The following is a 57,671-nucleotide window of genomic DNA, read 5'->3' on the forward strand; positions in this document are numbered from 1 at the left end:
GTAATAAATAATACGGAAACGCCAACAGGAAATTCTTCGCAAGAATTTTGTTCAGATGAAAATGCTACAATTGCCAGTTTAATTACCAATGAAAATAATGTTATTTGGTATGATGCTGCAAATGCAGGAAATATAATTTCATCAGGAACAGCTTTGGTAAACGGAACAATTTATTACGGATCTTTAAAAGTGGGATCATGTGAGAGTACAACACGTTTGGCAGTAACAGCAGTAATAAATAATGCGGAAACCCCAACAGGAAATTCTTCGCAAGAATTTTGTTCAGATGAAAATGCTACAATTGCCAGTTTAACTACCAATGAAAATAATGTTATTTGGTATGATGCTGCAAATGCAGGAAGTATAATTCCATCAGGAACAGCTTTGGTAAACGGAGCAATTTATTACGGATCTTTAAAATTGGGAACTTGCGAAAGTACAACACGTTTGGCAGTAACAGCAGTAATAAATAATGCGGAAACGCCAACAGGAAATCCTTCGCAAGAATTTTGTTCAGATGAAAATGCTACAATTGCCAGTTTAACTACCAACGAAAATAACGTTATTTGGTATGATGCACCAAACGCAGGAAATATAATTCCATCAGGAACAGCTTTGGTAAACGGAACAATCTATTACGGATCTTTAAAAGTGGGATCATGTGAGAGTATAACACGTTTGGCAGTAACAGCAGTATTAAATAATGCGGAAACCCCAACAGGAAATCTTTCGCAAGAATTTTGTTCAGCTGAAAATGCTACAATTGCCAGTTTAATTACCAATGAAAACAATGTTATCTGGTATGATGCAGCAAACGCAGGAAATATAATTCCATCAGGAACAGCTTTGGTAAACGGAATAATTTATTACGGATCTTTAAAAGCTGGAACTTGCGAAAGTACAACACGTTTGGCAGTAACAGCATTTGTTAAAACTGATTTACCGGGAGAAACTATTGGTTGGAATACCACAGCATGTGCGGGAGATGAGGTAACGTATAGAACCACAGCGATTATGTCTCATTATAACTGGATTGTTATAGGAGGTCTAATTAAATCAGGAGGACAATTAAATGATGATTTTGTAACGGTTACATGGACAACAGCAGGAAATGGTTCAGTAGGAGTAGAGTTTATCAATGCTTCTAATTGCAATCCAATTGTAACGATTCATTTTCCAATAGCAATAACAGTTTGTTCAGATATCGCGATAGGGAAAGCAGTGAACAATCCGACACCAACGATTGGAGAGCCCGTAATTTTTACTATAACAGCTACTAATATCGGAACGAGTGATTTTCAAAATATAAGTATTAATGAAATGCTGCCATCAGGATATAGTTATGTAATAGCAACCACAACATCCGGTAATTATAATAATACGACTGGTGTCTGGAATCTTCCGGTTTTAAATGCAGGAAAAACTGAAACGTTGACACTAACAGCAAAAGTATTAGAAACAGGAGATTATCTTAATATAGCTTTTTTAAGTTCATCTACCCCTGTAGATCCTAATCCGGACAACAATCGTGCAGAAGCAACTGTTGTTCCTACGGAAATAGTGATTTATAACGCAGTTTCTGCCAATGGAGACGGATTAAATGATTACTTTAAAATAGAAGGATTACAGCATTATCCGGAAAATACAGTAGAGATATATAATCGCTGGGGAGTTAAAATCTATGAAGCCAATGGATACGGATTAAATAATAACGTTTTTCGAGGTATATCTGATGGAAGAACAACAATAAAAAAAGGAGAAGTAGTACCAGAAGGAACCTATTTTTATATCCTGCGATATAAAACAAATACAGGATCAGGAATAGAAAAAAGTGGTTATTTATATGTTAATTAAAAAGTGATATAATTAAATCATCAAATAAAAACTGTCCGGAGAATAATTTCCGGACAGTTTTTTTATCTAATATTCTTTTCCACAGAACCTATAATCAAGAATTATTTTAAATGTCTTAATTCAATACTTTTTAAACGTTTTTAAATAAAAAGAATGTGTTTATTTGTACAAAACAGTGATAATTAAATTTGATAAAATGAAATTGAGGAGAAAACCAAAGATGACATTAAAATATTTTTTCGAAAAAAACTTTAATGACGAACAGTTATGGAAATCTAAAATAGAAAATATAGAGTTGCTGGTAGAATTGGTAAATTTAATTCGTCCTAAAAAGCCAAAAAAAATAACAGAAGTCGATTTGTCCCAACTGATTTATCTGCTTCAGGAAAATCCAAATTATCGTGACGGATTAATGGATTGTATCCGTACTAATTTAGAAAATAAAAAGTTTAATAAAATCCTTTCTGACGCAGGTATTCTCCAGGATGCAAATTTCTTTTTTGAAGTGCGCAAGAGAATTTTTGCCAAATTAATTCCAGAGCAGCCGGAAAAAGATACATTGCAATTTATTCTAAATCAGGTATTTTTTTCTAATACAGATTTGTTATGGATCAGTAAAATACCTCAGGAGCAAGTCCTCCAATTATTTTCTCTCTTAAAATTTCATTCTATTTATGGAGTCAGAGACGAAAATTCAGCATTTAATGAACTGGTTTTTGCCATGGAAGTTATTACTTACCGCATTTGCGGATCTGCGATGGAAACAGATGTAATACGAATGGTACCAGAATATGAAAACCTCGAAAGTCCTTTTATTGCCTTTCAGCGTGAATTGTTGCTAATGAATGAGAAACTGATGGCGTCAGCGGATAATGCCATCAATGAAGAAGATTTAGGATATAAACAACTGATTATCCTGCACAAACAATGCACAGATTATATCGAAACAGCCTTTAAAAACAGTAATAAATTCGGGATTTCGCTGCATGTAAACCAAAGTTTGTTGCGAATTCGCCAACAGCTTAACCGCCTAAGATCCCTATTACCGCTTTTAATACAAGGTAATGAGGAAGACGCCAAAAGAAACACGATTTACCTCTCTTATAAACTGATTAAGTACAACTGCGATAAAAACAATATCCAGAAACTAATTAATGAGAGTACCCAGCTTTTATCTTACGAGATTACCCAACATACAGCCAATACAGGAGAACATTACATTACAAACAGCCGAAAAGAATATTATAAAATGTTTTTTTCAGCAGCCGGTGGTGGTTTTATTGTTGGGATACTTTGTATTATCAAACTCCTTTTAGGAAAAGTACACGCCAGTGGTTTTGGTCATATGTTTTTGTACAGTATGAATTATTCGATAGGCTTCATCATCATTTATATTCTTGGGTTTACACTGGCAACAAAACAGCCGGCAATGACAGCTTCTGCATTGGTAAGAGCTTTGCAGGAAGGTTTCAAGCAAAAAGTGCAGGACAAAAAAGAATACAAGTACAAAGAGTTTGCTATATTTTTTGCAAGGGTATTCCGCTCCCAGTTTATCGCCTTTGTAGGTAACGTAATCATTGCCTTTCCGGTTTCATTATTCGGAATCTGGGCTATTGATCAAATTTTTCACTATAATATTGCTCAGGAAAAATCCGCAACTTTAATCAATGATCTGAATCCTATTTATTCTCCTGCAATTTTGCATGCCGCTATAGCCGGGGTTTTTCTGTTTTTATCAGGAATCATTGCAGGTAGTATCGCCAATCGTGACAAACACAACCATATTTACTATCGTATTCAGGAACATCCATTACTTAAATTGAGTTTAGGAAAAAAGTGGACGAAAAAATTGGCTTCACTGTATGAAAAAAAATGGGCAGGGATTATTTCTAACTTTTGGTTTGGTGTTTTTATGGGAAGTACCGTTTTTATTGGGATTTTCTTTGGATTAAATATTGACATCAGGCACATTACTTTTGCCAGTGGTAACTTTGCTATGGGTTTATATGGCGCCGATCTTTATGTTACCAGAGATGTGTTTTTATGGTCAGTTTTAGGTATTGGACTTATTGGTTTAGTCAATTTCACGGTTAGTTTTAGTTTATCACTTGGGCTTGCATTTCGTTCCAGAAATATTCCGCTCTCAGAGTTAAGACAAGTGGCAAGAGCAATTTGTAGATATTTTAGAAGTAAACCGTTGCAGTTCTTTTTTCCGCCTAAGAATAATGCTGTATAAGTAATAACATTTATTGTTTTATTTATAATGTAATGCTTGGTAAAGATTTAATATGTGCCTTTAGGTACTAAATATCGGTAGGCATTAATTTCAAGTGCCGTAGGTACGTAAAAAAACGACAGCTATTGCATATGCACGGCACGCTAAATTAATTACAATGAGCAAGACAAAATAAATTGTCATTCCCATCAGATGAATCAGTTTTAAAAAACTGTATATTTGATTTTAAGATAGTAAAAAAAACACTTTTGTTCTATGAATTTGGATAATCAACTAATGTTCTTTTTTAGTGCTTTAGGAGCTTTTAATGGTCTTTTGCTCGCTGTATATTTTGCATTTTTTGCGCAAAAGAAACAATTTTCAAATTACTTTTTAGCGCTATTGTTATTTACATTAAGTATTAGAATCATTAAATCTGTATTTTTTTATTTCAATCCAAATCTGTCCGGCATTTTTATTCAAATTGGTCTTTCAGGCTGTATTCTAATAGGGCCGTTTCTCTATTTATACCTGAGAAATTGTATAACAAACAATGCAAGAAGATGGGGATTTCATATTTTTCCGTTTCTGTTGAGCATTACGATTTTGGGAATTATTTATCCTTATGTTGAGCACAGCGCGGTATGGAGCAAATATATAGTGTGCGGTATTTATGTACAATGGCTCCTTTATATCATTGGATCTTTTAGATTTGTAAAACCTGCATTTCAAAAACTTATTCAGAAGAAAGAAAAACTGACCAGTATCGATATCTGGTTATTGAGTATTTTCGTTGGCGTATTTTTAATTTGGCTTGCCTATAATATTGCTTCTTACACTTCTTATATTGTGGGAGCGATTTCTTTTTCTTTCGTACTTTATCTAATGATATTGCTTTTTGTTTTGAAAATTAAAAAAAACACTTCATTTTTTGAAGAAAAAGAAAAGTATAAAAATAAAGCAATAGATCACACGACTATTGAACAGATTACCCAAAAAATAAATATCATAAAAGACAAAGAACTCTATCTAAATCCAAACCTGAAACTTTCTGATACCGCAAAAGAATTAGAAGTTTCCCAACACAACTTATCCCAATTTTTAAATAATAATTTAAACATATCCTTTACGTTATTTATTAACGAATTAAGAATCGAGAAAGCCAAAGAATTATTGTCACATCCTAATTTATATACTATCGAAGCTATAGGATATGAAAGTGGCTTTAAGTCGAAATCTACTTTTTTTACAGCATTCAAAAAAATAACCAGCCAGACCCCTTTAGAATTTCAAAAAACAAAAAGATAAGTTCAGTATTATAAATCAGAACTTATCTGGTGTGTTTTAAGACATCCAGGCTTAATGAATTATGCATATTTGCTTGAAATTTAAAAGTAAAATATGCACAAATCAAAGATCAATCGTTTATTATTTATTGTATTTATCTTAAGTAATACAGTAGCTGCACAGATCAAATTTTCAGGAAAAGTTACTACATCTGAAAAGAGTCCTTTAGAATATGCAGAAGTTATCCTTTTTTCAGAAAATTCTATCGCCCTTATTAATCGTCTAACAAATGAAAAAGGGGAGTTTGTTATAGAATATCAAAAAGGAAAGTACAAATTAGAAATACGTCAGTTCAAGGAAATTTTTTATACAAAAGAGATAGAACTGACTTCAGATTTTGATGTGGGTGCAATAATCGTGAATGTTGCAAACGTGTTAGAAACCGTTGTAATTTCTAAAAAGAAAGAAGTCGTAGAAAGAAAAGTAGACCGACTGGTTTTTAATCTGGAAAATACGATTAGTGCTGCCGGAGGTGATGCACTCGATGCACTAAAAGTTACGCCGGGACTACAAGTCCGGAATGAAAGCATCACCATGATCGGCAAAAGTTCCATCAGGGTTTTGATAGATGGTAAAATGCTTGAAGTGGGAGAAGAGGAACTGGCTAATTTACTGAGATCCATTTCAGCTGATAACATCAAAAGCATCGAGGTAATCACAACGCCACCAGCCAAATATGAAGCCAGTGGAAGCAGCGGATTAATTAATATTAATTTAAAAAAAGCTAAAAAAGATTCCTGGAGCCTTTCCTTAGGGAGTGGTTATTTACATCGATCCGAAGATGGAGAAGGAGCAATGACGAGTAATTTTGTGTACAACAAAAATAAGCTTGCACTGTCCTCTTCATTGAATTACAGAGAGGGTGGCGAATCTTTTGATTATCAGGACGACATCTATTTTCCGGATCAATTATGGAGGACTGGTCAGGAATTTAAAAGAAATTACAAAAGGATAAATACGATTCTTGGGCTTCAGTATCTGGCAACATCCAAATGGGCTTTTGGTTTTCAATACATGGGTAATTTTAATAAAACAAGTGGTGACAGAGAGACGAAATCAACAGTTTATGAGAACAATGCAAGTACAAGTTTTAATGATATAATAGCGTTTACAAATTCTTCGCAAAAGCCGGAATTTAATTCAATGAACTTCTTTAATGAGATTAAACTTGATTCTGTTGGAAAGAAAATAGTTTTGAATCTGGATTATTTTAAATATTCGAATACGGATACAAGACCTTATGAAGGAACTTCGGAAATAATCAGACCGTACGATTTTAAGTACTTTAAAGGAATTAATAATAACAATCAGAAAACTAATAATTTTTCAGGTAAGATAGATGTTGACTTGCCTGCAAAGTTTATAAATTGGAGTGTGGGAGGAAAAATTTCAGTTTCGAAGACCAATAATGATATTTCTTCTTTCAATAGCGGACTGGTTTATAACCCGGTGACAGATCTTCTGCTAACGACTAATAAATTCGATTATAATGAATATATTCAGGCCTTTTATTTTTCAGGAAATAAAAAATTTGAAAATAATATTGAAGTTCAATTTGGGACAAGATTAGAAGCCACTCAGACAAAATCTTATGACGGAAGTTTAAAGCAAACCGTAAGTAACAATTACACGAAATTTTTCCCCTCAATTAATATTTCATATTCCCCTCAGGAAAATTCAACATTTAGATTTGGTTACAGCAAGAGAATAGGCAGACCTAATTTTATGGAATTGAACCCGAATGTAACTTACGTTAATCCGTTTCTAACTGTTGAAGGCAATCCTTTTTTGAGACCTTATTTTATAGATAATTTCGAATTAATTTATTCCTATAAAAAACTCGAAAGCAAGCTTTATTATAGCATAGAAAACAATATGTACAATCAAATAGGCCTGCCGGATTCAACAACTTATCTTGTTCGTCTGACCAATAGAAACATGTTTAATGTAAAAAGATACGGAATCTCAGAACTTTATATTTTCGATAAATTTGACTGGTGGACGAGTAACAATGTGTTTGTTTTGAATTATTTAACTTCAGAAACTATCGATATACCGGCAAAAGGCGTAGACGGTTTTTATTCGACCTTTTCAACCAATAATGACTTTGTTTTAAACAAAACCAAAACGCTCTTGTTTAATTTTAATTTCGTGGTAATGCCTGTTGGGACTTATGGAGTAAACAGACTCGAATCATCAAGTTCGACCGCACTTTCTGTTCAATATTTAGTATTGAATAAAGATTTAAGAATTACACTAAAAGCAAATGATATTTTCAAAACAGACAAAATGAGATTCAACTCAACGGTAAACGGTGTTTATCGGGATTCTAATTATTATTTTGATTCCAGATACATACAATTGTCCTTGAATTACAGATTTGGCAACAAAAATGTAAATGTAGGAAAAAGAGAAGCCGGTAATGTTGATGAAAGAACAAGAACAGGAAATTAATTAAAAAAATTAAGAGATATAAAGAGGTTGTCTGAAAAGACGACCTCTTTCTTTTATTATACTAGTAGATTTACAGAGTGTTTCTTGAAAAATGTAAATTTGGGCTAAAATGGTCTTCTATAAACTTTTCTAAAGCTTCTACGAGATCAAAAATGAGGTTAAAATTGCCCAAACGGATTTTAGCGATCCATTTAGAAAAGTTGTGAGCAATAGCAATCAGGCCAAATTCAGTATTTACTTTGGCTGTTTTGGTAAGTGTAAATCTTTTAAATCCTTTGTTTTGCTTGATGTTACCAAAAACCGGCTCTGGTTCAATACATCTTTTACTATAAATTTCCCTGCCCAATTCACTTTCTAAATTCTCTCTTGCCTTGAATTTCAGTCTTTGAAGATTGTGATTAATTTCTATCCGTCTGTTCCCCTTAGCTTTAAAGCATTGCCCCCGCAGAGGACATCCTGCGCAATTTAAAGCCTCATATACCGAATGATACTGTTCAAAACCAGTTGTAGTTTTTGATTTCTTAGTAAAGATACGAGGCATTTGCTGCCCCATTGGACAAACCAAAAAGTCTTGCTCATTATTATGAAACAGGTTTTGTGCGTGGAATAAATTGTTTTTATGCTTACGGGTCTCTTCGATACGGTACATGTTGTAGGGAACAAAAAAATCAATTTCTTTGTCTTCAAGGAGTTGATAATTTTCCTCACTTCCATAGCCCGCATCGGCTATAACTTTTGCAGATTGTTTGCCGTAGTTGCTTTTGAATCCTTCTAAGTGAGTCTTTAATGTGGTAAAATCAGTAGAAGTCTGGTGGGTGGAGTAATGTGTAATAATTTGATTTTCTGTAGAAATCTGAATATTATAACCCGCTTTTAATTGTCCGTTGCCCATATGATCTTCTTTCATGCGCATAAAAGTAGCATCGGTATCGGTTTTCGAATAACTGTTTCTATCCCCCAGAATTTCGAGATGTTTCTCATATTCTTTAAGTTTTACAAGCTGTTCTTTCTCGAGTTTTTGAAGTGATTTGTTCTGCTGTTTACTCAGCTTCTGCTTTTTTTCACTTTGGTTGATCTCGTGTATTTTTTCTTCTAATTTCTTACTGTCTACCTTGGTATCAGTTTGGTTATCAGTATGCATAATGTCTGACTCGATAGCCTGACCAATATCTGCCAGAACAGCATCGATTTTTCCCTGAAGCCTGTCTTTATGTTTTTCAACTGCTTTCTTCCACACAAAGCTGTATTTATGTGCGTTGGCTTCTATTTTAGTACCATCAATAAATTGTCTCTCCAGGCTAATGAGCTCTAAATCTACCATCATCAGAACGACCTGGCTGAAAAGTTTTTCGATATTCCCTTTTAATTTTTTTCCTCTAAAGTCATTGATAGTTCTAAAATCCGGCTGAAGTCCTCCCGAGAGCCACATAAAATATATATTCTCCTTCACGGCTCTAGCCAGCTTTCGGCTGGAATAGGTATTATTGAGATATCCGTAAAACAATATTTTCAATAACATCTTAGGATGGTAGCTGGATCTTCCACCGCCTTTAAACTGTGATATAATCTCGGAAATTTCCAACTGTTCAACAACACTGTCTATTAATCGGGCAGAATGATTCTCTGGGATCAGATCATTTAAATTCAATGGAAAAAGATCTTGCTGGTGAACCGAATGAGGCTTAAAAACTGGCTGCATAATCATTGATTTTAGTACTTAAATATAAGAAAAATCAATGTGTAAAACAAAAAAAAACTGCCCGAAATTACTTTTCGGACAGCCTCTTATTGCTCGTTAAAAACATCAGTATAGTTTAATTCATACCGTTTTTTCAATCGCTGTTTGGCTTTTTTTACGGCCTCCAGAGTAATACCCAGTATTTGTGCTGTTTCCAGATTTTTCAACCCAATTTTTTGCAATAGTATGATTCGTAAATTGGCTTCTGTCAGATTAGGGAACTTCTCGATTAAGTAGTGGTAATAATCAGGCTGTTCTTCAATAAAAATAGCTTTAAAACGCAGCCAATTTTCCTGAGTCATTAAATGAGATTCCAAAAGTTCTTGCAGGTTTTTTTCTTTTACCCGTGAAGAAGCTGGTTTTGAAAGATTTTTGAGTTTCTTTATTTCTCGTTCTAACTTTGTTAGCTGGTCATTTTTTTCAGACAAATAAATTTTATAAGAGCTTAAGGAGGCATGAGTTTCATGGAGTTTTTTCTCTGATTGAATTTTAGCCAACTGAGCAGATAAAATATTTTTCTCAAAGGCAATTCCCTGAAGTTTTAACTTTCGATTGTATACGACATAAATTAGAATCAATATGATGAGTAATAAAACACTTATAGTAATCCAGGTCCATTGTAATAGTGAGGCTTTCTCCAATTTGGTTTGCTCAATTTCTAATTGTGATTTAATTCGCTCCTTTTGTGCCTGTAAATTCAATCTGTCGATAGCAGGGTCTCCATCAGTTAAGGCAACTACTTTATTCAGAGAGTCTAAGGATCTGCGAAAGTGTAGTTCGCTTATTAAGTCTTTTTTATGTAGGGCAATCGCAAGTAATAATTCTGTTATTTCATATTCAAAACTTGCAAGATGAGCTTTGGTTCTCACGTAATTTCTTGCTTCTTTTAGTACACTATCTGCATTGTCAGGATCTTTTTGTGATACATACAGTTTACCCAATTGAATTTGGGCATACATGGTATTTCGATCGCTATTGTTTTGTTTTGAGAGGGCAATATCTTCCAGTAAAAGCCTTTGCGCCATTGAGAAATCATTTCGAAGTACATAAATTTTGGACAATTCTCCTAAAGCTTTGGCATAACGAACTTCTTGTTTATTCTGTAATGCTAGATCGCGGGTCTGTATAAAGTATTGCTCTGCCTTATCAGCTTGGTTTTGTTTTAGATAAGACATTCCTAAATTATTGAGTATCTCCGTGTAATTTTCAGAATTTGGAGTAGAGAATTTTAAGGCCTCTTTAAGGTATATTTCTTCTACTTTATAATCTTCAATAGAGCCAAAATAATAGGCATTTTTTTTTAGTACAATTTCGGCTTCGAGCAAATCACCTTTAGATTCATTTTCTATTTTTTGAAAAGTCTCCAGGAAATAGGGCAATGCCTGAATAGGATTATTGTATTTGTAATAATAAAAACCAAAGTGAGTTTCAGTCCAAATGATTAAGTCTTCACGCTTTAATTTTTTTGCGAGTGTTACAGCTTTTCGATATAAAATCTCGCTTTTATTATTTTTATGATCAATTTGCAAAGATTGTTTCTCAGCGCTCAAGGCGAGGTAAAGCACTTCTAAGACTTCCGGATTTTCGTTAGGGTACTTATGTTTAAAATCTGTGAATTTTAATTCTAAACAGTCTAAATCACAGTTGCGATAAGATCGAATAATTTTATTTAAAGGTTCGGCAGCATTATTGGCCTCAACAGATAATGTAAAAACTAGATGAAGACAAATAACAAAAAAGAAGCGCAACAGACCCAAAGATTTTTGCATTTGAAGGAGAGTTAAAGTAGGGCTAAAGGTAATAATATTAGTATTTTTTAAAAATAGTTTTATTCTAAATTTTCTAAGAAAGAGCTAAATAAGAACTACGAAAGTAAAATTATTTATTGAAAATTATAGATTTCTACCTGTTTTCTATAATAGATCTGAGTACAGATATATGAAATTGTTATAACTTAATTTTTGTTTCAATTTAATTAAGATTTTATGTAATTGGTTTTTAGTTGTTTATAGGTATTGTTTTTTTTGGATAACGTTTTAAATGTCCACCCTAATGTCCACCCCGGTTTTTCAAATAAAAATGGTAAGTAGTCTAATTTTGGATTCTTACGGAAAAGACAAATTGATAAAACTACTTTCTCTTTGGTTACGACTATGTTCTTTCAATTGCGTAAATGCACAGGATTATGTACATATGGGAATCAGTTCAGGTTTCAATGCCGCTTTCATCTGGTGTTGGATTACCAGTGAATAGATCAATCAAGGTGGTTAATAATACGAGTTTAAGCTTTCAGTTAAATCCGTATTCTCAGGCAATTCGCTGCGATTGACCAATATGGTAGATTCGGGAAATATAGTTTTTTCAAATCAGGAATAAGCCACTAAATTAGTAGTATTGACAGCGTCAGCCGATGCTCGTCGCCACCATATCAGCAAAATTAATCGGTTCGCCCCAAATTTCTTTATTCCAGGCAGGATGTTTTTTTTTGATCATTATTCTTGAAAATGAATGAATCATTCTGGTTCTAAAAGCATACTGATAACCGTCTAGATTTATTTCTAATGCATTCCTGCGTGTTACATGCGTCCAGAAATCCAAAGTATCTGTTATCCTAAGTGATTAACCAGACAAGTAAATCTTACTTGTTTGGTTGTTTAACCTAAAAATACGAAAAAAATAATTAGAGATTCGATCTAATTAAACATGCTTTTGGATTGTTTTTTTATAACACCCAGCCGCCCTGAGTATTTTGCTGATAGTTACTTTTTGAATGTTCATAAGCTTTGACGCCTTTTTCAAGTAAAACGTTATATTTTTTATGTTCTTTCCAAAACAAAAGATTCGTCATTTTTAAGTTGGGTAATTTTAATGCGATATCAAATAGTTGGTCTAATAATAAATTTCGATCCAATGCTTTAAAATTTTCAGGAAATATAAATAACAGTTCCTCGAGATTTTCAAGATTTTCAATTTCCTTTATATTTTCCAGCTTTGATAAATTATCAATTTGTAATTTTTTTAAATTTTTCACTCCTGCAAGACTTGGTAAAGAATGCATAGTTGATAAACCTTCAAAGTGTAAAAATTTTAAACTACTAAGTCCTTCCAGAAAATCATAATTGTCTATTTGTCGCACTCTGCTAACACCTAGATACTCTAAATTCCTTAATTCTGCTAAAGATTCTAATGATTGATAACTGCCAAACATTAGCTTCAAGAGTTTCAATTCTTTTAAACTGCTAATCCAATTTAAATTTTTAAGTTTAATCCCCCTTAAATTCAGTGAAGTAATTTTTGTCAAATACTGAATGTTTTCAATTCCCTTTTTCATCCCATCTATATTAAGAATTTCTAAATCCTTAAAATTTTTGATGAAATCGATATTAATTGCAATTGATTTTGTTTCGCCTAAATGAAGTTTAGTAAGCTCCAGGGTTTCAATTGGCTTAAAGTCTTTTGTTAGATATGATTTTACACTAAAATTTCTAACATTTGGAATTTTACTTAGAAATTCAAAGTCAATGATAGCATGCCATAATAACGTCAATCCGATTTGAGGGGATTTCTTGTAAAATTTATTTAAAGTTTCCCAAGTTTCTGTTGAGGGATTTTCAAAAGTATAGAACTGTAACGAATGTATTTCTTTCTCCTGAATTAGTTTTTCAATATCTGATTCGACCAGATTTTGATAGATATTAATATTACCACCAAAATTTCCCCACTTGGTTTCCTTCTTAAAACTTGGATTCATAGATTGAAATTATAAAATGAAATACAACTCGTCTATACAAGCCATAAAATGAGATTAAATCAACGTTTTTTAAGTTGACGTCTAATAAACAGACATTTCTTTGAGCGAATATAAGAAATATTTTTACTACAATTTACAACTTTTTTGAAATTGAAATAAGAACAATTTCGTACACCTATTTCAACTAATGTTTCATCGAATTGTATAAAAAATGATGTGTTAATGCATTTTTAATGATAACCAAAAATAAAAAACCTCCAAAGTCGTTAGATATTGAAGGTTTTTTTTTGAGATAAAGGATAAATTGTTGCCTTTTACTTTACAAGTGCTTAATTTATCAGCACTAATAATGCAAAGACGATTTGATCTTTTACTTAAACTTACCCGTGTAAAAGTTTAAATACAGATACATTTGCTTTATTTTTTTGAGGTTTTTTTAGAGATAATTTGAAGGTAATAATTTAAATGATAAACAAGAGATTCTATTTATAATCCAAAGTAAAAAGTTCACTTTTTTTTGCGCCAATAATTTTTACTAATTTATCAAGTTTAGATAATTTTAAATCTACATTTTCTGTTTCAATTTTGCTGTATTGACTTAAAGACATCTCCATTTGAATGGCAACATACTCTCTGCTTAACTTATTGCGTTCTCTAATTTCCTTAATTTTTAGACCAACCATAATTACTTAAATGAATTAAAAAATTAATACTTAAATTATTGTTTAAAACAATTTAGAGCAAATCTATTTATTAAAAATAGTATCAAAAAACACTCAGATTAAGTACTTTGTTTTAAATTAAAATTTTTAAATTTTTAGCATGTTTTCTAAAATTAAAAACTGTTAATTGAAATGATAAAAATCAGGTTTTAAAGTTATGAAAAAAAAAATAATGATCGTAAAAAACAAACAATTGATTTTCAGTATTTTATTTGTCCATTTTTAAGGAATTAATTAGATTGAAAAGTCATTATATTATCAAAATATTAACGAGCTGTAGATTTATGTTTAAATATATATTTTTTAAATTTACACCATCATCTAATTACTCTTTTTTGTGGAAATCCATCTGATTCTTCTTTTATTTATTGCTGGAATATTTGGAACAACGGTTTCATCAATCATACTTAAAAATTATAAATCCAACCAAGCCATAAATATCTATTTTGTTTTATTTATGATGTTAATCTCTTTCACTCAATTGGGAATGGGATTAAATCTTCTTTTTTTTAAAAAGGCAATCCTTACTAATTTTTATTTTGAATCAAGTGTTTCGGTTCTGATATTACCTATAATTTATCTCTATTTTAAAAACTTGTCTAACAAGAAAAGTAAAGTAGGGACGAATAAAATTGTATTGCATAGTATTTTTCCATTAGTTTATTTTCTGGTTTTAGTATTTAAAAACACCCTTCAAAACAAGTTCCCGCATTTTTGCCTTAGTGATATTATTTACTATTTCTTTAGTGCCTTTATATTGACTTATATTTATCTCTGTTCTGTCATTTTATACAGAAGTATATGGGATAAAAAACAGGAAAACTCTAATTCGTTGAAAAATACATTGTTGTCTAAATGGACAAGATTTATTTATCTGGAAATCATGATTATAACTTTTGCCCCACTAATACTGTATTGGTTCAAGGATCTAAAAGAAACAGATTCAATATACCAGCCTGTAAGCTGTATAATGTTATTGATAATGTGTTGTAAAATAGTATGCTGTCCTGAGATATTCTACGGTTATACACACCTGAAAAGTAAAATCAATGAAGTGGAGAATAATCCTTTAAAATTCCGCACCATTTGGATTCTTTCAGATAAAACTAACCCAACCGGCATTCAGGACCAGCTTTTGAAAAGAAAAATAGATCCAAGTCTGTCAACTTATATTGCTCAAATTGAGCTGCTTATTCATAACGATAACTTTTTTTTTCGATCAGATATAAAAATTGAAAATTTATCAAGTGAATTAAAAATCCCAAAAAGCCATCTAAATTATATATTTAAATACCATTCGAGCGTCTCCTTTGTAGAGTTCAAAAAAATGATAAAAATACATTATGCGACTATTCTGATAAAAAATAATTATTTACAAACGAACACGCTTAATTATTTAAGCAAGGAAGTAGGATTTGCTTCTTATGATCCTTTCTACAGGAGTTTTAAAAAACACACAGGCAATACGCCTTTAGACTATCATAACTTATTGAGAGCTAAAATTAGCCAAAACGAAAGCGAATAAAAAGAGTTTTTTTTCTTTTTAAAGAACTTTTGTTATCAGGTAATTCTGTTTTTCTAAATTATAAAAATTGAGTTTTCTGTAAATACTTGTTTTTTCTACATGATATGATAGCTCTTGAGCGTATGCGTGTTTTTATATTCTATATACTATATATTAAGTATTAGATTGGGGGAAATAACTTGCAGATAGTTCTTTAAAAAAGGTCTTTTTTTCTATTCGTTCTATTTTCAAAGAAAAGTGAAACATCAAATCTAAATATAAACTCAATTGACACATCAAGTACTTCTGCAATTTTTTCTAATTTGGATACAGTCAAATCGACTTCTCCACGTTCAATTTTTCCATAACCACTAGTGCTCATTTTAAGCTCATCGGCAACATGGTCGCGGGTTAGGTTTTTTAATTCTCTTATTTTTTTTATATTCTTGTACACAGCATGATTCATCTTATAAAACTTGTAATTAACTTACTTTAGCTACATTAGTTCCAAAAGTAGATATTTCGTTTTTTTTTTTTCGTTGCAACTGTAACTTTAATTCCTTAAAAAGGACATTTTAACACTTAGTAAGGACCAAATACATAAAAAAAAGGTTTTTATTACAAAATCAATTATAAGGAGATCTATGTAAAAAAAAACAGAATAATCGGTGTACTTTTTGCTAATAAGAAAATATATTTCATAAAATCCGAATGAATAAATAGTACGTTTATTACAAAAAAACAAACTAATATTTGATTACCAGAATTATAGATATATTGTTAAAAATGTAATTTTTTATTTTGTATTTATAAAAAAAAAAATCAAATTTTCGGCTCATAAAAATTATTACATTTTAACGGTAATAAATTTTGTTACATTTAAAAAAAAATCAAATTTCATTCAAAAAAACGATACTAAAAAATGCTGATTAACCTTTTTTATCTATTTTCAGGATTACTTGGTTTAATCTGTTTTATAATTATAATAATGCAGTTTAAATACAATAAATTATTAAATATTTATTTATTGCTTTCTTTTAAGCTTTTAGCCTTAAATTTTTTATTCATAGGTCTGGATGGTTTTGATATTTTGCGCTTATCTCAAAAAGGACATTACCCATATTATCCTTTTCTAATTGTTATTATTCCGGCAATGTATTTGTATTTTGTCAATATAGATAAGGACAGTAAAAAATTCAACTATAAGGAGCTGACGCATTTTATTCTTCCCATATTTTTAGTACTATTGAATTTAGCTGCAAAGCGGTTTCTTATTGTAATGATTCCGCCGTTTTGGATTAAGTTGTTTTTTTCTATTATGTTTGAAGCTTACATTATTTATTATAATACGATTTCGTATAGTTTCCTGAAAAACAAAATATGGAATAGAGAACCGGATCTTATCAATATCAAACAGAATAGGATATTAAAACAGTGGTCGTTTTTTATTTTTTATTTATACTGTTTAATTGTTTTTCATCTCATTGTGGTTATTACGATGAATTTGAAATCTCCAAATAATAGTGAATTAAACAGCTATAAATTTTTTCCTGCATTATTACTCAACATCCTGTATTTTAAAATCTTGTTTACGCCTGAAATATTGTATGGCTACAACGTGATGCACGATAAAATAAAGCAACATAATAAATCTACTTTTATTCTAAAAGATTTATGGATACTGGATTCTTCAGATGAAATAAGTAATGTTCAGGACAGGGCCCTGAGTAAAAAAATTGCAGAATATACAAGCAGCTATATTCACGATATTGAGAAACTGGTTTTTAAATATGAAATTTTTAGAAACCCAAATGCATCTATCAATGATATTGCCAATAAACTTAAAATACCAAAAAGCCATCTAACATTTGTTTTTAAGTACGTGTCGAAGGTAAGTTTTACAGAATTCAAGAAAATAGTGCGAATACATGATGCATTACAACTAATAGAAAAAGATTATTTAAAGTCAAATACTATAGAATCTTTGGCAAGTAAAGTAGGATTCTCGTCCTATAGTCCGTTTTATACCACTTTTAAAGAAGTTACAGGAATCTCGCCTCAGGTTTATATTAAAAAGAAAGTGAAGTGATACTATTGTAGAGATTCAATTTGAAATAAAATCACTTAAACCGTATTACTGATAAAAGCCATAAATCTTATTTTATAAAGATTTATGGCTTTTGTTTTTATGAAAGTAGTGTTTACTATCTTCCAAAATCATCCTGTAACCGTACAATGTCATCTTCATCAGATGGGTTATCCGGATCAGTGTGTTGCCAGATTTCAGCGACAATTCCCCAGGAATCCAATCCTGTCAGGCGGTGGCGTTCTCCTTTGTTCATCTGTATAAATTGACCATCATCAAGTATCTGAAGTTCTTGTTCTTCATCAGTCTCACTGGTTTTTACACCAACAGGACCAGAGAGGATCGTCCAGATTTCGGCCCTTCTAAAGTGATATTGCCAGGACAATCGTTTATTTGGTGCGACAATCAAAATCTTTGGACTCAATTTATTGGTAATCTGAATTTCTGACATTTGCAAATGTGGAAAAAATTGTGAGGCAAATGCTTGTGCTTGTTTTTCATCAATTACAAAAAAGCCTCCCCAGGGTCTTGTCGCATCCTGTTGTACTATTTCAAAATTTTGATCTTTCAAAAACGAAGCAATCTTTATGAATACTGTTTCCTTGTCTGTTTCTTTAGATAAATTAAAATCCATTTTATTTATTGTTTATTAGTTCCTCGTTTAATTTTCTTCAGGTTTGTGCTTCATTTTCAATACACAACCCAGAGATTCTAAAATAAGGACATAGTGAGAATTGGTTACTTCCTTGATCACTGCATCATGATTTAAGAAAGGACCTGAATTTACTTTAATGGTTTCGCCTACATTATATTGGGTAATACTAATATCTGCATCTTTAGCAAGCCATTCTTTTATCGTGTCGATTTCTTTGTCTTTTACAATGGCATGTTTTCCTAACCAATATAAATAACGGACAGCACCACGGGACAAAAAAACTAAATTTCTGTCTTTTTCATCCAGTTGAACAAATATATAGTTAGTAAAAAGAGGCACTTCGACCTTTTTCTTTCTGTCTGAATATTGCTTTATTGTTTTTATAACAGGACAATAGCAGTTTACGCCCAATTGCATCAATTGGTCAGCCACTCTTTTCTCCCATTTTGGTTTTGTATATACAACGTACCAGTTCATTATTATATATTGTTTATGAATTTTACAAGATGATTTTTAGTCTTTTCCCAACTCCTTGGATGTAATTTAAATAATAATAAAACACATAGAAACATAGATTTTATGCGTAAAAAAGAACCTTGAAAGAAATACATTTCTTCATATAGTAACTTTGTGTATTATAACTAAATGAAACGCCTTTTTTTAGTCATCAACAGCTATGTTCTGTGTTTTTACAAATTACACCCAACTTTTTTTTGCTATAAAATACTAGGAACCAATTGCCTGATAAATGAACCCAATAGATTCCAGATCCGTTTTGTTCAAAATATTTCTGCCATCAAATACAAAAGCAGGTTTTAGCATCGAGTCGTATATTTTTTGCCAGTCATACGTCGTAAATTCATCCCATTCTGTCAAAACTGCAACAGCATGCGATTCCTGACAAGCCTCATACGGATTCTCGTAAGAAACCAAACTTGCTGTGTTTTCTTCCTGCGATCTGGTTTTTAAGTAATCTAAATCTGCCAGTATTTTTTCTCTGCTTACTTTAGGATCATAAACGGCAATTTTAGCTTGTTCTGCAATTAGATCATCTGCGACATAAATAGCAGCCGATTCTCTGGTATCATTGGTATCTTTTTTGAAAGCCCAGCCAAAAAACGTTATTTTTTTATCAGCAACCGTATTATATAAGGTCTGCGTTATTTTGGTCGAAAATCTTTTTTTCTGATAATCATTCATAATAATAACCTGTTCCCAATAATCAGCCACTTCATCCAGTCCGTATGATTTTGCGATATAAACTAAATTTAAAATGTCTTTTTGAAAACAAGAACCTCCAAATCCCACAGATGCTTTTAGAAATTTAGGCCCAATTCTACTATCCATTCCAATTGCCTTTGCCACTTCATTTACATCAGCACCGGTTTTTTCGCAAAGTTCAGACAAAGCGTTTATCGAAGAAATTCGCTGTGCCAGGAAAGCATTAGCAGTTAACTTAGACAATTCTGATGACCATACATTTGTAGTCAGTATTTTTTCTTCAGGAACCCAATTGCTATAAACATCAACCAATGCCTGTATCGCTTCTTGTCCTTCCGGAGTAGTTTCGCCGCCAATCAGGATTCTGTCTGGATTCAGTAAATCAGTTACAGCAGTTCCTTCTGCCAGAAATTCAGGATTAGATAAAATCTGAAATTGTACGCCGTTTCCGGTGTTGTCCAGAATACTCTTGATTGCCTCCGCTGTTCGTACCGGCAAAGTTGATTTCTCTACTACAATTTTATCATCTTTTGAAATTTTTGCAATTTGTCTGGCGCAAAGTTCAATATATTTTAAGTCAGCCGCTTTTCCTTTTCCTTTTCCGTAAGTTTTCGTTGGCGTATTTACAGAGATAAAAATAATCTGGGCTTCTTCTATTGCTTTTTCAACATCAGTAGAAAAAAATAAGTTTCTTCCTCTGGCTTCTTCTACGATTGCACTAAGTCCTGGTTCGTAAATCGGAATGTTTGCTACATCTTTATCATTCCATGCCGCAATGCGTTCTGTATTTAAGTCAACAACCGTTACTTGTATGTGTGGACATTTTTTAGCAATTACTGCCATCGTTGGCCCGCCAACATAACCAGCACCGATACAGCAAATTTTGGTAATTTTAGTTTTCATAGTATTTTATCTGTTCTTCTTTGTATGTTAAATTGATATGTATTGATACTTGACTTTTCTTAAAATACACATTACTATATAAAGGTGTATTATATCTGATAAATGACTTATTGTAAGCTGAATAAATATTCTGTTTTGCTCAATAAATTCTGAAAAACAGCTTCTTTTTTGTTCTGACTGCGTTTAATATATGGGTACGTGAAATTAATTCTGTTTTCTTGCTTTTCGCGTTCTTTTCAATTGTAATTATTCCTTATTAAGACTTTTAAACCACCAAATTGAGTTTCGATTTTTCTGAGTCTGCCTTATTTTTGCCCTGTTGGGAGTCGTTTTTTTGTAGTCGCTTTCCAGCTTTTTTCCAAACATAATAAGTCATAAAAATAATAAGCTTTATTTTTTTTTGAGGGATAGTAAAATGTAACTATTCACGGGGAACCCTTGTTCATTTTTGAAATTTTTGTTCAAAAATCTTTTATATCCCGACTTATTTATTGCACTCATTTATATCAGCAAAAACCAATATTTAGTTATTATGAAAACAGGAATAACCTTTAGTGCTTTTGATTTATTGCATGCAGGTCATGTGAAAATGCTTGAAGAAGCGAAATTACATTGTGATTATTTGATTGTTGGATTACAAACTGATCCAACTATTGACAGACCTACAAAAAACAAACCCACACAGACAGTTGTAGAACGTTACATTCAATTGAAGGCCTGTAAGTTTGTTGATGAAATTGTGCCTTATACCACAGAACAGGATTTAGAAGATATATTAAAAGCTTTTCAGATCGATGTGCGTATTGTGGGCGATGAATATAAGGAAAGGGATTTTACAGGCAGAAACTATTGCGAAGAGAAAGGAATCGTGCTTTATTTTAATACGAGAGACCATCGTTTTTCAAGTTCTAATTTACGCAGAGAGGTTTTTCAGATTGAATTATTAAATGAGAAAATATGAGTTCAGCGAATAAAATTATACATGTTGTTCTAACGGGAGGAGTAGGAAGCAGGTTATGGCCTTTGTCGCGTAAAAACCAGCCAAAACAGTATTTGGATTTATTTGAAGGTAAATCTTTATTTGAATTGACTTTAGAACGAAATGCAGCGGTAGCAGATGATGTTGTGGTAGTTGGCAACAGGGATAATAGTCATTTGACAGAGAATGTCATGAAAAAACTGGCTATTCCTTTTACACATATTATCGAAGCTACGCCAAGAAATACAGCAGCAGCAATCGCTTTTGCAGCATTTAATGCACATCCGGACGATATTTTGATCGTAACACCATCTGATCATATCATAGAAGGAGAAAAACAATATAAAGCCGGATTGGATCAGGCAATAGCATTGGCAAAAAACAATTTTCTGGTCACTTTTGGGATTCAGCCTTTAAGACCGGAAACGGGCTATGGGTACATTGAATTTGATGGCGATACAGTATTGGCATTTCATGAAAAACCAAACTTAGAAAAGGCAATATCTTTTACAGAAAGCGGAAGATTTTTATGGAACAGCGGTTTATTCTGTTTCAAAGCAGGTTTCTTTTTAGAAGAATTAAAAGTGCAGGAGCCGGAACTTTATAAAAGTGCCCAACTGGTTTGGCAAGATAATGTCGACGGCTTGCTGAATTATGAATTATCTCTTAAAATTCCTTCTATCAGTGTTGACTATGCTGTAATGGAACGCAGTAAAAATATAAAAGTAGTCGCTACGCATTTCGAATGGTCTGATCTTGGATCTTTTGAGGCTGTTTATGATTATTTGATGCAAAACGGACATTCAGCAGATGTGAACGGAAATATTGTGATTGGTTCTGATGTGCATACGGCTTTTGTAGGTTTAGAAGATTGCCTTCTGGTGCATACTCCTGACGCACTTTTGGTTTTGCAAAAAAAGCATTCGCAAGGGGTTAAAGAGGTATATCAGCAACTGGAATTATCAGGTTCTTGTCTCATCTAGGAGATTAGTCCCAATTGATGATGAGACTAGATTAAGTAAAAGGCAAAATTCATCTGTACTAAAGATGAAAAGTAAAAATCAAAATAAAATAATAGATAAATAATTATGGCTAAAGTAGCACTAATAACAGGGGTAACTGGTCAGGATGGCGCTTATTTAAGTGAGTTTTTATTAAAGAAAGGGTACATCGTTCATGGTGTAAAACGCAGAAGTTCTTTATTTAATACTGATCGTATAGACCATTTATACCAGGATCCACACGTAAACAATCAAAGTTTTATACTGCATTATGGCGATATGACGGATAGTACGAATCTAATTCGTTTGATTCAGCAAATTCAGCCCGATGAGATTTATAATCTGGCAGCAATGAGCCACGTTCAGGTTTCTTTTGAGATTCCGGAATATACAGGAAACGCTGATGGTTTAGGGACACTTCGTGTTTTAGACGCAGTTCGTTTGTTGGGATTAGAAAAGAAAACCCGTATTTATCAGGCTTCTACATCTGAGTTATACGGAAAAGTACAAGAAGTTCCTCAGTCAGAAACAACGCCTTTTTATCCTCGTTCCCCGTATGCAGTTGCAAAAATGTATGCATACTGGATCACAGTAAACTACAGAGAAGCTTACGGAATGTATGCCTGTAATGGGATCTTATTCAATCATGAATCTCCTATTCGTGGAGAAACGTTTGTAACCAGAAAAATTACACGTGCGGTTTCCAGAATTGCATTAGGATTACAGGATAAGTTTTATCTGGGTAATCTTGATGCCCAAAGAGACTGGGGACACGCCAAGGATTATGTGCGTATGATGTGGATGATTCTTCAGGCTGATGAGGCAGAAGATTGGGTTATTGCAACAGGTACTACAACTCCGGTTCGTGAATTTGTCAAAATGAGTTTTGCACACGTTGGGGTAGAATTAGAGTTTACAGGTACTGGTGTAGACGAAAAGGCTTATGTGGCAGTTTGCCGTAATCCGGATTATCAAATTGAAATAGGAAAAGAAGTTTTAGCTGTAAATCCGCGTTATTTCCGTCCAACAGAAGTCGAATTGCTAATTGGTGATGCAACCAAAGCGAATACTAAATTAGGCTGGATTCCGGAATATGATTTACAGGATTTAGTAACTGACATGATGGAATCAGATGTGAAACTGATGAAAAAAGACCATCATCTGGAAGAAGCGGGATATCAAACAATGAACTATTACGAATAAAAATGGGTTTAGATAAAACAGCAAAAATATATATTGCCGGACATCGTGGTATGGTAGGTTCAGCAGTTTGGAGAGCATTAGAAAAGAAAGGATATTTGAATCTGATTGGTCAGTCAAGTCAGGAATTAGACTTGCGCAATCAGGAAGCTGTCAGAACATTTATAGCCAAAGAAAAACCGGATGCCATTATCGATGCGGCAGCAAAAGTAGGAGGGATCCTGGCAAACAAAGATTACCCATATCAATTTATTATGGAGAATATGCAGATCCAGAACAACCTTATTGATACTGCCTTACATGCAGGAATAGAGAAGTTTGTTTTTTTAGGAAGTTCTTGTATCTATCCTAAAATGGCACCGCAGCCCTTGTTAGAAGAATATCTACTGACAGATTCCCTTGAACCAACTAATGAATGGTATGCTTTAGCCAAGATTTCAGGGATTAAATCTTGTGAAGCTATCCGAAAACAATTTGGAAAAGATTACGTGAGTTTGATGCCAACGAATCTCTACGGAATTCACGATAATTTTGACCTTACGAGCTCGCACGTTTTACCTGCTATGATACGCAAATTTCATGAGGCTAAAGAAAACGATCATTCGCCTGTAACCCTTTGGGGAACAGGAACGCCAATGAGGGAGTTTCTTTTTGTAGATGATATGGCACAGGCGGTTGTGTTTGCTTTAGAAAATCAACTTCCTGATTATCTCTACAATGTAGGAACGGGTGAGGATTTGAGTATTGAAAAACTGGCCTGGACAATACAGCAAATTGTAGGACACAGGGGACAAATTATATGGGATACCACAAAACCGGACGGAACACCAAGAAAGCTAATGGATAGTTCTAAAATGAACCAATTAGGATGGAAACATCAGATCGCCTTAGAAGAAGGAATTGAGGAAACGTACAACTGGTTTTTGGCCAATGTAGACAACGTAAAAAAAGTTTCTTTTTAGTCTGATTTCAAAAATGTCAAGAAGTAAATAATTCTGAATTTTTATTTTTCATCTTAAGAAAAGCAGTTGAAGTAGTAATAATAGTTTCAAATATTTTTAATGAAACATTAATTTTTAAAATTAAAAAATATGGATCAAAGTAAAGTATTGGTTTTTGATGACTTTCATTATTTTTCGAGATTTTTAAAATATGAATTCAAAGACATCAAATTTCTCACGGGCAATAAAAAGGCGATTATTTATGGAAATGAAATAAACACAGAGCTTTCGCTGATTGTTTTTGTGTTTTATTCTGAAGATGATCTGATCGATTTGTTAAGGTTATACACACACGGAATTCAGTTATTAATTTGCAATCACTGTCCTAAATTCGTCAATAAGTTTGGGAATATAAAAAACGTCGGAGTATTGGACTGTCTCGAAACAAAAAGGGGATATAGAGATGATTTACGGGTGTATTTTGATGAAACATTTAATTTAGTTAATTGATCAATGTACTAAAAAATACTCCCGTATTAAGTTTCAAAATCCCGTCTCAATATTACAAAAAACCACAATAACCATAGCTGATTACAGCATCAGACAGAACAAACAAAGACCCATTGACTGCGGAATCTCTTATCATTGACACAAAAGATCAATCTTCTTAATAGTAGTATCTAATTTTCTTTTAATTGTTTTGGGGTATAATTAAAACCGTGTTAATGCTTGCAGCTGATGTACTTATAGTAAGATGTAAGTACACCGTATTCTTTGGGTCTGCTTGTTCTTTTCTGACTGTATAGGAACATTTTATTTCAGCTACTCTCATCTATTAAAATCTTAAAATTATGTACAATTATGTCAGTCTATGAGTCAATAGTAAAAAATTTCGCAGCAAGTATATTCGGGATGGGGGTTAGTTTTATGAACCAGATCGCCATGGTTCCTTTATTTATTATGTACTGGGGAATCGATAAATATGCTGATTGGATCTTAATTACGGCGCTTTCTTCGTTTTTTGCGATGACTGATATGGGGCTCAACCGGGCAAGTAATAATGAATTCGTGATCAAATACAACCAAAAGGATTACGATACTTGCTTAAAATTACAAACCAATGCTTTCTTATTTGTTTTAGCTGTATTTGGCGTATTTATTTTAATTTCTGGTTTGATCTATGCGCTTTGGGGCTTCAAAGGAATGCTTGGTGTAGAACATTTTACTGAAAAAGAAACCTCTGTTGCCTTTGTTTTACTTTTGTGCGAAGTTTTTGCCATGATGTACGGCAGAGTGTATCACGGTATCTTCAGGGCTACATCGCGAACCCATGTTGTCATAGTCGCTGATAACCTGATACGTATGGCGGAGTTGGTGATACTTTTTTGCGGGATCTTTTTTAAAATGGATATCATTTTAATGCTTACCATATACCTGATTCCTTCTTTAGCAGGAATTTTGTTCAAGCATTTGAGTTCCAGAAAAACATTTGCATCAGGGCTTTACCTGCGCAATTTTGACGGAGCAGTTTTCAAATCGATTATGAAACCGTCTCTTGCCTTTATGTTTTTTCCGTTGGGGCAGGCCGTTTCCAGTCAGGGGATGGTATTTGTAGTTAATATACTTTTAGGAGGTGCTTTTTTAGTTGTTTTTACTACAACAAGAACGCTGGTTAATTTTCTTCGTCAGATGATGAATATGTTATCGACATCGATCAATCCTGAAATATGTGCAGCTTACGGCAGAAAAGATTATAAAACGATATTGAATATCTACAACAAATCACTGGTAATAACATTTGTAGCCACTTTGTTCTGTATTGTTATACTGCTGTTTACAGGAAAAACTATTTATCTCGAGTGGACAAAACATGCGATAGTATTCAATGAGGTTTTCTTTATCGGGATGTTGTTTGTACTCCTGATTTCGTGCCTTTCAGGATTGTCAAGTGTGATTCCGCTTTCTACCAACACACACGTTCGCTTTACGATCGTATTTCTGCTCTCTCAGATTGCCGGAGTAGTATTGTGTTATGTGTTTCTTAAAATAGAACCCAATATGAACTTGATTCCTTTGGCGCTTGTACTCACAGAATTTGCTCTTTTTGTGTATACACTCAGGAACAATAATAAGTTCCTTAATATTAGCTTCAAAGAAATGTACGCAGGATTATGGGATCAGGCAAAATTTATTCTAAAAAAAAGTAAAGCAACTTTTACTGCGAATTAATTGCAGGAAAAGAAGCGAATTAAAATACCCTTAAAAATGTCAATCAAAAAGAGATACAGGCTTTTAGTAAATAAGTACGATTTATTTACCAGGTTACAGATCTGGAGAACCGGAAAAAAATATACGACAAAAACATTAAACGACAATTACGCCACAGCAACGCCCACTATTCATTTTATACACCGCTATATTACAAATAATACAGGAGATAAGGTTTGTGGTTATTATCAGTATTTTCTTCAGGAATTTGACCATTACAAATGTGTCGTTCACGATGTCAATAAAGTTGATTTTGCATTGATCAAAGAAAATGATGTTATACTTGTAGGTGGCGGCGGATTGCTAAACGCTATGGCTGAGTGGAATTACAACATCAATAAAGCAGCAAAAATTGCAGGAAAAGCAGTGGTATGGTCCGCAGGATTCAACTCAAATTCAAAACAGAACCTCAATAAAAAAGTTGACTTTAAAGCTTTTGATCTGGTGGCGGTTCGTGATTTCGAATACCAGGATTTCCGTTATGTGCCTTGTGCGACTTGTGCCTTACCGGAATTAAACGAAGATTATCCCATCAAAAGAAATATTGGAGTAGTGGCACATAAAGATGTTCCGCACCATCTTCCTCAGGAAATACATCAGTTTGATAAAATTACCAACAGTGCCTCATTAAAGGAAATGATTGAATTTATTGGGAGTTCTGAAGTTGTTTTAACCAATAGTTACCATGCCGTTTATTGGAGTATTTTAATGAAAAAGAAATGTGTACTGTTTGCCCCAAGATCAGAGAAGTACGATTTTTATAAATATCCGCCGGTTTTGTTCTCAGGAGATTTGGCTAAAGATATCTCTCAGGCAGTAGTTTATCCTGATGCATTAGAAGAAAGTAAGGCTTTGACTGATGAATTTGTTCGCGATATAAAATTTTTAATAGAAGAAAAGAAAGCACGAAGCAACTGAAAACCGCTACTCAAAACTGATTCCCTTCTATCGATAGGTAAGTAGTTGTAAAACATAAAATAAAGTGAAGATATTATCTATAGGAACCATGTCAGGCTTGTCGAATACTTGCTTGCACCGTCATTGGGCATTAGAAAAGATTTCAGACGAAATTGATGTGGTCAATACACGTATAAAACCCATTTCGATCTGGTTTCGAATTGCTTATCGGTTGTTTCAATATGGTCTGCCGATCAGATTACCGGATAACTCATCTGCCAACAAAAAAATAAAAGAGTTTATAAGTAAGGCAGTCAAATCTCCTTATGACATTGTATGGATAGACAAAGGAGTTACGATAAACAGCAAAACATTGAGGTATATCAGGAAGTTATCGCCCAATGCAAAGATTGTTAGTTATTCGCCGGATAATATGGCATTACGACACAATCAGAGTCAAAATTATCTCAATTGTATTCCGCTTTATGACATACACTTTACCACAAAATCCTATATTCTTCAGGATATGCAGCGTCTTGGCGCCAGAAAAACAGCATTTACGAACAAGCATTACGAACAAACGTTTCATTATCCGCGAAATCTTAGCGAAAATGAAATTCAGCGATTAGGCGGCGATGTTGGATTTATTGGTGCGTGGGAAAAGGAGCGTTGCGATAGTATTTTGTATTTAGCAAAGAATGGAATAAAAGTTAAGGTTTTTGGTGATAAAAAATGGAATGACTATAAAACTGAAAATCTCGAAATAGCACCGGGAATTTATTCAGAAGATTATTCTAAGGCATTGCAGGCATTTAAAATATCCCTGTGCTTTTTAAGAAAAATGAATTCTGATACGCAAACTTCCCGAACAATGGAAATTCCTGCCTGTGGCGGTTTTATGCTGGCAGAGAGAACAACGGAACATCTGGATTTGTTTAGCGAAAATAAAGAAGCCGTTTTTTTCTCTAATGATGAGGAACTGTTAGAAAAATGCCGCTATTATCTGATTAATGAAGAAGAACGCAAACGAATAGTCGAAGGTGGAATACTGAGGTGTAAAACTTCTGGATATTCTAACGAAGAATCAATAAAAAGAATGTTGAAAATTGTAGTAAATAATGACTGATAACACAGAAACACGAAGGAAAGGAACTGCTTTGAAATCAGTGAGTAAATATATTGATGTTATAGTATTACTTTCTATAATTGGCGAAATATTTTTCTTTCCGTCATGGCATAATTTTTCGGGTTGTGTTATGACAGTAATAGTCTGGCTTATCTTTCGTAATTTTTTCTTTAAAAAGAGAATCATACTCGAACATCCATTTTCTTTTTTGGCATTTTCGTCTATTTTTCTGGCAAGCTTTATTCCTTTGCCGGCAACATTGATCGAGTCAAAACCCATAACATATGGTTTTCAGAATCCTTATGAAACTTTCTTTTATCAGACACTGATTTTTATGGTTGCTTCATTAGCGTTTTATGCTGTTGTTTACAAAAAGAGAAGGACTAATAATATCATACAGCGTACTTTATACAAACTTAATTTTTTCGAAACAGAACCTTCTACATTATGGATTTTGGGATTAATAGGCTTATTGGCAAGGATAAAAAGTCTTGCTGTAGTCAACGAAGTGCAATATGGAGACGCGGGAAACAAGTTTCTCGAAGGATTAGTCTATCTGCAATATGCTCCTATAATTATGTTTTTCCCCACATTATCGGGACTTCCATACAATAAACTCCGCAGTAATCTTGTGGTCATTTATGCTTCGTTAACGTTTGTACTGAGTTTTGCGGCAAACAGCCGTCAGCAGATGATTTATCCCATCTTTACGATGCTGTTATTGTTTATACTTTACCTCTTAAAGGATAATATTTCTATTTTCAGCCTTCTTTCGCCCTGGAAAATTGGAACAATCGTCTTTTTTATATTTTTTGGATTAGGATTTTTATCTGATGTTTCCTTAGCGATGCTTGCCAACAGAAAAATTCGTAATGACGTTAGTCGGAGTGAACTTCTGGACAACACAATTGAGACCATGCAAAATGACAAGCTGATGGAAAAGCTTAGAAATACCTCGATAGAAGTACAGGACAATGTTTTTAGCTATAGCAGGGGCTGGGACGAAACCTATTTGAATAATTTTATGATTAACAGATATGGGAATGCAAGGGTTGTCGATCAGACCTTATATTATGCGAATAAGATTGGATATAACAATAAGAAAATGCAAAAGAGTTTTTTCGAAAAGACACTGGCTATTTATCCGCTTCCATTTTTATCCGCGTTGGGAATTGCTGTTGATAAAGAAGAACTGCAATATTCTCCGGGCGATAAACTTTATTTTACCGGTACACATACGCCTTCTGCGTTAGGCGGATTCCGCGTTACAAGTCTGGTAGGAGATGGCTTAGCAACATTTGGTTATTGGTGTTTCCCAATTGTGTTTGTGTTATTATTTGCCTCCTTTACCTTGATGGATAGCCTCGTGTTGTTCAAAAATGGCGCAATATTATTCTCTACACTCGGTCTAATAAATATATTTGGTTTCCTGGGCATTTTCCGGAATTCTATTAGTTGCATTGTTCCGCTGGCATATATATTACGAGGATTTTGGCAGCAATGTTTTACTTTTTGGATATTGGTTTTCATGATTAAACTGATACAAATACCTAAAAAAAGAAAAAGAGAATTATATCAGAGACCGTTTTAAGTGATCAAATATTTGCGCAATGCAATTGGTTTAAACACATGAGACATAGCTGTTGCTAGACGAAAAAAGCGTTTCACTCAGATAAAATATACAAAGTTACTATGCGAAGAAATCTCTATGTGTTTAAGTAAAACTTGTATGCTCAGAATAAAATAAAAAGCCGTAGTAAATAATCAAAGTATTAAAGTACTCCATAATAATTCATTAAATCTTTGCTTTAAGAAATTGGTTTTAACCCATATAAAAATAGCTATTTACAACTAAATAAAGCTATAGACAATATCATCATGAAAATAGTGTTATTTACCCATCCTGCTTTTGTCGGATCACAAAGTATGCCCAGATATGCAAAAATGCTAGCCGATGGTATGCAGCAAAAAGGCTACGAAGTACTGACCTGGAAACCGGAGCCTTTCTTTTATAAATTGCCATTTTCTCCCATTAAAAAATGGCTAGGTTATATAGATCAGTATCTTGTTTTTCCTTTAAAGGTAAAATCGAGATTAAAGAAATGTTCTAAGGATACAATTTTTGTCTTTGCAGATCAGGCTTTAGGTCCATGGGTACCATTAGTAAAAACAAAGCCGCATATTATTCATTGCCATGATTTTTTGGCACTGAATTCAGCTTTAGGGAATGTTCCGGAAAATCCTACTAGTGGAACCGGAAAAATCTATCAGGATTTTATTAGGAAAGGATTTTCTAAAGGAAAGCACTTTATATCCATATCAAAAAAAACTCAGGATGATCTGCATGAACTCCACGAAGGCAGTATTACATCATCAGTAGTTTGTTATAATGGTTTAAACAGAGAGTTTAAAGTCTTAGACGCCCATTCGTCCCGTAATTCTCTGGACAATTTTTTGAATATTGATTTATCTGCAGGTTATGTTCTGCACGTTGGCGGCAATCAGTTTTATAAAAACAGGATAGGTGTAATTGAAATTTACGATGCCTGGAGAGCCACTACAGATGTCGTTTTACCACTTTTATTGGTAGGCGCAAAACCTGTGGACAAGCTAAAAGTAGCATATGAAAAATCTTTGTACAAAAAAGACATTCATTTCGTAACAGGGCTCGAGGATCAATATATTAATGCGGCTTATTCAGGAGCAACTTGCTTATTGTTTCCGTCTCTCGATGAAGGCTTTGGCTGGCCAATAGCAGAAGCAATGGCATGCGGCTGTCCGGTAATAACCACCAACAGAGCGCCAATGAAAGAGATTCTGGGTTCTGCTGATTTTTTTCTAGTCGAAAGACGCCCTTTTGAGTGGGTTTTAGCTGAAGAATGGAGTGCAAAAGCCTCGAATCAAATTACCAGAATAGTAAATCTTTCAGATGCCGAAAGACAGGAATGTATTACCACAGGATTAGAATCGATTAAGAAATTTGATACTGATTTGTTTTTGAATCAATTAGAAAAACAATATCAGAATATATTAAAGTAATACAATATATAAATGTTTATAAAATGCTTTATTAGTGATAATTAAGGTGTGTAAAATTTATAGTATTGATATAAACCAAAGAACCATAAACCAGAAATGAAAGTACTCAGAGTTATCACCTCCATGAATCCAAAAAGTGGAGGTCCGTGTCAGGGAATACGTAATGTAAATCCTTTTATTGAGCAATTAGGCACAGAAGTCGAAGTAGTATGTTTGGATGATGCAGAGGAAGAATACACCACAAAAGATGATTTTATTATTCATAAAATAGGAAAAGGGAAAACGTCTTATCAATATCAGCCTTTGTTGTACGATTGGCTCATAAAAAATGCTTTAGGTTACGATGTTGTAATGGTTCATGGACTTTGGCAGCATTATAATTTAATGGTTTACAAGGCGATTAATACTTTAAAGAAGTCTTACAAAAAAGCTCCAAAAGTGATTATTATGCCGCATGGTATGCTAGACCCTTATTTTCAGACAGCGGCCGACAGAAAATGGAAGGCATTACGCAACGAGTTGGTTTGGTTTTTTATAGAAAAAAAATGTATTAATCAGGCAGATGCCATTTTTTATACCTGTCAGGAAGAATTACAGCTGGCAGCAACAACTTTTGAAGGATATAACCCTAAAAAGGCTATTAATGTGAGCTACGGAATTCAGGCGCCACCAGTTAGAAAGCCAGAATTTAGTACTGCTTTTTATAAAAAATGCCCTGAATTATTACAAAAGGAATATTGGCTTTTCCTAAGCAGGATTCACGAAAAAAAAGGAGTCGATTTGTTAATTCAGGCTTACAACGAACTTTCTGTAAATAATCCCGCTCTTCCGGAATTAGTAATTGCAGGACCAAATGAGTCTGCCTACGCACAGGAAATGATAAAAATGGCAGCCGATAATCCGAAAATTCATTTCTCGGGAATGTTGCAGGGAGATGAAAAATGGGGCGCTTTCTACAATTGTCAGGCGTATTTACTACCAAGTCATCAGGAGAATTTTGGTATTGCAATTGTCGAAGCACTGGCTTGCGAAAAAGCAGTTTTAATTACGGATAAGGTTAATATTTACAGAGAGATCGAAGATGGCGGTGGAGGATTTGTAAGTGCCGATACCTTTAACGGTGTTCTTGGAGTATTAAAAAAATGGGAGGCATTGAGCAAAAACGAAAAAACAGAAATGGGCAAAAATGCATTTTTACTCTATCAAAAACATTTTGATGTAAAAAGCACTGCCCAAAGATTAAACCAAGTTTTAAAATCACTTATTTAAATGATTTATCAGGATTTAAAAGAATTTTCAGTACCCAAAACATTTCGCGGAAAATCTAAAATTACAGTACAATTATGGTGGATTGTACAAGGAACATTGTTTGCATTATCTCCTCAGTTTTTTTACGGATGGCGCCGTTTTCTTCTTCGGATGTTTGGCGCAAAAATAGGAAAAGGGGTATTACTAAGAGCTACTGTTAAGGTTACGTATCCGTGGAATATTGAGATTGGAGATTATAGCTGGATAGGCGAGGATAATGTTTTGTACAGTCTAGGCAAAATAAAAATAGGAAGTCATGTTGCCTTAGCACATAAAGTCTATATCAATACAGGAGGACACGAATATGATAAAGTTTCTTTTGATATTTTTTCAGAACCGGTAGTCATCGAAGACGAATGCTGGCTTACCAACGATGTTTATGTTGCTCCGGGCGTAACCATAGGCAAAGGATCTATAATTGCCGCCCGAAGTTCAGTATTAAAAAGTATGCCTGGTGGTAAAATTTGTGTAGGAACCCCTGCTATTGCGATAAAAGACAGAATATAAAAATATAAAAATGGCCAAATTTTTAATTACCGGAGGATCAGGATTTATAGGGACGAATTTGATTACTAAATTACTGAACGATAATCATCAGGTAGTAAGTATTGATAGTAAAGAACCTAAGCTAAAGGAACATAATAAGATTTATCAAAAGGTAAATTTATGCAATAGGGAAGAGTTAGAAAGTGTCATACTTTCCTATGATCCGGCGTATGTAATTCATTTAGGAGCCAGAACAGATCTAAACGGTAAAACATTAGAAGATTATGATGCTAATATTGGTGGTGTAGAAAACCTGCTTTATGTTTTAGATAAATTAAAAAATCTAAAAAAAGTAATCTTTGCTTCGTCTATGTATGTTTGCCGACCGGGATATGTACCTCAGGACTTTAATGATTTTGCCCCTCATACGATTTACGGAGAAAGTAAAGTGCTGACGGAGAAAACTATAACCAACTGGAATCCTGAATATACCTGGACTATTGTAAGGCCAACTTCTATTTGGGGACGCTATTTTGACGAACCTTACAATCTGTTTTTTAAAATAGTGCTTTCCGGAAAGTACTTTCATATGGGCAGTAAAGCGTGCAAAAAAACATATGGTTACATCGATAATTTTATTTATCAATTACTGTCAATTATTACTTCAGAGAAAGATCACGTAGACCAGAAAATATTTTATCTAGGCGATTATGAACCGTATGATATTACGTCCTGGGCAGATGAAATTGCGGCTACTAAAAGTATAAAAATCCATAATGTACCCTATACTGTTTTTGTAATGACCGCTTTGTTTGGTGATTGCCTGAAATTAATCGGAATTAAATTTCCCATGACCAGCTTTCGATTGAAAAACATGACAACAGATAATTTTTTTGACTTATCTGAGATTAAAAAGTTAGCTCCTCATTTGCCTGTATCCAGAAGTAAAGGCACTAAGATAACAGTAGACTGGATGGTTGAGAGTAATAGTCTGTAACTGTTTTTATTGCTTAATTCATTTCTGATTATGTGCTATAATAATAGCAACCAACACGTTAATAATAATATAATTTATGAAAGTTTCTATAATCACGATTTGTTACAATAGAAAAAAAACTATTGCCCAATGTATAGAAAGTGTTCTGAATCAGAACTATACTAATATCGAATACATCGTAATCGACGGAAATTCGACTGATGGTACAAAAGGTATTATTCAGGCATATTCGGATAAAATCAGTCAATATATTTCAGAACCGGATAAAGGTATGTATGACGCTATCAATAAAGGTTTGAAAATGGCTACAGGAGATATTATAGGCTTAATGCACTCTGATGATGAGTTTTATGATACTGTTGTGGTGAATAAAATTGTAGATGCTTTTGAGAGTAATACACAAATTGAAGGAGTTTATGGAGACGGTATATACGTTAGTAACGATGCCGAGGAAAAAGTGGTCCGTAACAGGATAGGAGGAGAGTATGATTTTGAAAAACTAAAAACAGGCTGGCTGCCTTTGCACCCAACGGTGTATTTCAGGAAATCTGTAATCGATAAATTAGGAAGCTACGATCTAAACTTTAAAATAGCTTCAGATACAGAATTTCTGCTTCGCTATTTGTTTGTAAACAAGATCAAATTAGATTACCTCAGAACCTATGTTGTAAAAATGAGAATGGGCGGATTAAGCACTTCTTATAAAAGAGCTTTCGAGGTATTACATGAAGATTATAGAATCTATAAACACCATGGTTTATCAGCATTCAGAGCTGTTTTTCTAAAGAAATTATTAGCCCTTAAACAGTATATCAACTAATTTTTCAATTACCCGATTAACATAGAATGAAAACAAAAAATGTATGGAAAAAAAGTACCATTATTATTTTTTTGCTGGGATGTATTGGTAGTATTTTTTATTACTCATGGATTCATAATCCGGGCTTGGAAACCGAAACGTATTTACCGCTCTGGATCAGGGAATGGAGCAATGAGTACTATAATTTGCGAACAGCGGTTCCTTTTGTAGTCCTGGGCTTTTTATTAGAAGTATGGCAAAGACTTTCTACTGTTTCCGGTTCTGTAAACAGATCTCCTTTTCGATTGAAAACCTTAATAATAATTACTCTGGTGGTTTGTCTGGCAGAGGGTGGGCAATTTTTTATAGCAACGCGCCAACCTGATTTCATGGATATTTTCTTTGGAATTTCAGGAGGCATTTTGGGTTGCTTCGTGTATCATTTAATTCAAAAATTCAACTTATTATTTAGTAAAAATGCGTAACAGACATAAATTTACTTTTATTTTTTGCAGTATCCTATCTGATTTTTTTGCGATAATCGGAGGGATCTTTCTCTTTTTCAATTTTACAGAAGAAGCTTCTGTACAATGGAATCTTTTTGTTGTTGAAAACAGCTATCTTTTTGCTATAGTGGGCTGGTTATTAGCAGCGTTGTATTTTAATTTGTACCGGCTCGATACTATTTTTAGCCTGACTACTTTTTATCGCAACAGCTGGCGTGTATTTCTAAGTCAGTGTATCTTATGGCAGGTTTATCTTCTTGTTTTTCAGGGCGCCAGTGAGTATCGATTGGCAATAGGTGCTAATTTATTACAATTCAGCTATTTACTTCTTTATCTGTTTGTGTCCAGAATTATTTTTACGCTGGTTTTAAATAACATTAAAAAATTCATAAAAAAGCCTTTTATAGTAGCCATTTGGGGGTTTAATACCACAAGTATACAATTAGCCTCAAAACTGGAGAGCAACGCTTATTTTTATGATTTTCCCGGAATTATCAATGACATCAACGAAGAGAGTTTTACAGATAAATCAACTTTTGGAGAAGCGCTTTCAAATGCTATTCTGCGAGCTTCAGGAAACGGTATTCAGGAGTTGTATATTGTTGTAAAACCACAATTTATAAATGACCTGAACAGCTATTTTGAATTGGCAGACAGATATTGTCTGCGATTGAAATTTGTTCCTGATCTGTCTACGATTTCAAAGTCCTCTTTTAGCAGTTCTAATTTCGAAAACTTTCATGTTATACGTCCCCGACACGAACCCTTGCAAAACGCATACAATCGATTAGTCAAACGCATATTTGATATCTTTTTTAGTTTTTCAGTACTGGTTTTTATATTGTCATGGCTATATCCGCTAATGGCGATCATAATCAAAAAGCAAAGCAAAGGCCCTGTTTTATTCAAACAGCTTCGAACAGGAAAAAAGAATGAAGCTTTTTGGTGTTACAAATTCAGAAGCATGACTGTCAATACTCAAAGTGATAGTTTGCAGGCACAGAAAGAAGACGCAAGAGTTACTCCCATAGGAAAATTTATTAGACGGACTAGTATTGATGAACTGCCTCAGTTTTTTAATGTTTTATTAGGAAACATGAGTGTAGTAGGACCTCGTCCTCATATGCTCAAGCATACACAGGACTACAACGAACAGATTAACAATTTTATGGTGCGCCATTTTGTAAAACCCGGAATTACCGGTTTGGCCCAGGTTTCAGGTTATAGAGGAGAAACCAAAAAGGTCTCAGATATGCAGCGAAGAGTAAAGGCTGATATCGATTATTTGCAAAATTGGAGCCTCATAAAAGACATTAAGATTTGTGTATTAACCGTGATTGTAACCCTGAAAGGGGATGAAAATGCTTTTTAAACTTAAAAAAAAATGTTATGAATATTACCATTACCTCTTATTTAGCCGGTTTTATTTCCGGCGTTTCTATTGCCGGTTTCTTTATTGGCAAAGAATTATATCGCTTTTATGTAAAAGACAAAGTGCAGAAAAAACAGCTGCATCGATTGTCTAAATTGAATGATAACATGAAAGCGAAACAAAAATTCCAGTTAGAATCCAATTAGAGATTAGTTCATTCTAATCAATTGATTCTATGCTTATCTAAGTATTGTGAAACCGCAATACTAGTTCTGTCTTTTTTAACCCCATAATTTAAAATATGAATCGTTTACCCCACATTTTATTTCTTATCGTTATTCTGTTTTCTTCCTGTGCCACGAGAAAAGATATTATCTATTTTCAGGACGCTAATAATTACGCTTCGGTTGCGACCTCTGTAAAGAGTGTTTTAGTACAGCCAAATGATATTTTGAGCATTCGAATTGGTGCTCTTGTACCTGAAACTGCTTTACCGTATAACATACAAACAGGAAACACAGCAACCAATTCTACATTAGACCTGCTAAAAGTTCAGGGATACCTGATTACTCCTGAGGAAACAGTGGTATTGCCAATTTTAGGATCTGTAAGCACAGCAGGATTATCTGTAACTGATTTAGAAACAAAAATTAAACTAGAACTCGAAAAAGGAGGACATTTAGTAAATCCTACTGTTGCGATTCGAATTCTGAATGCTAAAGTAACGGTTCTGGGCGAAGTAAAATCACCGGGTACTTATACCTTTTTAGAGCAATCACTCTCTGTTCCGCAAGCTTTAGGATATGCAGGAGATTTAACGATAAGTGCCAGGCGAAATGATATTTTATTGATTAGGGAGTCGGGTGGTAAGAGAATAATGATGAATGTTGATTTGACAACTGCAAACTGGATGAATAATCCGCAATATCAGATTCGCCAGAATGATGTATTAATTGTGAACCCGAATGACGCAAAAGTAAAGACAGCAGGATATATAGGCAGTACAGGAACCGTACTTACAATTGCGTCTTTGATATTAAGTTCTATTATATTATTAACCAGATAAAAAGCTCATGCACACAGATAAAAATGAATATTTTGACTCAATGGAAGAAGAAAATTCTATTCAGTTAAAACAAATGATGAATAAATATTTAAGGTATTGGCCCTGGTTTTTAATCACGATTTTAATAGCACTTTTTACCGTTTTTGCGTATTTGAGATATGCTGATGTTATCTACAGATCAGAAGCAAAAGTAAAATTATTACTGGATAAGGAAAGTTCGAATTTTACATTAGATGTGACGAAATTATTTAATAAATCAAACATCAATTTAGAAAATGAAATCGCTTTGTTCAAATCCGTTCACCTTTCTGAACAAGTGGTTAAAAATTTAAAACTGAATGTAGAATATTATTATAATTCGACAGTAAAATCCAAACAAATATTCAATGCGCCATTTGTAGTCAGCTACAATGATAATATAACAAAGCTAAAAGATGCCGTACAATACACCATCAAAGTAACCCCAACGGGATATACTATTTTGGATGTCTTGTCCGGACAAAAGTTTGATATAAAAGGATATACTTCTACAAAAAAAATTCCTAATTTACCTATAAATATAAAACCGGCTTTAGGAGCAATAATTACAAAAAGTATAGACCTGAGCTATAATGTGGTGCTAAAACCGCTTAATAAAACTGCACTGGAACTTAGTAATGCATTTGAAGTCGATGCCGAGGGAAAAGACAGTGACATTCTTTCTATCTCATTAGAAGGAACTAATGGTCCTCAGTCAGAAGCGATTATCAATAACTTGATTCATGTTTTTGAGGCCGATGGTATTACGGATAAACAAGAGGTTTCGCGCCGAACAATTAATTTTGTCGACGATCGATTTGTCTACTTAAGAAAAGAACTGGATTCTATAGAAAGTTCTAAAAAAGAATACAAAAGAAGCAATAATCTGAGTTTTATTCAGGAAGATGCCGGTTCAAGTATTGTACAGAAAACAGCAAAAGAACAAGCTTCATTTGATATAGAATCTCAATTATTATTAGCAGATTTGCTTAAAAAAAGCATCGAATCCCAGAAAGCATTTGAGCTTTTACCGGCAGATATAGGCATACAAAATCCTACGATCAATCAATTGGTAGCAGATTATAATACAGCCGTTTTATCTTATCAGAAACTGCAGACCAGCGCAGGAAGCAACAATCCTTCTATTCAGCTTTTGGTAAGCACACTGGTAAGTTTAAAAAACAATATTATCAATTCTGTAAAAGGGTTCAGGCAACAATTAAAAACAACCCTCGTTCAGAGCGAAACAGCCCAAAAAGCAGCTGATGGTAGTTTTGCCTCCATTCCTGAAAAAGAAAAAGTATTGCGAAGTATCGAACGTCAGCAAAACCTAAAAGAAAGTTTGTACCTGTTGTTGCTTCAAAAACGAGAAGAAGCCTCTATCAATTTAGCTGTTACCGTAGCCAATACTAAAATTATAGACTATGCTATAACAGATATTTATCCGGTTTCTCCTCAAAGAAGCAAGATTGTTCTGATCGCTTTATTTTTAGGAATGGTCATTCCGTTTACAATTTTATTTATCATTTTTAAATTAGATAATAAAATATACACAGCAACAGATGTTGAAAACATAGCAGGAAATGTACCTATTTTAGTAGAGCTGCCTTCGCTAAAAGAAGACAAGGATTCTTATGTTCAAAATTTAGAAGCCTTTCGAACTTTAGCGCACAATACTAATTTTATTACCCCTTATACTGAAGATCAGAAAGGCAAAGTAATATTTGTGACTTCCTCTATAAAGGCAGAAGGAAAAACTTTCGTTTCTTATAATTTGGCTACTGCCTATTCACATCTGGACAAAAAGGTCATTGTTATAGGCGCTGATTTTAGAAATCCGCAATTGCACAGGCATTTGGATAATGTAAGTAAAGACACCAAAGGATTTAGTAATTATTTGCACGATGGCACACTGCAATGGAGAGACTTATTGCACAGTAACGACGACAAGGAATTTCCATTTGATCTTTTCTTATCCGGAATTATACCTCCAAATCCAACCCTGTTATTATCTAATCAGCGTTTTGAAAAGTTTATTAATGAGGTAAAAGAAGAGTATGACATTATTATATTCGATACACCGCCAACCTTATTGGTTAGTGATACCCTTATGATTTCTAAGTATGCTGATACGAGCTTATTTGTACTGCGTTCCGGAGTAACAGAAAAGAACCTGATTTCGTATTCTAAAAAGCTATTCAAGGATAAAAAAATCATTAATATGGGATATGTACTCAATGATATTGATTTTACTTCAAGTTATGGTTACGGATACAACTACGGTTATGGCTATGGGTACGGAAAAGAAGTAGTGAAGAAATCATGGTTTCAAAAATGGAAAAGAAATAAATAATTGAACGTAATCCAAATGAATTTAGCAATAGGTATTTTAAAAGAAGCACAAGAATGGTTAACGCCTGTTTTTGATAAAGAAACACAGGATAAAGTAAGTGAAATGATGGCTTCATCTCCGAAAGAATTAAAAGAAAGTTTTTATAAAAATCTTGAATTTGGTACAGGCGGAATGCGCGGCGTAATGGGAGTTGGAAACAATCGTATCAACAAATATACGTTAGGAAAAAGTACTCAGGGATTGTCGAATTATTTGTATAAAGTATTTCCGAATCAAAAACTTAAAGCAGTTATTGCCTATGATTGCCGCCATAATAGTGATACACTGGCAAAAACTGTCGCTGATGTTTTCTCAGCAAATGGCATTCAGGTCTATTTATTTTCGAGTCTTAGACCTACACCAGAATTGTCTTTTGCCTTAAAATACCTCAACTGTCAATGTGGGATTGTACTAACAGCATCTCACAATCCGCCGGAATACAATGGGTATAAAGTGTATTGGGAAGATGGCGGTCAAATTGTCCCTCCTCAAGATGCTGAAATTATTAAAGCCATTGAAGATTTAAAATACGACCAAATTAAGTTTGAAGCAAATGAAGATTTAATTGAATATATCGATACTGAAATTGATCAGGCTTTTGTGAAATCATCGGTTCAAAATGCAAGTTTTAATACCTCTAAAGAGGCCAAAGATGATCTGAATATTGTTTTTACGTCATTGCACGGGACTTCGATTACGGTTGTACCCGATACATTAGCGTTGGCGGGATATAAAAACGTACATATTGTCGAAGAGCAAAGAGTACCAAATGGAGATTTCCCCACGGTAAAATCTCCAAATCCGGAAGAACCAGAAGCCTTAACAATGGCTTTGGCATTAGCAGAAAAAACCAACGCCGACATTGTTATTGGCACCGATCCTGATTGTGATCGTTTAGGAGTAGCAGTTCGTGATAATCAAGGAAAAATGGTTTTACTAAACGGAAATCAATCCATGATTTTAATGACTGCCTTTTTGTTGGAACAATGGAAAAAAGCAGGAAAAATAAACGGCAAACAATTTATTGGTTCCACTATTGTTTCGACTCCAATGATTATGAAACTGGCAAACGCTTATGACGTTGCATACAAAAGTGGTTTGACAGGTTTTAAATGGATTGCCAAGATGATCAAAGATTTTCCTGAACTCGAATTTATTGGCGGAGGAGAAGAAAGCTTTGGGTATATGGTAGGAGACAGCGTTCGCGATAAAGACGCAGTTGCTGCAAGTTTATTAATTTGCGAAGTGGCTGCCCAGGCTAAAGCAAATAACAGTTCTGTGTACAAAGCATTATTGCAGCATTATGTAGATTTTGGTTTTTATAAAGAACATTTGATCTCTATTACAAAAAAAGGAATCGACGGATTGGCTGAAATCAATGCGATGATGGTGAATTTAAGAGAAAATCCTTTAAAGGAAATTAACAATCAAAAAGTAGTGAAGGTTGAGGATTATAAATCATCGTTATCACTTAATTTACTGAACAACGAATCAGAAATTATAAACATGCCCAAAGCCGATGTCCTGATTTATTATACAGAAGATGGTTCTGTAATTTGCGCCAGACCAAGCGGAACTGAACCAAAAATTAAATTCTACATCAGCGTGAATGAAGAATTAGATACAATAGAAAATTTTAAGGGCATTGAAGACATACTGAATGAAAGAATAAAAAACATAAGTACTTCAATGCAATTATAAAAAACAAACTGATTCTAAAAAAAGCTCAACAGATTTATTAATTCAAGAGTTAGTTTGATATTTAAAGTTGCAGATTGTTGGTCAAAATTGAAATGCGATTTAATTATTGTTAGTAAAAAGCTGTTCGATCGAACAGCTTTTTTTGTATCCTGGCTTTTTTATTAATTTTTGAGGACTATTAAGACTTTTATATTTTGCCGTAGGAGCTAGAGAAAAATTGTATTGTTTTCCAGCAAACGATCCATTTTCTTTTTGTCCGGAATCTGAAGAGGTACGGTTTTAAATTGAGTAATTTCAGTTGCACTATGAATGTCTGATCCCGTAAAATCATATAAATCATTTTTAAACAATTCTATTGCCTGTCTTTGAATGCTTTTGCCATAATACCCCGTTAGCGATAATAAGTTCAATTGAAAAAAGACACCGTATTCTTTTAGTTTCTGATATTTACCAATAGAATTATGAAAATAAAGATACCGTTCAGGATGCGCTATAATGACTTTATAATTTTTTGTTTTTAACTCAAACAGCATTTCATACAGGTTCAAAGGATTATTAAACAAATTGAATTCTATCAGAATATAATTTTTCGATAATCCAAGCAATTTTTCTTCCCTGCTTTTTTCTATTAAAGTATTGTCCAGCATATATTCGCTTGCATACCCTTTTAAAAACATTCTATTGTCATCGTTTTTTAGCGCTATTTCATAAGCCTGTCTTATACTTTCAGAAGTATTATTCCAGAGCCCGTTAAAAGTGTGCGGTGTAGCAAAAGCGGCCTTAATATTTAGCGCTTTCATTTGCGCTATTAGATAATTTGTTTCTTCCGGTGTTTTGGCACCATCATCAATTCCTGCCAATATATGGTTATGAATATCAATATAGCCATCAGGTAGTATTTCTTTTAGATAAAATTTTGATTTGAATATTGAAAACATAAAATTGATTTTTGCTTCAAATTTATTTAAGCACCGCCTTAAAACAATTGCCAATCAAGGACAATAAAGTCTTAATCAGGACATTTAAATCTTTCCTGATTAATTATTTTCCTGTTTGTATAGTGACATTTACAGCCTGAAATTATCCGTTCTTTTAATATCTCAAACCTATAATGTTCCAACTTTTACCATTAGATTCAAATAGCATTTATATATTATATTTTTTTGGAAATTTATTTATAAGTATCCTTATTTTCAGTTATTCATTTTCGTATGCGACAAGTAAGAGCAGGAAAATTTTGAACGGTTTAGGCATTTCAAAATTATTATTAACCGTAGGCTGGGTGCTGATTCTTTTAAGGAACGTCATCTCAGATTTTATTTCAGTCAATATTGCCGTTACAATCATTTTTATAGCCTGTTGTTACGAAACGACTGCAATGTTGCCATTTTCGAATTTAAAACCAAAGAAAAGTTACCAATTACAAATAGCGATAACCAGTATTGCATCCGTTATATTCAACGTTGCAGTACTACTTGAAGCTACAATTAATACGCGCATCCTAATTATTCTAATGGGAATATTTGCTGTTTATTTACCTACCACGATCAGTCATTTCAATCAAAACAAGCATAATTTTTCCCGAAATTTTTATCCGCTTTGTTACGCCGGATTTGAAATTCTGCTATTGATACGCATACTTTATATCTTTTTTAATCCTAAAAATGTATTTTTTTTCAATCCCACATTAGACAGTTTGTACAATATAAGCTCGTTTTTGTTGGCTTTCACAGGTACAATTGGATTTTTATTATTGATAAAGAAAAAACAAGATCTTAAAATTCAGAAACTGTTAGACGATAAAAATATATTTTTTTCTATAATCGCCCATGATTTGAGAGGACCATTGGGATCATCAGTAGCGCTTTCGAAACTATTGATAGAAGATATCAAAGAAGGCAACCACGGAGAAATCAGGGAAATTGCAAAAGTGCTGCATCAATCAAACGAAAACACGTATAAATTACTGGACAATCTCTTAGGGTGGTCCGGGGCACAAACAGGAATGATGGAATACAGTCCTGAAAAAATCACACTAAACAAATTGATTAACGAAAATATAGAACTCAATCAGAATGCAGCACTCAACAAAAACATTGATCTTTTGTTCGAATCAACTGAACAAATAGAAGTCGAGGCAGACAAAAAAATGATTGATACCATTGTACGTAACTTATTGAACAATGCGATTAAATTTACGGATACAAATGGTAAAATCGCAGTCAGGGTACAAAGGAAACAGCAGAATGCAGAAATATCAATTACAGATAACGGCATTGGAATTCCGGACCTGATAAAAGAAAAATTATTTAAGATTAACGGAAAAGTGATTCAACGAGACACGGACAACGAAATGGGAAACGGAATGGGATTACTGCTTTGCAGTGAACTTATAAACAGACACCAAGGTAAAATCTGGGCAGAAAGTGAACCGGGAAAGGGAAGTACCTTTAAATTTTCGGTACCACTAGAAGCGTTTAGAAATTAGAAAGACAGTATAATTTCAAACCAAATACCCAAGCCGGAAGACAGGATATTTTATTTTTTTTGCGCTGCCCAAAAAATAGAGTTTCTGAGTAATGTAGTATATGCTTCATTATCGAATAACTCCGGAGCATGCCCCATAAAAATATATACATTTCGGGCAGTAAAATGAGGATTGGTCCAAATCACGGGATGATCGCCCATTTTTATTGCTGAAGAAGGTTCATAAGTAGCTTCATCTACTGAAGCCATTACATGAACATTTTGTCTGGGACTTTTATTATAAATATACCATTCTTCCTTTTTTACAAAAAAACTGGCAGGAACACCTTTCATTATAGGATGCGACGTGTCTTCAATATTTACTTTGGCAGTCGCAAAAGCCGGAATGTAATCCTTAAATTGTATCCCGCCCATAAAATCAGAGAACCATTGCCAGATTGGATATCCGTCAAACTCACCAAGTAAAGTCGCGTGGTGCAGCCCAATCCATCCGCCTTTACCATCATTCATATATTTCTGAAAAGCCTTCATAGATTCCTCACTCCAGGTATATGGCGGGTAATCTAATTGTATAAAAACCTGATATTTTTTTAAAAGAGCCTCATTAATTGTTTTAGTATTCTCGATATAATCAATGGTAAAACTGCTGTCAATTGCCAGTTTATTGAGCCATGGTTTTGCAGCGGTTGTAAAAGGCAAATGATGTCCGCCGTTCTCATACAAAACCAAGGCTTTGAATCTTGACTTTTTTGATGTCTGAGCCATACAAGACGTTTGAAATAAAAAAACCACCAGTACTAAATTGACTACTATAAATATGTTTTTCACGTATTATCTTCTATTAGAATAACTGCAATTTTTTATAAGGGCAAATTACGAAAAGTAAATAGTTATTACGATAAAAACAATTGCCTAAAGTTGTCAAGTTTTTAGTATTGACCAGCCTCCTGCTTTAGGTGAGCGTATTTAATAACTGGAATAATAAGGCTTTAGCCAAATCAACATTTATAGGGTAGTTTTTTTAAGTTAGGAATATGGCATTTCGGTTCTTCAAAACACACATACTCTAAAGTTACAGTTATTTATACGCTCAGGAAAAACGGAATTTAGGGATAGCAATAATGAATTTAGGGATGCAGATTATCCTACAGGTACTCTTAACTTTGAGTAAATCAAAAAATAGATTAGTTATGAGTTCTACCACTTCAAAATTCGAAAAAATATTAAAGGCTTCAAAAGAGTATGGAAATGTGAACCATCAACCTGACTCCAGTAAAGAGATTCAAATTAATACACCTGAAAAAACAATGCCTTTTTCAGATCAAATAGGGAATTATCAGCGCAATAAAGCGATTCCAACAAAATCGTACAAAGACAGCAAAATTTATATTGTAGGCAGTGGTATCGCAGGAATGGCTGCAGCCTATTATTTAATTCGTGACGCTCATGTTCCGGGGGAGAATATTATTTTTCTGGATCAGCTGCACGTTGATGGCGGATCCCTGGATGGTGCCGGAAATACGACCGACGGTTACATTATTCGTGGTGGCCGTGAGATGGATATGACGTATGAAAATCTTTGGGATATATTTCAGGATATTCCCGCTCTGGAGCTGCCGGCTCCTTATAGCGTATTAGACGAATATCGTCTGGTAAATGATAATGATCCTAATTACTCAAAAGCCAGACTAATTCATAAGAAAGGTCAGATTAAAGATTTTAGTAAATTTGGACTGGATAAAAAAGATCAGCTTGCCATCATTAAGCTTTTGCTTAAAAGGAAAGAAGATCTTGATGATATTACTATCGAAGACTATTTTAGCAAATCTTTTCTTGAAAGTAACTTTTGGTTTTTCTGGCGTACGATGTTTGCCTTCGAAAACTGGCACAGTTTATTAGAATGTAAATTATATATGCACCGTTTCCTGCATGCTATAGACGGAATGAAAGACCTTTCGTGTCTGGTTTTCCCTAAATACAATCAATACGATACATTTGTTACGCCTCTTAGAAAGTTTTTACAAAGCAAAGGGGTACAAATTGACCTTAATACACTCGTAAAAGATTTAGATATTCATAGTGATGTCAATGGCAAAGTTGTCGAAGCCATCATTATAGAAAAAGACGGTAAAGAAGAAAGAATTCCTGTAGGCAAAGAAAATTACGTAATTGCTACAACAGGCTCAATGACAGAGGATACTTTTTATGGTGATAATGTAACTGCACCGGCTATTAAATTAGATAAAAATAATAGCGGACAAAGTGCCGGATGGAAACTGTGGAAAAACCTGGCTGCGAAATCGCCTGTTTTTGGAAATCCTGAAAAATTCTGTGGCAATATCGAAAAATCTTCCTGGGAATCTGCTACACTTACCTGCAAACCTTCAGCTTTTACAGAGAAAGTAAAAGAGTTATGCGTAAACGATCCTTACTCAGGCAAGACTGCAACTGGAGGAATTGTTACGATTAGTGATTCAAACTGGTTAATGAGCTTTACCTGTAACAGACAACCACATTTCCCGGATCAGCCGGATGATATTTTAGTGATTTGGATTTATGCCCTTTTTATGGATAAAGAAGGTGATTATGTCAAAAAAACAATGCCGGAATGTACAGGTAATGAGCTTTTGGCAGAATTGGCACATCATTTAGGGATTATTGACCAACTCGATAATATTGTAGAAAATACAATCGTCCGCAGTTCCTTTATGCCCTATATCACTTCTATGTTTATGCCAAGAGCAAAAGGCGATCGTCCGCAAGTTGTTCCTGAAGGCTGTAAAAATCTAGGTTTAGTGGGACAATTTGTAGAAACCAATAATGATATTGTATTTACGATGGAAAGTTCAGTACGAACTGCCAGAATAGCGGTTTATGAGTTGTTGAATTTAAACAAACAGGTACCCGATATTAATCCGTTACAATATGATATTCGCCACTTACTTAAAGCAGCACAATCACTAAACGATTATGAGCCAATAGTAGGAGAGGGGCTTTTAAGAAAATTTCTAAAAGGAACGTACTACGAACATCTGCTTGTCGAAAACGAAGATTCGCAGGATCATGAGTCTTTCTTTACAGAACAACTTAATAAATTGAAACATTGGATAGGTGGAATTAGAGACTAAAATCTAAACAGGACCCATCTACTTTTTACAGGATAATATTCTAAAAAAAATGACACCTCAACTCTTTGTTTTGGTGTCATTTTTATATTATTTAAACTGTAATCTGATTTAAAATTGATGGTAATTTATAGAGCGTCATAAACCATAATTGCTTATTTTTATGCTAAAATTAGTTTTCCAAAACAATTTGAAGCAACATTTATGCAGGAAGATAAACTTTACGATAAAATAAGCGACACACTGGCTTACTTTGAGGTCGACAACTGTTTGCCTTATTATGTCTCTTCCGGTAAAAAGCAATTAGAATATCCTCAGAAACCTTTTCGGATGGATTATTACTCATTATGTCTTTGTCTCGAAGGTGATATTACGATTGTAATTGACGGGCAACAGCATTATATTCGTCAATTTAGTTTATTACTTGCGAGACCGGCAACCATTATTGCTTTTCAAAATAATAGTGAAGACTTTCGAATGAAATTGCTCTTTTTTGAAAAAGAGTTTCTTCTTAAAAATTTATCAGATCCGTTTATCATCGAAAGACTTACTTTTTTTAAGGATAAGTCATATGAGATAATGTGCCTCAGGGAACAAGAAGCTAAAAGGCTGTTTAAGCTGATGAAATATCTTGAAAACAAAATTAAAGCAACGCTCAAATTCAAGGATGAAATCATCAGGACTATAATATTCAACCTGCTATTAGAAACAGCTGAATTTTTACCTGAGGAAAAAGAGGATAACGTTTTGGTTTTAAACAATCCAAAGGAAATTTATTTTCAGTTTCTTGATCTCGTTATGAATAATATTAGCCAGCATAAAGGCGTAAATTATTATGCACAAAAACTGCATATCTCAAATAAATACCTCATTCATATTGTAAAAAAGGCTGTTGATAAAACACCTCACCAAATTATTGATGCCCATTTACTAAAAGAAGCAGTCGTTTTACTAGGTAATCCGGCAATTAATATCAGTGATATTGCTTATCGATTGCGTTTTAACTCCGTTTCTGCCTTTGGACGCTTTTTCAAGAAACATTCTTCTATCTCACCTACAGATTACCGACGACTGCAAAATCTGTCGCACTAGTTACAAAGCTCAATAATGATGCGTATATTTGAATTAGTAAATAATAATCATGCTATCTATGAAGAAAATAGGATTTTTATCGTTTGGGCATTGGGCAGATCATCCTTCCTATAAAGCCCGTACGGCAAGTGATACACTGCTTCAGTCTATAGATTTAGCTGTTGCCGCAGAAGAAATTGGTGTGGATGGCGCTTATTTCAGGGTACATCATTTTGCAAAACAACTAGCATCACCTTTTCCTTTACTTTCGGCTATCGGCGCTAAGACAAGTAAAATAGAAATTGGTACAGGCGTTATCGATATGCGGTATGAAAACCCTCTGTATATGGTTGAGGATGCCGGTGCTGCTGACTTAATTTCAGGAGGACGTTTGCAATTAGGAATTAGCAGGGGATCACCGGAGCAGGTTGTTGATGGATGGCGTGCTTTTGGTTACCAACCTGATGAAGGCGAAACAGATGCCGATATGGGGCGTAAAAAAGCTTTAGAGTTTTTAGACAAACTTAACGGTGTAGGATTTGCACAGCCAAATCCTAATCCAATGTTTCCCAATCCGCCTGGTTTATTGCGTCTTGAACCGCACTCAGAAGGATTAAGAGATCGTATCTGGTGGGGAGCCGCATCTAATGCTACGGCTATTTGGGCTGCTGAAAACGGGATGCACCTGCAAAGTTCTACCCTGAAGTATGACGAAAACGGGAAACCTTTCCATATTCAACAAGCAGAACAGATCAGGATATATAAAGAAGCCTGGAAAAAAGCAGGACATAAACATGAACCTCGAGTTTCAGTAAGCCGTTCGATTTTTGCACTGGTCAACGATCAGGACAAATACTACTTTGGAAATCAAGGAAAAGGGGCTGATAGTTTTGGCAATATAGAAAGTGATAAACGCGCAATCTTCGGAAAGAGTTATGCAGCTGAGCCGGATAAACTAATTGCTGAGCTGGCTCAGGATGAAGCTATTCAGGAAGCGGATACATTATTGCTGACGATACCCAACACATTAGGAGTTGAGTACAATGTTCATATACTATCGACGATACTAAAATATATTGCCCCGGAGCTGGGCTGGCGTTAATTTTTTTCAAAATAAATACTTAATGCCATGACATTAAAAAAAAGCACATTTCGTAAGGAATGTGCTTTTTGCTTTTAATAATTACGGACTTTTCCCTGGCTTTCCTGTTATGGCAACAGGTGGCACAAGTATATTAAGTATTCAGGAATCTATATCTTCAGGGTCTAAAGCAATTGTTCTTTCTCCACCTTCCAATAAAGATTTATTCAAAATAATGATGGATAAATATAGAAAAAGTGTCAAGTATTCCTAAGCAAAAAGTCAATTAAAATCCATTCTTAGATTAGAATTTGATTAGTAATGTAAAAATTAAATGACATTAAATTATTAAATTTGAAAGTGACAATAAAACAAACAATTAAAAAACAGTATATGGATTTGAATAATAAAGCAATACTGGAAATGGCAAATAAAGCGCTTACTGCAGGAAATAATGAGGGCTTTTTGTCTTTTTGCACTGACGACACGCATTGGACTTTTGTAGGTGATAAAACCCTGAAAGGAAAGGAAGCTGTTAGAGAGTATATGGCAAAAGAATATTTAGAGCCCCCACAATTCATAGTCGAAAATTTAATAGCTGAAAATGATTTCGTTACGGCAGTCGGCAAAATCTCCCTGAAAGACGAAAACGGAAATGAGACTCACTATTCATATTGCGATGTCTGGCATTTTCGAGAAGGCAAAATGTCTGAATTAAAAGCTTTTGTAATATCGATATAGAGAAGAACGAAAGTAATAGAGATACGATTTTTATTTACCGTAGATTTCATTAAATTTATATAAAAAAATGCAGACAATATTAGGGGCAAACGGAATAATTGGAGAAGAACTGGCTAAAGTATTACGCCTTAACTATACCAATAAAATAAAGCTCGTTGGACGAAACCCAAAGAAAGTTCATGAAGAAGATATTTTATTCAAATGTGATTTGCTGGATCCGCAAAGTGTAAACGCTGCGCTGGCAGATACTGATATTGCTTACCTTACTGTAGGCCTGCCATATGAGTCTGAATTATGGCTCAGGCAATGGCCTGTTATAATGACCAATGTAATTTTGGGCTGTAAAGAACATGGATGTAAACTTGTTTATTTTGACAATACCTACGCTTATCCGCAAGGGAGTAAAATTCAAAACGAAAACACTCCTTTGGAACCTGGCGGTAAAAAAGGAATGGCAAAAAAAATAGCTGCTGAATTGTTATTAGATGCTATTGAGAAAAAGGAAATTAACGCTGTTATTTGTCGGGCACCTGAATTTTATGGACCGGGCAAAACTAAGGGAATTACAAATGATCTTGTATTTGGAAATTTGCAAAAGCATAAAAAACCAAAATTTTTGCTGAATGACAATGTAAAGAGAACCTTAATTTTTACTCCTGATGCCAGTAGGGCAATGGCCCAAATTGGTAATACGGATAATGCTTATTCACAGACATGGCATTTACCATGTGATGATGACCGATTAACATTCAAAGAATTTATGGAAGAAATATCCAAACAATTAGGACGAAAAATCAGTTACGGTAAATTAGGCGCATTCATTTTAAAAATTGCAGCGGTTTTCAATCCTTTCGTCAAAGAAACTTTGGAATTATTGCCACGATATGCGATTGACAATATTTTTGATTCCTCTAAATTTAAAAAACGATTTCCTGACTTCAGGGTAACAACCTACCAAGAGGGTATTAAAATTATTTTGAAAGATTATAAAATCGAATAAAGCTAATTATCATTTATGCTTTAGTTTCTGAGTTGAAAAAGATAGATTTTTATATAATACAATAGTTTTCGAGTTTTGGTTTTGAACATCCACAATCTTTCAGCAAACTATTTAAAATAAAAACCAATCAGTCTCCGTTGGAGTTTCGACAGTCCTTTAACTAATTTGTATACAGAATGAATATTTTGAATATTTAAGATAATGGAAGATATAGTGGATTGAAAATATAAAAAAGCCCATTTCGTTAAGAAATGGGCTTTTCTGTTCATGATTAAAACATTAAAGTTGCCTTTCAGATTCATCTACTGGGAATTGTGTAACATCCTGCTGAAATTAAATATTTCTTAAACTCAACTCATTTGTATCTTTAATAGGATATTAAAACTATTTATATAATCAAAAAAAAAAATGAGTTATGGCAGAAATTAAAATTGAGAAAAAGAAGCCAGTATGGCCATGGATTGTAGCAGTCCTGTTGATCGCAGCACTTATATACTACATCTTTTTGAAAGATAACGTGACGCAAAGTGATAACAGTGTAGAAATTGAAAATACTACAAGTACAGACAATACGACAAATTAACTAGAAGAAATGCAGCGATGAAAACAGCTTTTTCTTCACGAAATAAACTTTGTTATAATTATCCTCTACATTTTTTTGACATTGGTTTATAAAGGTATTTCGTGAATTTGTTTTCCATGATAAAACAAGGTAGACTTAAAAAGTAAAAGTATCCTGCAGCCAGACTAGCGAAAAATAATTTTTAATACTAAAAAAATATTTATGGAAAATAAAGATAAAAATTTATACAGATTGGATGAACTTTCTGATTATAAAATTGCTTCGAACTATCCTGATGTACGAGGATGGAAAATAGTAGACGCTGACAACCGCACTATAGGCACAATTGATAATCTTTGGGTTAATAAAGATATGAAGCGTGTTGTATATCTAGATGTGAAAGTAGATAAAGCATTAATTGAAGATAGCCGTAATGAAGTTCATAATGCTATAGCGAGCGAGAACGAAAAGGAGTTTACCTACAAAGACGGCGACAACCATGTTATAATACCTATTGGATCGGTTAATATCAATAAAGACACAAAAATTGTTATGGCTAGCAACATAGGATATGATACATTTAGAAACACAAGCAGATATAACAGGGAATACAATTTTAACAGGGAGTATGAAAGAAGAGTAATGAAGTCTTATTATCCTGAAAACGATCCTAACTCTGTTTATTATAGTGATGATGATTCTTTTTACAACCGCAGAGAATTTGACAACAAATAGCGGTTCTTCATATAATTTGCATCAGGAAGCCAACATTTGATATACTAATCGCTTTGCACTAAAAGTGCAGGGGTTTGTTTTGCGAGGGACTTTCAGTCCCTCTTTTTTTTATTGAAGAATGAAGTTTGAGTTGTTACATACTTAATATTGGTATGTTTTCAAGTCAATTTATGAAGATAATTATTTTATTAAGAACATATTTTTTTCAAAGTGAATATTTAGTTTACTTACAATTATTAGTTGCTGAAGTATAATTTTATTTATCATTTTTCAGCTAACATTGGCATTTTTCGATTATAAGTTTCAGTATATAAATTATCAATAAAAAATTTAGCAAGTAGTTTACGGCTCATCCGGCACGGTCTTAGTTTGTGGTCATAGGTAATGTCTAATTTTCCTAAAGTTTCATTTTCGTTTAAGCCAACAGGTCTGGCTATAGTCCAGTTTATTGCAGACTTCTGGATCAAAAATTCCTGTGCATTATGGTCATCAAAAATAATCTTAAAATTTGTCATCCTGATCAATAGCTTTACATACCGAAGCAGAACTATCCCAGTAATAATTGTGATCAATTTTAAGTCTATTTTTTATAAATTAAGAACAGTATTAGTCTCAGATATTAAAACTTCATTATTAGTTTTCTTTCTATACAGATTTGGAGTGATTTTCTTTTTTTAATAATTAGACAAATGACTTTCATCCGTAAAACCAACTACTTGAGCAATTTGTTCTAAGGTAATTTATTTTCTTCCAATTCGTCAATAACTAATGTATCAAATTGTCGCAATCATTTTGTGATGGAAATTTACAAGTATTTGATGGAAATTTACAAGAAAATATTTAATTTAAATGAAGAACTTTGTCATAATAAACTAAGCTTATGCTGAGAATAGGCTATTTATTATTTCTGAGGTCAGGAAAATTAGAAAAGATTTTATAATGCTTTGCAGTAGGTATGGTTTTAAAAATAATTTGGAATAGATTAATGAATGCCTTTAAAAAAAACACTAATAAAAAATAAAATTATGGAATATAGACAATTGGGCGATTCAGGATTACAAGTTCCTGTATTGAGTTTTGGTACAGCCACCTTTGGCGGAGGAAATGATTTTTTTAAGGAATGGGGCAGTACTCAGGTTGAGGAAGCTAAGAAACTTGTAAATATATGTTTAGAGTCAGGAGTTAATCTCTTTGATACGGCAGATATTTATTCAGATGGTTTGGCAGAAGAGGTATTAGGCAAAGCAATTGCAGATCACCAAAGAGATCAATTGCTGATATCAACAAAAGCTACATTCACATTTGGCCAGGGACCTAACAATCAGGGATCATCCAGGTATCATTTATTAAAACAAATAGAAGGCAGTCTTAAAAGGCTGGGTACAGATTATATTGATATTTACCATATGCATGGTTTTGATGGAAATACACCTGTTGATGAAACTTTACGCACATTAGACGATCTGGTTCAAAGTGGAAAAGTACGTTATATAGCAGCTTCCAATTTTTCAGGATGGCATTTAATGAAATCTCAGGCATTATCTGAAAAGTATGGCTGGAATCGTTATATAGGCCATCAGGTATATTATTCGCTTGTTAATCGTGAGTATGAATGGGAGTTAATGCCATTGGGATTAGATCAAAAAGTGGGAGGTATTATCTGGAGTCCGTTAGCAGGAGGGAGACTGGGCGGTAAATTTAGCAGAACAAAAGACTGGCCCAATACAGGTCGTGTCGCAGGAGGAGGAAGTCCCGTACCAGAATCAGGAATAGAGAAAGAACATCTTTTTAAAATTACGGATGCTTTAGAAGTTATTGCCGGCGAGACTGGAAAATCAATATCGCAAGTAGCTTTAAATTGGCTTTTGCAGCGCCCTACTGTATCGACGATAATAATAGGAGCAAGAAACGAGGAACAGTTAAGACAAAATCTTGGTGCTATAGGCTGGAATCTTAGTCTTGATCAAATCAAGAGGCTCGATGAAGCAAGTGAAGTTAATCCAATTTATCCTTATTGGCATCAAAGACAGAATCTTACATTAAATCCGATACCTAATTTTTACAAATAATCAGGATGAAATTTAAATTAAAGCGAGGTAATTTTACTTCGCTTTTTTATTCTGAATTTCTGTTGAATAGATTTTAACTATCAAAGAACAAATAATTATTATGTATACTGATAACAATCTTTTCATTTAGTTTGTAAATTAGTATCAAATTAAAATTTTGAATTATGGAGGATAAATCGAACGACATCAGCAAATGCCCTTTTCATAATGGCAGCATGGACAATCAAGCCGCGAGAGGTACAAAAAACAATGACTGGTGGCCAAAGCAACTCAGGGTAAATATACTGAGACAGAATTCAGCCTTATCAAATCCAATGGATAAGGACTTTAATTATGCCGAAGCTTTTAAGAGTCTTGATCTCGAAGCAGTAAAGAAAGATTTGCACGAGCTTATGACAGATTCGCAAGATTGGTGGCCTGCAGATTTTGGTCATTACGGAGGTCTTTTTATCAGAATGGCATGGCACAGCGCAGGAACATACCGCGTTGAAGATGGTCGCGGTGGTGCAGGCGCAGGACAACAGCGTTTCGCCCCTCTTAACAGCTGGCCGGACAATGTAAGCCTTGATAAAGCCCGCAGATTGTTGTGGCCTATTAAACAAAAGTATGGGCGAAAAATTTCATGGGCAGATTTAATGATATTGACAGGAAATATTGCCTTAGAATCGATGGGGTTCAAAACATTTGGTTTTGCTGGAGGACGTGCTGATGTGTGGGAACCGGATGAATCAGTTTATTGGGGATCTGAAACCACATGGCTGGGAGGAGATGAGCGTTACAAAGATGGTTCAGAAGGTGTGCCGAAGGATCACGGTGTGGTTTCATCTGATGACGATGCTGATGGTCATATTCATTCCAGAAACTTAGAAAAACCTTTGGCAGCTGTACAAATGGGACTTATCTATGTAAATCCTGAAGGTCCTGATGGTAATCCGGATCCTATCGCAGCAGCTAAAGACATCAGAGATACTTTTGGACGAATGGCAATGGATGATGAAGAAACTGTAGCCTTAATTGCAGGAGGACACACCTTTGGTAAAACTCATGGTGCAGCTCCTTCTGACCATGTGGGCAAAGAACCAGAAGCGGCAGACCTCGAAGATCAGGGATTTGGCTGGAAAAATAGTTTTGGTTCCGGTAAAGGTCCTGATGCTATTACCAGCGGACTTGAAGTGATCTGGACCAAAACACCAACACAGTGGAGCAATAACTTTTTCGAAAATTTATTTGGTTTTGAATGGGAACTTTCAAAAAGTCCTGCCGGTGCTCATCAATGGGTAGCTAAAAACGCTGAACCTATTATTCCGGATGCTTTTGATCCTGCTAAAAAGCATTTACCAACGATGCTTACCACAGATTTATCTTTACGATTAGATCCTGCGTACGAGAAAATATCACGCCGATTTTTTGAAAATCCTGACCAGTTCGCAGATGCTTTTTCTCGTGCATGGTTTAAACTGACACATCGTGATATGGGACCGGTTTCCCGTTATTTAGGACCTGATGTTCCTCAGGAAGAACTTTTATGGCAGGATCCGATTCCTGAAGTAAATCATTCTTTAATAGAAGAAAATGACATCAATCAATTAAAAGAAAAAATAGAAAATTCAGGCTTAAGTATTTCACAATTAGTTGCAACGGCGTGGGCTTCGGCTTCGACTTTTAGAGGATCTGATAAGCGTGGTGGCGCAAATGGTGCGCGTATCAGACTAGCTCCGCAAAAAGACTGGGAAGTGAATAATCCTGCACAGCTGAAACAAGTTCTGGAAAAACTGGAAAATCTTCAGAATGAATTTAATAATGCACAGAGTACCGGAAAAAAAGTATCACTTGCAGATACAATAGTTTTAGCAGGTACAGTTGGGGTAGAGAAAGCAATAAAAGCTGCAGGTTTTAGCATTAAAGTGCCGTTCTCTCAGGGGCGTATGGATGCTTCTGCACAACAAACCGATGTGGAATCTTTTGGATATCTTGAGCCTAAAGCGGATGGGTTCCGTAACTTTCGAAAAACAAAATCTACAGTAACTACAGAGGAACTATTAATCGATAAAGCCAATTTACTAACCTTAACCGCACCAGAATTAACAGTGCTTTTAGGCGGACTTCGCGTGTTGGACATTAATACTGATGGTACCAAAAATGGTGTTTTTACACATCGTCCCGGACAGCTGACAAACGATTTTTTTGTAAATCTTCTTGATATGAGTACCCAGTGGCAGGCAGTTTCAAATGATAAAGAACTTTATACAGGAAA

48 protein-coding genes (2 of these 48 only partly in view) are annotated in these 57,671 nt (G+C 33.9%); 37 read left to right on the forward strand and 11 right to left on the reverse strand.

The features are described from left to right. The 4 genes from QLQ94_RS15905 to QLQ94_RS15920 all read left to right on the forward strand — a co-directional run. On the forward strand, positions 1–1,854 hold the 3' portion of the coding sequence (locus QLQ94_RS15905) for an Ig-like domain-containing protein (RefSeq protein ID WP_271336869.1). The gene continues 5,016 nt to the left of window position 1, outside the view; the window shows 1,854 of its 6,870 coding nt (coding positions 5,017–6,870); its start codon lies off the left edge, out of view; the stop codon is at positions 1,852–1,854. A gap of 196 nt (positions 1,855–2,050) precedes the next feature. Continuing rightward, on the forward strand, positions 2,051–4,090 hold the full coding sequence (locus QLQ94_RS15910; protein ID WP_271336870.1) for a site-specific recombinase: 2,040 nt from the start codon (positions 2,051–2,053) through the stop codon (positions 4,088–4,090). Positions 4,091–4,345: 255 nt separating this feature from the next. Beyond that, positions 4,346–5,377: a helix-turn-helix domain-containing protein gene (locus QLQ94_RS15915; protein ID WP_271336871.1), complete on the forward strand. Its 1,032-nt coding sequence runs from the start codon at positions 4,346–4,348 to the stop codon at positions 5,375–5,377. Between the two features lie 93 nt (positions 5,378–5,470). Beyond that, the gene (locus QLQ94_RS15920) at positions 5,471–7,870 is read left to right on the forward strand and encodes a TonB-dependent receptor (RefSeq protein WP_271336872.1); all 2,400 of its coding nucleotides are present in this window, start codon (positions 5,471–5,473) and stop codon (positions 7,868–7,870) included. Between the two features lie 70 nt (positions 7,871–7,940). Here the strand turns inward: QLQ94_RS15920 and QLQ94_RS15925 are convergent, their stop codons facing one another. Both QLQ94_RS15925 and QLQ94_RS15930 read right to left on the reverse strand, forming a co-directional pair. Further along, a complete protein-coding gene (locus QLQ94_RS15925) occupies positions 7,941–9,575 on the reverse strand; it encodes an IS1182 family transposase (RefSeq protein ID WP_072959494.1) in 1,635 nt (544 codons plus the stop codon). An 80-nt stretch (positions 9,576–9,655) separates the two neighbouring features. Beyond that, positions 9,656–11,377 carry a tetratricopeptide repeat protein gene (locus tag QLQ94_RS15930; protein WP_271337342.1) on the reverse strand — a complete coding sequence of 574 codons (1,722 nt, stop codon included), beginning with the start codon at positions 11,375–11,377 and terminating at the stop codon, positions 9,656–9,658. A 310-nt stretch (positions 11,378–11,687) separates the two neighbouring features. On the opposite strand from QLQ94_RS15930, the gene QLQ94_RS15935 reads away from it, so the two are divergent. Next, a complete protein-coding gene (locus QLQ94_RS15935; RefSeq protein WP_271337341.1) occupies positions 11,688–11,861 on the forward strand; it encodes a hypothetical protein in 174 nt (57 codons plus the stop codon). Positions 11,862–12,330: 469 nt separating this feature from the next. Here the strand turns inward: QLQ94_RS15935 and QLQ94_RS15940 are convergent, their stop codons facing one another. Both QLQ94_RS15940 and QLQ94_RS15945 read right to left on the reverse strand, forming a co-directional pair. Further along, a complete protein-coding gene (locus tag QLQ94_RS15940) occupies positions 12,331–13,359 on the reverse strand; it encodes a hypothetical protein (RefSeq protein WP_271337340.1) in 1,029 nt (342 codons plus the stop codon). A gap of 482 nt (positions 13,360–13,841) precedes the next feature. After that, complete coding sequence (locus QLQ94_RS15945; protein ID WP_271337339.1) at positions 13,842–14,042, reverse strand: helix-turn-helix domain-containing protein; 201 nt, start codon at positions 14,040–14,042, stop codon at positions 13,842–13,844. 634 nt (positions 14,043–14,676) lie between these two features. Between QLQ94_RS15945 and QLQ94_RS15950 the strand changes: the two genes are divergently transcribed. Next, positions 14,677–15,606: a helix-turn-helix domain-containing protein gene (locus tag QLQ94_RS15950; protein ID WP_271337338.1), complete on the forward strand. Its 930-nt coding sequence runs from the start codon at positions 14,677–14,679 to the stop codon at positions 15,604–15,606. A gap of 193 nt (positions 15,607–15,799) precedes the next feature. Here the strand turns inward: QLQ94_RS15950 and QLQ94_RS15955 are convergent, their stop codons facing one another. Continuing rightward, positions 15,800–16,051 (reverse strand): helix-turn-helix transcriptional regulator, encoded by a 252-nt coding sequence (locus QLQ94_RS15955; protein ID WP_271337337.1) that lies wholly within the window; start codon positions 16,049–16,051, stop codon positions 15,800–15,802. Between the two features lie 456 nt (positions 16,052–16,507). Here QLQ94_RS15955 and QLQ94_RS15960 point away from each other — a divergent pair, with 456 nt between their 5' ends. Then, positions 16,508–17,674, forward strand: coding sequence for a helix-turn-helix domain-containing protein (locus QLQ94_RS15960; RefSeq protein WP_271337336.1), 1,167 nt, complete (start codon positions 16,508–16,510; stop codon positions 17,672–17,674). Positions 17,675–17,789: 115 nt separating this feature from the next. On the opposite strand, the gene QLQ94_RS15965 is transcribed toward QLQ94_RS15960, so the two are convergent. The 3 genes from QLQ94_RS15965 to QLQ94_RS15975 form a co-directional block, all read right to left on the reverse strand. After that, on the reverse strand, positions 17,790–18,305 hold the full coding sequence (locus QLQ94_RS15965) for a cupin domain-containing protein (protein WP_271337335.1): 516 nt from the start codon (positions 18,303–18,305) through the stop codon (positions 17,790–17,792). A gap of 27 nt (positions 18,306–18,332) precedes the next feature. Next, positions 18,333–18,803 carry a UpxY family transcription antiterminator gene (locus QLQ94_RS15970; RefSeq protein ID WP_271337334.1) on the reverse strand — a complete coding sequence of 157 codons (471 nt, stop codon included), beginning with the start codon at positions 18,801–18,803 and terminating at the stop codon, positions 18,333–18,335. 249 nt (positions 18,804–19,052) lie between these two features. Continuing rightward, the gene (locus tag QLQ94_RS15975) at positions 19,053–20,450 is read right to left on the reverse strand and encodes a UDP-glucose 6-dehydrogenase (RefSeq protein ID WP_482497777.1); all 1,398 of its coding nucleotides are present in this window, start codon (positions 20,448–20,450) and stop codon (positions 19,053–19,055) included. Between the two features lie 532 nt (positions 20,451–20,982). Between QLQ94_RS15975 and QLQ94_RS15980 the strand changes: the two genes are divergently transcribed. From QLQ94_RS15980 to QLQ94_RS16075, 20 genes are all read left to right on the forward strand, one after another. Continuing rightward, complete coding sequence (locus QLQ94_RS15980) at positions 20,983–21,411, forward strand: adenylyltransferase/cytidyltransferase family protein (protein WP_271337332.1); 429 nt, start codon at positions 20,983–20,985, stop codon at positions 21,409–21,411. Beyond that, positions 21,408–22,412 (forward strand): mannose-1-phosphate guanylyltransferase, encoded by a 1,005-nt coding sequence (locus tag QLQ94_RS15985; RefSeq protein ID WP_271337331.1) that lies wholly within the window; start codon positions 21,408–21,410, stop codon positions 22,410–22,412. Before QLQ94_RS15980 ends, QLQ94_RS15985 begins: the two co-directional genes overlap by 4 nt. 105 nt (positions 22,413–22,517) lie before the next feature. Next, positions 22,518–23,633, forward strand: coding sequence for a GDP-mannose 4,6-dehydratase (gmd, locus tag QLQ94_RS15990; protein WP_482497779.1), 1,116 nt, complete (start codon positions 22,518–22,520; stop codon positions 23,631–23,633). A gap of 2 nt (positions 23,634–23,635) precedes the next feature. Further along, positions 23,636–24,592: a GDP-L-fucose synthase family protein gene (locus QLQ94_RS15995; RefSeq protein ID WP_482497781.1), complete on the forward strand. Its 957-nt coding sequence runs from the start codon at positions 23,636–23,638 to the stop codon at positions 24,590–24,592. Between the two features lie 129 nt (positions 24,593–24,721). After that, positions 24,722–25,081: a hypothetical protein gene (locus tag QLQ94_RS16000; RefSeq protein WP_271337328.1), complete on the forward strand. Its 360-nt coding sequence runs from the start codon at positions 24,722–24,724 to the stop codon at positions 25,079–25,081. Between the two features lie 351 nt (positions 25,082–25,432). Further along, on the forward strand, positions 25,433–26,800 hold the full coding sequence (locus QLQ94_RS16005; protein WP_271337327.1) for a lipopolysaccharide biosynthesis protein: 1,368 nt from the start codon (positions 25,433–25,435) through the stop codon (positions 26,798–26,800). 36 nt (positions 26,801–26,836) lie between these two features. Further along, positions 26,837–27,757: a polysaccharide pyruvyl transferase family protein gene (locus QLQ94_RS16010; protein WP_271337326.1), complete on the forward strand. Its 921-nt coding sequence runs from the start codon at positions 26,837–26,839 to the stop codon at positions 27,755–27,757. Between the two features lie 64 nt (positions 27,758–27,821). Then, positions 27,822–28,862, forward strand: a complete 1,041-nt coding sequence (locus tag QLQ94_RS16015) for a CgeB family protein (protein WP_271337325.1) — start codon at positions 27,822–27,824, stop codon at positions 28,860–28,862. Next, positions 28,855–30,453: a hypothetical protein gene (locus QLQ94_RS16020; protein WP_482497783.1), complete on the forward strand. Its 1,599-nt coding sequence runs from the start codon at positions 28,855–28,857 to the stop codon at positions 30,451–30,453. The genes QLQ94_RS16015 and QLQ94_RS16020 overlap by 8 nt, the downstream gene beginning before the upstream one ends. Positions 30,454–30,740: 287 nt before the next feature. Then, positions 30,741–31,901, forward strand: a complete 1,161-nt coding sequence (locus QLQ94_RS16025; protein ID WP_271337323.1) for a glycosyltransferase — start codon at positions 30,741–30,743, stop codon at positions 31,899–31,901. A gap of 96 nt (positions 31,902–31,997) precedes the next feature. After that, positions 31,998–33,170 (forward strand): glycosyltransferase, encoded by a 1,173-nt coding sequence (locus QLQ94_RS16030; RefSeq protein WP_482497785.1) that lies wholly within the window; start codon positions 31,998–32,000, stop codon positions 33,168–33,170. Beyond that, entirely contained in the window at positions 33,171–33,716 is a 546-nt protein-coding gene (locus QLQ94_RS16035; protein WP_427402912.1) for a WcaF family extracellular polysaccharide biosynthesis acetyltransferase, read from the forward strand. A gap of 10 nt (positions 33,717–33,726) precedes the next feature. Continuing rightward, positions 33,727–34,692 (forward strand): NAD-dependent epimerase/dehydratase family protein, encoded by a 966-nt coding sequence (locus tag QLQ94_RS16040; RefSeq protein WP_482497787.1) that lies wholly within the window; start codon positions 33,727–33,729, stop codon positions 34,690–34,692. Between the two features lie 76 nt (positions 34,693–34,768). After that, a complete protein-coding gene (locus tag QLQ94_RS16045; protein WP_482497789.1) occupies positions 34,769–35,512 on the forward strand; it encodes a glycosyltransferase family 2 protein in 744 nt (247 codons plus the stop codon). 26 nt (positions 35,513–35,538) lie between these two features. After that, positions 35,539–35,976: a VanZ family protein gene (locus QLQ94_RS16050; protein ID WP_482497791.1), complete on the forward strand. Its 438-nt coding sequence runs from the start codon at positions 35,539–35,541 to the stop codon at positions 35,974–35,976. Beyond that, the gene (locus QLQ94_RS16055; protein ID WP_482497793.1) at positions 35,969–37,369 is read left to right on the forward strand and encodes an exopolysaccharide biosynthesis polyprenyl glycosylphosphotransferase; all 1,401 of its coding nucleotides are present in this window, start codon (positions 35,969–35,971) and stop codon (positions 37,367–37,369) included. Before QLQ94_RS16050 ends, QLQ94_RS16055 begins: the two co-directional genes overlap by 8 nt. A 17-nt stretch (positions 37,370–37,386) precedes the next feature. Further along, positions 37,387–37,575 (forward strand): hypothetical protein, encoded by a 189-nt coding sequence (locus QLQ94_RS16060; RefSeq protein WP_271337316.1) that lies wholly within the window; start codon positions 37,387–37,389, stop codon positions 37,573–37,575. A gap of 95 nt (positions 37,576–37,670) precedes the next feature. Beyond that, complete coding sequence (locus QLQ94_RS16065) at positions 37,671–38,435, forward strand: polysaccharide biosynthesis/export family protein (RefSeq protein ID WP_482497794.1); 765 nt, start codon at positions 37,671–37,673, stop codon at positions 38,433–38,435. A gap of 7 nt (positions 38,436–38,442) precedes the next feature. Further along, entirely contained in the window at positions 38,443–40,806 is a 2,364-nt protein-coding gene (locus QLQ94_RS16070; RefSeq protein WP_482497796.1) for a GumC family protein, read from the forward strand. 15 nt (positions 40,807–40,821) lie between these two features. After that, entirely contained in the window at positions 40,822–42,546 is a 1,725-nt protein-coding gene (locus tag QLQ94_RS16075; protein WP_482497798.1) for a phospho-sugar mutase, read from the forward strand. A 206-nt stretch (positions 42,547–42,752) separates the two neighbouring features. Here the strand turns inward: QLQ94_RS16075 and QLQ94_RS16080 are convergent, their stop codons facing one another. Beyond that, complete coding sequence (locus QLQ94_RS16080; protein WP_271337312.1) at positions 42,753–43,484, reverse strand: tyrosine-protein phosphatase; 732 nt, start codon at positions 43,482–43,484, stop codon at positions 42,753–42,755. A 299-nt stretch (positions 43,485–43,783) separates the two neighbouring features. On the opposite strand from QLQ94_RS16080, the gene QLQ94_RS16085 reads away from it, so the two are divergent. Then, the gene (locus tag QLQ94_RS16085; protein ID WP_482497800.1) at positions 43,784–45,034 is read left to right on the forward strand and encodes a sensor histidine kinase; all 1,251 of its coding nucleotides are present in this window, start codon (positions 43,784–43,786) and stop codon (positions 45,032–45,034) included. A 50-nt stretch (positions 45,035–45,084) separates the two neighbouring features. Here QLQ94_RS16085 and QLQ94_RS16090 read toward each other — a convergent pair whose 3' ends face one another. Beyond that, positions 45,085–45,798: a ThuA domain-containing protein gene (locus QLQ94_RS16090; protein ID WP_482497802.1), complete on the reverse strand. Its 714-nt coding sequence runs from the start codon at positions 45,796–45,798 to the stop codon at positions 45,085–45,087. A gap of 425 nt (positions 45,799–46,223) precedes the next feature. Between QLQ94_RS16090 and QLQ94_RS16095 the strand changes: the two genes are divergently transcribed. From QLQ94_RS16095 to QLQ94_RS16125, 7 genes are all read left to right on the forward strand, one after another. Next, entirely contained in the window at positions 46,224–48,161 is a 1,938-nt protein-coding gene (locus QLQ94_RS16095; RefSeq protein ID WP_482497804.1) for an oleate hydratase, read from the forward strand. 201 nt (positions 48,162–48,362) lie between these two features. After that, positions 48,363–49,250, forward strand: coding sequence for an AraC family transcriptional regulator (locus tag QLQ94_RS16100; protein WP_271337308.1), 888 nt, complete (start codon positions 48,363–48,365; stop codon positions 49,248–49,250). 58 nt (positions 49,251–49,308) lie between these two features. Beyond that, entirely contained in the window at positions 49,309–50,331 is a 1,023-nt protein-coding gene (locus tag QLQ94_RS16105) for an LLM class flavin-dependent oxidoreductase (RefSeq protein ID WP_482497806.1), read from the forward strand. Positions 50,332–50,703: 372 nt separating this feature from the next. Next, entirely contained in the window at positions 50,704–51,051 is a 348-nt protein-coding gene (locus QLQ94_RS16110; protein ID WP_271337306.1) for a nuclear transport factor 2 family protein, read from the forward strand. 67 nt (positions 51,052–51,118) lie between these two features. Continuing rightward, positions 51,119–52,051 (forward strand): NAD-dependent epimerase/dehydratase family protein, encoded by a 933-nt coding sequence (locus QLQ94_RS16115; protein WP_271337305.1) that lies wholly within the window; start codon positions 51,119–51,121, stop codon positions 52,049–52,051. 415 nt (positions 52,052–52,466) lie between these two features. After that, the gene (locus QLQ94_RS16120; protein ID WP_271337304.1) at positions 52,467–52,634 is read left to right on the forward strand and encodes a hypothetical protein; all 168 of its coding nucleotides are present in this window, start codon (positions 52,467–52,469) and stop codon (positions 52,632–52,634) included. A 201-nt stretch (positions 52,635–52,835) separates the two neighbouring features. After that, the gene (locus QLQ94_RS16125; protein WP_271337302.1) at positions 52,836–53,348 is read left to right on the forward strand and encodes a PRC-barrel domain-containing protein; all 513 of its coding nucleotides are present in this window, start codon (positions 52,836–52,838) and stop codon (positions 53,346–53,348) included. A 263-nt stretch (positions 53,349–53,611) separates the two neighbouring features. Here the strand turns inward: QLQ94_RS16125 and QLQ94_RS16130 are convergent, their stop codons facing one another. Then, positions 53,612–53,863 carry an NAD(P)H-binding protein gene (locus QLQ94_RS16130; protein WP_271337301.1) on the reverse strand — a complete coding sequence of 84 codons (252 nt, stop codon included), beginning with the start codon at positions 53,861–53,863 and terminating at the stop codon, positions 53,612–53,614. 510 nt (positions 53,864–54,373) lie between these two features. Between QLQ94_RS16130 and QLQ94_RS16135 the strand changes: the two genes are divergently transcribed. Together QLQ94_RS16135 and katG are read left to right on the forward strand one after the other, a co-directional pair. Continuing rightward, the gene (locus QLQ94_RS16135) at positions 54,374–55,417 is read left to right on the forward strand and encodes an aldo/keto reductase (RefSeq protein WP_427402873.1); all 1,044 of its coding nucleotides are present in this window, start codon (positions 54,374–54,376) and stop codon (positions 55,415–55,417) included. Positions 55,418–55,581: 164 nt separating this feature from the next. Continuing rightward, positions 55,582–57,671 carry the 5' portion of a catalase/peroxidase HPI gene (gene katG / locus QLQ94_RS16140; protein WP_427402874.1) on the forward strand. It continues 187 nt past the right edge of the window, so only the first 2,090 of its 2,277 coding nucleotides appear in the window; the start codon lies at positions 55,582–55,584; the stop codon falls past the right edge of the window.

The sequence above is a fragment of the Flavobacterium sp. B114r genome (assembly GCF_056824125.1).

Bases quoted from the DNA above. Each gene is read 5' to 3' on its own strand.
- QLQ94_RS16035 (WP_427402912.1), top strand. From the start codon at position 33,171: ATGATTTATCAGGATTTAAAAGAATTTTCAGTACCCAAAACATTTCGC.
- QLQ94_RS15945 (WP_271337339.1), bottom strand. From the start codon at position 14,042: ATGGTTGGTCTAAAAATTAAGGAAATTAGAGAACGCAATAAGTTAAGC.
- QLQ94_RS16065 (WP_482497794.1), top strand. From the start codon at position 37,671: ATGAATCGTTTACCCCACATTTTATTTCTTATCGTTATTCTGTTTTCT.
- QLQ94_RS16095 (WP_482497804.1), top strand. From the start codon at position 46,224: ATGAGTTCTACCACTTCAAAATTCGAAAAAATATTAAAGGCTTCAAAA.
- QLQ94_RS16125 (WP_271337302.1), top strand. From the start codon at position 52,836: ATGGAAAATAAAGATAAAAATTTATACAGATTGGATGAACTTTCTGAT.
- QLQ94_RS16070 (WP_482497796.1), top strand. From the start codon at position 38,443: ATGCACACAGATAAAAATGAATATTTTGACTCAATGGAAGAAGAAAAT.
- QLQ94_RS15920 (WP_271336872.1), top strand. From the start codon at position 5,471: ATGCACAAATCAAAGATCAATCGTTTATTATTTATTGTATTTATCTTA.
- QLQ94_RS16025 (WP_271337323.1), top strand. From the start codon at position 30,741: ATGAAAATAGTGTTATTTACCCATCCTGCTTTTGTCGGATCACAAAGT.
- QLQ94_RS15930 (WP_271337342.1), bottom strand. From the start codon at position 11,377: ATGCAAAAATCTTTGGGTCTGTTGCGCTTCTTTTTTGTTATTTGTCTT.
- QLQ94_RS15925 (WP_072959494.1), bottom strand. From the start codon at position 9,575: ATGATTATGCAGCCAGTTTTTAAGCCTCATTCGGTTCACCAGCAAGAT.
- QLQ94_RS15910 (WP_271336870.1), top strand. From the start codon at position 2,051: ATGAAATTGAGGAGAAAACCAAAGATGACATTAAAATATTTTTTCGAA.
- QLQ94_RS16105 (WP_482497806.1), top strand. From the start codon at position 49,309: ATGAAGAAAATAGGATTTTTATCGTTTGGGCATTGGGCAGATCATCCT.
- QLQ94_RS16135 (WP_427402873.1), top strand. From the start codon at position 54,374: ATGGAATATAGACAATTGGGCGATTCAGGATTACAAGTTCCTGTATTG.
- QLQ94_RS15935 (WP_271337341.1), top strand. From the start codon at position 11,688: ATGGTAAGTAGTCTAATTTTGGATTCTTACGGAAAAGACAAATTGATA.
- QLQ94_RS15915 (WP_271336871.1), top strand. From the start codon at position 4,346: ATGAATTTGGATAATCAACTAATGTTCTTTTTTAGTGCTTTAGGAGCT.
- QLQ94_RS15985 (WP_271337331.1), top strand. From the start codon at position 21,408: ATGAGTTCAGCGAATAAAATTATACATGTTGTTCTAACGGGAGGAGTA.
- QLQ94_RS15970 (WP_271337334.1), bottom strand. From the start codon at position 18,803: ATGAACTGGTACGTTGTATATACAAAACCAAAATGGGAGAAAAGAGTG.
- QLQ94_RS15955 (WP_271337337.1), bottom strand. From the start codon at position 16,051: ATGAATCATGCTGTGTACAAGAATATAAAAAAAATAAGAGAATTAAAA.
- QLQ94_RS16120 (WP_271337304.1), top strand. From the start codon at position 52,467: ATGGCAGAAATTAAAATTGAGAAAAAGAAGCCAGTATGGCCATGGATT.
- QLQ94_RS15965 (WP_271337335.1), bottom strand. From the start codon at position 18,305: ATGGATTTTAATTTATCTAAAGAAACAGACAAGGAAACAGTATTCATA.
- QLQ94_RS16030 (WP_482497785.1), top strand. From the start codon at position 31,998: ATGAAAGTACTCAGAGTTATCACCTCCATGAATCCAAAAAGTGGAGGT.
- QLQ94_RS16115 (WP_271337305.1), top strand. From the start codon at position 51,119: ATGCAGACAATATTAGGGGCAAACGGAATAATTGGAGAAGAACTGGCT.
- QLQ94_RS16020 (WP_482497783.1), top strand. From the start codon at position 28,855: ATGACTGATAACACAGAAACACGAAGGAAAGGAACTGCTTTGAAATCA.
- QLQ94_RS16005 (WP_271337327.1), top strand. From the start codon at position 25,433: ATGTCAGTCTATGAGTCAATAGTAAAAAATTTCGCAGCAAGTATATTC.
- QLQ94_RS16060 (WP_271337316.1), top strand. From the start codon at position 37,387: ATGAATATTACCATTACCTCTTATTTAGCCGGTTTTATTTCCGGCGTT.
- QLQ94_RS16075 (WP_482497798.1), top strand. From the start codon at position 40,822: ATGAATTTAGCAATAGGTATTTTAAAAGAAGCACAAGAATGGTTAACG.
- QLQ94_RS16055 (WP_482497793.1), top strand. From the start codon at position 35,969: ATGCGTAACAGACATAAATTTACTTTTATTTTTTGCAGTATCCTATCT.
- QLQ94_RS16050 (WP_482497791.1), top strand. From the start codon at position 35,539: ATGAAAACAAAAAATGTATGGAAAAAAAGTACCATTATTATTTTTTTG.
- QLQ94_RS16100 (WP_271337308.1), top strand. From the start codon at position 48,363: ATGCAGGAAGATAAACTTTACGATAAAATAAGCGACACACTGGCTTAC.
- QLQ94_RS16080 (WP_271337312.1), bottom strand. From the start codon at position 43,484: ATGTTTTCAATATTCAAATCAAAATTTTATCTAAAAGAAATACTACCT.
- gmd (WP_482497779.1), top strand. From the start codon at position 22,518: ATGGCTAAAGTAGCACTAATAACAGGGGTAACTGGTCAGGATGGCGCT.
- QLQ94_RS15940 (WP_271337340.1), bottom strand. From the start codon at position 13,359: ATGAATCCAAGTTTTAAGAAGGAAACCAAGTGGGGAAATTTTGGTGGT.
- QLQ94_RS16130 (WP_271337301.1), bottom strand. From the start codon at position 53,863: ATGACAAATTTTAAGATTATTTTTGATGACCATAATGCACAGGAATTT.
- QLQ94_RS16040 (WP_482497787.1), top strand. From the start codon at position 33,727: ATGGCCAAATTTTTAATTACCGGAGGATCAGGATTTATAGGGACGAAT.
- QLQ94_RS15975 (WP_482497777.1), bottom strand. From the start codon at position 20,450: ATGAAAACTAAAATTACCAAAATTTGCTGTATCGGTGCTGGTTATGTT.
- QLQ94_RS15960 (WP_271337336.1), top strand. From the start codon at position 16,508: ATGCTGATTAACCTTTTTTATCTATTTTCAGGATTACTTGGTTTAATC.
- QLQ94_RS16000 (WP_271337328.1), top strand. From the start codon at position 24,722: ATGGATCAAAGTAAAGTATTGGTTTTTGATGACTTTCATTATTTTTCG.
- QLQ94_RS16010 (WP_271337326.1), top strand. From the start codon at position 26,837: ATGTCAATCAAAAAGAGATACAGGCTTTTAGTAAATAAGTACGATTTA.
- QLQ94_RS16090 (WP_482497802.1), bottom strand. From the start codon at position 45,798: ATGGCTCAGACATCAAAAAAGTCAAGATTCAAAGCCTTGGTTTTGTAT.
- QLQ94_RS15995 (WP_482497781.1), top strand. From the start codon at position 23,636: ATGGGTTTAGATAAAACAGCAAAAATATATATTGCCGGACATCGTGGT.
- QLQ94_RS15980 (WP_271337332.1), top strand. From the start codon at position 20,983: ATGAAAACAGGAATAACCTTTAGTGCTTTTGATTTATTGCATGCAGGT.
- QLQ94_RS16110 (WP_271337306.1), top strand. From the start codon at position 50,704: ATGGATTTGAATAATAAAGCAATACTGGAAATGGCAAATAAAGCGCTT.
- QLQ94_RS16045 (WP_482497789.1), top strand. From the start codon at position 34,769: ATGAAAGTTTCTATAATCACGATTTGTTACAATAGAAAAAAAACTATT.